At 46.2% G+C, this 57671-nt stretch carries 43 protein-coding genes, 5 tRNA genes and 1 rRNA gene (1 of these 49 running past the window's edge); 38 read left to right on the top strand and 11 right to left on the bottom strand.

All coding sequences use genetic code 11. From position 1 onward, the window contains the following. The 13 genes from rbbA to EDC16_RS00185 all read left to right on the top strand — a co-directional run. Positions 1-2390 carry the 3' portion of a ribosome-associated ATPase/putative transporter RbbA gene (gene rbbA / locus EDC16_RS00245; protein ID WP_132964221.1) on the top strand. 373 nt of this gene lie to the left of the window's left edge, so only the last 2390 of its 2763 coding nucleotides appear in the window; its start codon lies beyond the left edge, outside the window; its stop codon occupies positions 2388-2390. A gap of 1 nt (position 2391) precedes the next feature. After that, positions 2392-3543, top strand: a complete 1152-nt coding sequence (locus EDC16_RS00240; protein ID WP_132964219.1) for an ABC-2 transporter permease — start codon at positions 2392-2394, stop codon at positions 3541-3543. 27 nt (positions 3544-3570) lie between these two features. After that, positions 3571-5016, top strand: a complete 1446-nt coding sequence (locus EDC16_RS00235) for an efflux transporter outer membrane subunit (protein WP_132964217.1) — start codon at positions 3571-3573, stop codon at positions 5014-5016. Between the two features lie 201 nt (positions 5017-5217). Further along, complete coding sequence (gene hemA / locus EDC16_RS00230) at positions 5218-6534, top strand: glutamyl-tRNA reductase (RefSeq protein WP_132964755.1); 1317 nt, start codon at positions 5218-5220, stop codon at positions 6532-6534. 108 nt (positions 6535-6642) lie between these two features. Next, complete coding sequence (gene prfA / locus EDC16_RS00225; protein WP_132964215.1) at positions 6643-7725, top strand: peptide chain release factor 1; 1083 nt, start codon at positions 6643-6645, stop codon at positions 7723-7725. Between the two features lie 217 nt (positions 7726-7942). After that, entirely contained in the window at positions 7943-9274 is a 1332-nt protein-coding gene (prmC, locus tag EDC16_RS00220) for a peptide chain release factor N(5)-glutamine methyltransferase (protein WP_341866873.1), read from the top strand. Between the two features lie 21 nt (positions 9275-9295). Further along, complete coding sequence (locus tag EDC16_RS00215) at positions 9296-10105, top strand: SirB1 family protein (protein ID WP_132964213.1); 810 nt, start codon at positions 9296-9298, stop codon at positions 10103-10105. Positions 10106-10174: 69 nt separating this feature from the next. Continuing rightward, the gene (locus EDC16_RS00210; protein WP_132964211.1) at positions 10175-11119 is read left to right on the top strand and encodes a 2-hydroxyacid dehydrogenase; all 945 of its coding nucleotides are present in this window, start codon (positions 10175-10177) and stop codon (positions 11117-11119) included. Positions 11120-11122: 3 nt separating this feature from the next. Further along, on the top strand, positions 11123-12319 hold the full coding sequence (locus EDC16_RS00205; RefSeq protein ID WP_132964209.1) for a lipoprotein-releasing ABC transporter permease subunit: 1197 nt from the start codon (positions 11123-11125) through the stop codon (positions 12317-12319). A 12-nt stretch (positions 12320-12331) separates the two neighbouring features. Beyond that, entirely contained in the window at positions 12332-13030 is a 699-nt protein-coding gene (gene lolD, locus EDC16_RS00200) for a lipoprotein-releasing ABC transporter ATP-binding protein LolD (RefSeq protein ID WP_132964207.1), read from the top strand. A gap of 12 nt (positions 13031-13042) precedes the next feature. Continuing rightward, positions 13043-14296 (top strand): lipoprotein-releasing ABC transporter permease subunit LolE, encoded by a 1254-nt coding sequence (gene lolE / locus EDC16_RS00195; protein ID WP_132964205.1) that lies wholly within the window; start codon positions 13043-13045, stop codon positions 14294-14296. 333 nt (positions 14297-14629) lie between these two features. Continuing rightward, complete coding sequence (gene aroG, locus EDC16_RS00190; protein ID WP_132964203.1) at positions 14630-15688, top strand: 3-deoxy-7-phosphoheptulonate synthase AroG; 1059 nt, start codon at positions 14630-14632, stop codon at positions 15686-15688. A gap of 196 nt (positions 15689-15884) precedes the next feature. After that, entirely contained in the window at positions 15885-16106 is a 222-nt protein-coding gene (locus EDC16_RS00185) for a DUF1107 family protein (RefSeq protein WP_132964201.1), read from the top strand. A gap of 75 nt (positions 16107-16181) precedes the next feature. On the opposite strand, the gene apbC is transcribed toward EDC16_RS00185, so the two are convergent. Then, entirely contained in the window at positions 16182-17297 is a 1116-nt protein-coding gene (apbC, locus tag EDC16_RS00180) for an iron-sulfur cluster carrier protein ApbC (RefSeq protein WP_132964198.1), read from the bottom strand. A 202-nt stretch (positions 17298-17499) separates the two neighbouring features. Between apbC and metG the strand changes: the two genes are divergently transcribed. The 5 genes from metG (at position 17500) to EDC16_RS00155 (ending at position 23897) form a co-directional block, all read left to right on the top strand. Beyond that, entirely contained in the window at positions 17500-19536 is a 2037-nt protein-coding gene (gene metG / locus EDC16_RS00175) for a methionine--tRNA ligase (RefSeq protein ID WP_132964197.1), read from the top strand. A 74-nt stretch (positions 19537-19610) separates the two neighbouring features. Beyond that, a complete protein-coding gene (cra, locus tag EDC16_RS00170) occupies positions 19611-20603 on the top strand; it encodes a catabolite repressor/activator (RefSeq protein ID WP_132964195.1) in 993 nt (330 codons plus the stop codon). 261 nt (positions 20604-20864) lie between these two features. Continuing rightward, complete coding sequence (locus EDC16_RS00165; protein WP_132964193.1) at positions 20865-21773, top strand: OmpA family protein; 909 nt, start codon at positions 20865-20867, stop codon at positions 21771-21773. 104 nt (positions 21774-21877) lie between these two features. After that, complete coding sequence (gene yfbR, locus EDC16_RS00160; protein ID WP_132964191.1) at positions 21878-22474, top strand: 5'-deoxynucleotidase; 597 nt, start codon at positions 21878-21880, stop codon at positions 22472-22474. A gap of 67 nt (positions 22475-22541) precedes the next feature. Then, positions 22542-23897, top strand: coding sequence for an anti-phage deoxyguanosine triphosphatase (locus EDC16_RS00155; RefSeq protein ID WP_132964189.1), 1356 nt, complete (start codon positions 22542-22544; stop codon positions 23895-23897). A gap of 159 nt (positions 23898-24056) precedes the next feature. Here EDC16_RS00155 and trhP read toward each other — a convergent pair whose 3' ends face one another. Beyond that, positions 24057-25442: a prephenate-dependent tRNA uridine(34) hydroxylase TrhP gene (gene trhP / locus EDC16_RS00150; protein ID WP_132964187.1), complete on the bottom strand. Its 1386-nt coding sequence runs from the start codon at positions 25440-25442 to the stop codon at positions 24057-24059. 229 nt (positions 25443-25671) lie between these two features. Between trhP and EDC16_RS00145 the strand changes: the two genes are divergently transcribed. After that, a complete protein-coding gene (locus tag EDC16_RS00145; RefSeq protein ID WP_132964185.1) occupies positions 25672-26649 on the top strand; it encodes an ABC transporter substrate-binding protein in 978 nt (325 codons plus the stop codon). Positions 26650-26716: 67 nt separating this feature from the next. Here the strand turns inward: EDC16_RS00145 and EDC16_RS00140 are convergent, their stop codons facing one another. From EDC16_RS00140 to EDC16_RS00120, 5 genes are all read right to left on the bottom strand, one after another. Continuing rightward, positions 26717-27529, bottom strand: a complete 813-nt coding sequence (locus EDC16_RS00140; protein ID WP_132964183.1) for a D-hexose-6-phosphate mutarotase — start codon at positions 27527-27529, stop codon at positions 26717-26719. Further along, positions 27513-28691 carry an anaerobic sulfatase maturase gene (locus tag EDC16_RS00135; RefSeq protein ID WP_132964181.1) on the bottom strand — a complete coding sequence of 393 codons (1179 nt, stop codon included), beginning with the start codon at positions 28689-28691 and terminating at the stop codon, positions 27513-27515. The genes EDC16_RS00140 and EDC16_RS00135 overlap by 17 nt, the downstream gene beginning before the upstream one ends. Positions 28692-28715: 24 nt before the next feature. After that, a complete protein-coding gene (locus tag EDC16_RS00130) occupies positions 28716-29312 on the bottom strand; it encodes a Crp/Fnr family transcriptional regulator (RefSeq protein WP_132964179.1) in 597 nt (198 codons plus the stop codon). Between the two features lie 91 nt (positions 29313-29403). Beyond that, positions 29404-30849 (bottom strand): sulfatase family protein, encoded by a 1446-nt coding sequence (locus tag EDC16_RS00125; protein WP_132964177.1) that lies wholly within the window; start codon positions 30847-30849, stop codon positions 29404-29406. A 2-nt stretch (positions 30850-30851) separates the two neighbouring features. Then, positions 30852-32531, bottom strand: a complete 1680-nt coding sequence (locus tag EDC16_RS00120; RefSeq protein WP_132964175.1) for a solute:sodium symporter family transporter — start codon at positions 32529-32531, stop codon at positions 30852-30854. Positions 32532-32757: 226 nt separating this feature from the next. Here EDC16_RS00120 and EDC16_RS00115 point away from each other — a divergent pair, with 226 nt between their 5' ends. Continuing rightward, a complete protein-coding gene (locus EDC16_RS00115) occupies positions 32758-33558 on the top strand; it encodes a sulfite exporter TauE/SafE family protein (protein ID WP_132964751.1) in 801 nt (266 codons plus the stop codon). Positions 33559-33823: 265 nt separating this feature from the next. Here EDC16_RS00115 and ettA read toward each other — a convergent pair whose 3' ends face one another. From ettA to EDC16_RS00100, 3 genes are all read right to left on the bottom strand, one after another. Continuing rightward, positions 33824-35494, bottom strand: a complete 1671-nt coding sequence (gene ettA / locus EDC16_RS00110) for an energy-dependent translational throttle protein EttA (RefSeq protein ID WP_132964173.1) — start codon at positions 35492-35494, stop codon at positions 33824-33826. Positions 35495-35633: 139 nt separating this feature from the next. Continuing rightward, positions 35634-36599: a calcium/sodium antiporter gene (locus EDC16_RS00105; RefSeq protein ID WP_132964171.1), complete on the bottom strand. Its 966-nt coding sequence runs from the start codon at positions 36597-36599 to the stop codon at positions 35634-35636. Between the two features lie 122 nt (positions 36600-36721). Further along, a tRNA-Asn gene (locus tag EDC16_RS00100) sits at positions 36722-36797 on the bottom strand. A 499-nt stretch (positions 36798-37296) separates the two neighbouring features. Here EDC16_RS00100 and uvrB point away from each other — a divergent pair. The 4 genes from uvrB (at position 37297) to EDC16_RS00080 (ending at position 44173) form a co-directional block, all read left to right on the top strand. Beyond that, positions 37297-39348: an excinuclease ABC subunit UvrB gene (gene uvrB, locus EDC16_RS00095; protein ID WP_132964169.1), complete on the top strand. Its 2052-nt coding sequence runs from the start codon at positions 37297-37299 to the stop codon at positions 39346-39348. Positions 39349-39645: 297 nt separating this feature from the next. Next, entirely contained in the window at positions 39646-43524 is a 3879-nt protein-coding gene (gene hrpA / locus EDC16_RS00090) for an ATP-dependent RNA helicase HrpA (RefSeq protein WP_255296796.1), read from the top strand. 203 nt (positions 43525-43727) lie between these two features. Further along, positions 43728-44078, top strand: a complete 351-nt coding sequence (gene secG / locus EDC16_RS00085; protein WP_132964165.1) for a preprotein translocase subunit SecG — start codon at positions 43728-43730, stop codon at positions 44076-44078. A gap of 9 nt (positions 44079-44087) precedes the next feature. Continuing rightward, positions 44088-44173, top strand: a tRNA-Leu gene (locus tag EDC16_RS00080). Positions 44174-44471: 298 nt separating this feature from the next. On the opposite strand, the gene hemL is transcribed toward EDC16_RS00080, so the two are convergent. After that, entirely contained in the window at positions 44472-45755 is a 1284-nt protein-coding gene (gene hemL, locus EDC16_RS00075) for a glutamate-1-semialdehyde 2,1-aminomutase (protein WP_132964163.1), read from the bottom strand. 230 nt (positions 45756-45985) lie between these two features. Between hemL and wecA the strand changes: the two genes are divergently transcribed. From wecA to EDC16_RS00005, 14 genes are all read left to right on the top strand, one after another. Further along, on the top strand, positions 45986-47065 hold the full coding sequence (gene wecA, locus EDC16_RS00070) for a UDP-N-acetylglucosamine--undecaprenyl-phosphate N-acetylglucosaminephosphotransferase (RefSeq protein WP_132964161.1): 1080 nt from the start codon (positions 45986-45988) through the stop codon (positions 47063-47065). Positions 47066-47091: 26 nt separating this feature from the next. Continuing rightward, positions 47092-48030 carry a Wzz/FepE/Etk N-terminal domain-containing protein gene (locus EDC16_RS00065; RefSeq protein WP_132964159.1) on the top strand — a complete coding sequence of 313 codons (939 nt, stop codon included), beginning with the start codon at positions 47092-47094 and terminating at the stop codon, positions 48028-48030. A gap of 15 nt (positions 48031-48045) precedes the next feature. Then, positions 48046-49179: a non-hydrolyzing UDP-N-acetylglucosamine 2-epimerase gene (wecB, locus tag EDC16_RS00060; RefSeq protein ID WP_132964157.1), complete on the top strand. Its 1134-nt coding sequence runs from the start codon at positions 48046-48048 to the stop codon at positions 49177-49179. A gap of 22 nt (positions 49180-49201) precedes the next feature. Continuing rightward, positions 49202-50473, top strand: a complete 1272-nt coding sequence (gene wecC, locus EDC16_RS00055; RefSeq protein ID WP_132964155.1) for a UDP-N-acetyl-D-mannosamine dehydrogenase — start codon at positions 49202-49204, stop codon at positions 50471-50473. Between the two features lie 5 nt (positions 50474-50478). Continuing rightward, complete coding sequence (gene rffC, locus EDC16_RS00050) at positions 50479-51225, top strand: dTDP-4-amino-4,6-dideoxy-D-galactose acyltransferase (protein WP_132964153.1); 747 nt, start codon at positions 50479-50481, stop codon at positions 51223-51225. 67 nt (positions 51226-51292) lie between these two features. Continuing rightward, a complete protein-coding gene (rffA, locus tag EDC16_RS00045) occupies positions 51293-52426 on the top strand; it encodes a dTDP-4-amino-4,6-dideoxygalactose transaminase (protein ID WP_208857762.1) in 1134 nt (377 codons plus the stop codon). A gap of 54 nt (positions 52427-52480) precedes the next feature. Continuing rightward, the gene (gene wzxE / locus EDC16_RS00040; protein ID WP_132964149.1) at positions 52481-53752 is read left to right on the top strand and encodes a lipid III flippase WzxE; all 1272 of its coding nucleotides are present in this window, start codon (positions 52481-52483) and stop codon (positions 53750-53752) included. A gap of 9 nt (positions 53753-53761) precedes the next feature. Continuing rightward, on the top strand, positions 53762-54823 hold the full coding sequence (locus EDC16_RS00035; RefSeq protein ID WP_132964148.1) for a TDP-N-acetylfucosamine:lipid II N-acetylfucosaminyltransferase family protein: 1062 nt from the start codon (positions 53762-53764) through the stop codon (positions 54821-54823). Positions 54824-54833: 10 nt separating this feature from the next. Then, positions 54834-56177, top strand: a complete 1344-nt coding sequence (gene wzyE / locus EDC16_RS00030; RefSeq protein WP_132964146.1) for an ECA oligosaccharide polymerase — start codon at positions 54834-54836, stop codon at positions 56175-56177. 10 nt (positions 56178-56187) lie between these two features. Continuing rightward, on the top strand, positions 56188-56916 hold the full coding sequence (wecG, locus tag EDC16_RS00025; protein ID WP_132964144.1) for a lipopolysaccharide N-acetylmannosaminouronosyltransferase: 729 nt from the start codon (positions 56188-56190) through the stop codon (positions 56914-56916). Between the two features lie 139 nt (positions 56917-57055). Beyond that, positions 57056-57132: transfer RNA gene (locus tag EDC16_RS00020), tRNA-Arg, on the top strand. A 42-nt stretch (positions 57133-57174) separates the two neighbouring features. Beyond that, positions 57175-57250: transfer RNA gene (locus EDC16_RS00015), tRNA-His, on the top strand. A 35-nt stretch (positions 57251-57285) separates the two neighbouring features. Beyond that, a tRNA-Pro gene (locus tag EDC16_RS00010) sits at positions 57286-57362 on the top strand. Between the two features lie 235 nt (positions 57363-57597). Next, positions 57598-57671, top strand: a 16S ribosomal RNA gene (locus EDC16_RS00005); the annotation flags it as partial.

The following is a 57671-nucleotide window of genomic DNA, read 5'->3' as shown; positions in this document are numbered from 1 at the left end:
GCAAGCAGCGGATTCAACGTTTATTAGATGCGACCGGGCTGGCACCGTTCGCCGATCGTGCTGCCGGCAAGCTGTCCGGTGGTATGAAACAAAAACTCAGTTTGTGCTGTGCTTTGGTACATAATCCGGAATTGCTAATCTTAGACGAACCGACCACTGGTGTGGATCCGCTGTCACGTCGCCAATTTTGGCAGTTGGTGGCAGACTTGCGTACTGAGATTGAGGGAATGACGGTGCTGGTGGCAACCGCCTATATCGACGAAGCGGAACAGTTTGATTATCTGTTGGCAATGGATGACGGCAAGTTGCTGGTGCATGCGCCGACTCGTTCGGTGTTGCAGCAGAGCGGTTGCCAAAATCTGGAGCAAGCCTATATCAAATTACTGCCGCCAGACAAACAAACACAGTGGGATGATTCGCAAATACCGCACTTTGAGTCGGCTCCAAACTCGCCACCGGCGATTGAAGCCCATGGTTTGAGTAAAAAATTTGGTGATTTTACCGCGGTGGATAATGTCAGTTTCAGCATTGCACGTGGCGAAATTTTTGGCTTTCTCGGTTCAAATGGCTGCGGCAAAAGTACCACCATGAAAATGTTGACCGGTTTATTGGACTCCAGTTCCGGCAGTGCCGAATTATTGGGCAAAAGTGTGAATGCCGATGATATGCAGACTCGCAAGCAAGTCGGTTATATGTCGCAGGCGTTTTCACTGTATGAAGAGCTGAGTGTGCGACAAAACTTAGTATTGCATGCCAAACTGTATCAATTGGAAGGGCAGCAGGGCGAAGCGGCAGTCGCTTCGGCATTGCAGCAATTCGAGCTGGAGCAGGTGGCAGACAGTCTACCGACCGCACTTTCGCTTGGCGTACGACAGCGGTTGCAGTTGGCGGCAGCATGTCTGCACCATCCACAAGTACTGATTTTGGACGAACCGACTTCCGGAGTTGACCCGGCAGCGCGCGATATGTTTTGGCAATATTTGCTGAAACTGTCACGCCAAGATCGGATCACGATCTTTGTCTCTACCCACTTTATGAATGAGGCGCAGCGCTGTGATCGAATTTCGTTTATGGATCGCGGCAAAGTATTGGCTATTGGCACGCCGCAAGCGTTGCAACAGCAGAAACATGCAGCAACATTGGAGCAGGTCTTTATCCTGTATTTAGAAGAACAGCAGCCACAGCAGGCGTTGCAGACGAATCCAACAGAGCCATCAGCCAACACCGCATCACAAGATCAGCCGCCGTTGGATCTATCGTTTGGTTGGGGCTATTGGTTCAACATCATTTGGACGTTTGCGGTGCGCGAAGGCAAAGAGCTGTTGCGCGATCGGATCCGTTTACTGTTTGCAATTTTTGGACCGGTAATTTTATTATTGGCAGGTAGCTGGGGGATTTCGTTTGATGTCAGCAACTTAAAACTGGCAGTGTTGGATCAAGATAAAAGTTATCAGAGCCGGGAGTTGATCACTCAATTTTCAGCATCAGGCTATTTTGAATTGGTGGAAATGCTGCCCGACAGAGAAAGTATTTCCAGCCGCTTAAACAGCGGCCGTGCCCGCTTGGTGATAGAGATTCTGCCAAATTTCGGGCGTGATTTGCTGCAACAGAAAACCCCACAAGTCGGATTATATGTTGATGGTTCAATGCCGTTTAACGGTGAAAATATTGTCGGTTATAGCCAGGGAATTATTGGCGAATATGTACAACAGCTGTATCGGCAGCAGGGCGTTACGATCAACAGCCCGATGGAACTGGAAGTGCGGTTTATCTACAATCAAGCCTTCAAAAGTGTCAATGCGATCTCACCGGGCTTGATTATGCTGACACTGATGATGATCCCGGGCATGATGACCGCACTTGGGGTGGTGCGCGAAAAGGAGATTGGCTCGATTACCAATCTTTATGCCTCGCCGGCATCAGTCCGTCAGTATTTGTTGGGCAAACAACTGCCGTATGTGGTGCTGTCAATGTTGAGCTATCTTTTGTTGGTGTTGCTGACCACCACGCTGATCGGTGTGCCGCTAAAAGGCTCTTTTTGGGCGATGAGCTTGGGTGCACTGGGGTTGATTTTGGCATCAACAGCGTTTGGATTGCTGATCTCGACCTTTGTACAGTCGCAAGTAGCTGCAATTTTTGCCACTGCGATCATCAGTATGGTTCCGGCGTTGAATTTTTCAGGCTTGCTTTACCCAATGTCAACACTGAGTGGCGCAGGTTACTATATCGGTTGGAGTTTTCCGACCAGCTGGTATAACTTAATCAGCTTGGGAGCGTTTACCAAAGGCTTGGGATTTGGCAATTTTCTGCCGTTTTATGCGATGTTGCTGTTGTTTTTTGTGATATATCTGAGTATTGCCGGGCTATTACTCAAAAAGCAGGAGAAATAAGATGGCTCGAGATATTTTGCGAAACAGCTATCAGTGGCTTAAAAATGTCTATTACCTGTCGTTAAAAGAGCTGCGCAGCCTGTTTGGGGATATCACGTTGATTGGCTTGGTGGTGGTGATGTTCACTTTTACGATCTATTCGATTGGCAAGGGGATCACTACTGAAGTCAAAAATGCTTCGGTTGCTGTGTTGGATCAAGATCATACTGAACTTTCCTATCAAATTCGTGATGCGATTTTGCCGCCCTATTTTAAGCAGGTCGTGGAGATTGAACCGAACCAGATTGATCCATCGATGGATAACGGCGAGTATATTTTTGTGCTGACGATCCCACCGGATTTCACTCAAAATTTGCTGGCGGGCAAGCAACCGCAATTGCAGCTGCTGGTCGATGCCACCGCAATGACACAAGCAGGCGTTGGCGCAAATTATTTGGGGCAGATTATCAATCGTCAAGTCAATCAATTTTTGACCCAAGCGCCCGGTCAGCAACAGTTGCCGCTGGAACCGGTGATCAACGTGCTGTTTAACAGTAACCTGCTGACCGAATGGTTTATGCCGATAACTCAAATTATCGGTAATTCCAGTTTGTTGGCGCTGATTTTAGTCGGCGCAGCGGTGATTCGTGAACGGGAACACGGCACAATTGAACATTTGCTGGTGATGCCGGTCAGCGCCAGTGAAATTGCGTTTTCAAAGATTTTAGCCAATAGTTTGGTGATTCTGGTTGCCGCAATGCTGTCGTTGTATTTTGTGGTGCACAAATGGATTGGTGCACCGATAAACGGTTCGCTGTGGTTGTTTGCTTTGAGTGAATGGATCTATCTGTTTTCCATGGCGGGACTAGGGCTGTTTCTGGCAACGCAGGCACCGACTATGCCGCAGTTTAGTCTACTGTGTTTACCGGTCTATATTGTGTTGTACCTGCTGTCCGGTGGACCGTCACCGATCGAAAATATGCCACCGATGGTACAAAATATTATGCAGTTTTCGCCTTTAACCCAATTTGTAGCGATCAGCCAAGACGTGTTGTTTCGCGGTGCAGGCTGGGAAATCATTTGGCATCGAATTGTGATTATGGTGATTTTGGGCGCAATTTTTATCAGTATTGCGATCAAACGCTTCCGTTCGATGTTGGCAAAACAGAATTAACCGCACCAAATAACAAGGACTCAGATTATGCAAAAGCGTTATTGGATGTTAACCGCACTTTCGTTGTTATTAACAGCTTGTAGTCACACTGAAGTGGCGCTGGATTCGAAAATCAATCTGCCACAACAATACCAACAGACGGCAGCGGCACAAGGCAACCAACAAATCAGCCATTGGTGGCAACAGTGGCGTGACCCGCAATTAAGTGCTTTGATCGAACAAGCGCTGCGGCAAAATTTGGAGTTAGCCATCGCACAAAGTCGTTTGCAAGAAGCGCGTGCGATTTCTAGTTTAGCCGGCGCAGAATTGGCACCACAGGTGGGTATCAGTGGCAGCTTGGGTGGGCAACGGTTGGAGATTGACAATAATCTGTCGTCAGCGGCACAGCAAGTCGTGGGTAATCATGATCTATCGGCTAAAGGACATGCGATTGTCGGGGGCGCCGTCGCCTCTTGGGAACCGGATATTTTCGGGCAAAAACGCAGCGATGCCGATGCCGCCAAATATGCCGAAATGGGAGCGCAGGAGCGGGTTTACGGTACGCAAATGTTGGTGGCGAGCGAAATTGGCGATAACTATTTACGCGCACAAACGGTTTTGCAGCAACGGCAGATACTGAACCGCTCTTTGCAAACATTGCAGCAGCTGCAACGTTATCTTAAAGGGCGTTTTGCGGCAGGCCAGGTTACTGCTTATGAATTGAATGAAATTGCGGCTAAAATCGAGGCGTTGCAAGCGCAACAGACCGGTTTGCAGGCGCAGTTTGATGCTTATCAGCGCAGTATTGCGGTGCTAATCGGACAAGTACCGCAAGGTTTTAAACTGAATGCCAAACAGATGCAGCAAGCCAATTTGTTGCAACATTTGCCGCAGCCGCCGCAAGGACAGCAACCGGGCAGTTTGTTAACACAACGTCCGGATATTCGTGCTAATGCAGCGGCAGTGCAAGCGTATGCTGCTAAATTGGCAAGTGCCAAAGCCGATTTGCTGCCGCGGTTTGATATCCAATTTTTATGGCAAACCGGGCGTATAGAACTGGGTGGTGATTTGCCGCCGTTAAAGGGTTGGGGCGGCTTGGGTAGTATTGGTGTACAACTGCCGATTTTTACCGCCGGGCGGATTGCCGCCAATATTCAAGCGGCGGATGCACGCTTGCAGACCGCACTTTTGCAATATGACCAGTCGATTTTGCAGGCATTGGCGGAGGTTGACAGCAGCTATCAGGCACAATTTGCGCTAGATCAGCAAATCCGCCAGTTAAACCGCGCGGTTCAAAAAGCCACAAAACAGGCACAAGATACGCAAAAACTGTTTCAGTATGGCGATAAAACCCTCGATGTCGCCTTGCAAACTCGATTAACCGCATTGGATTATCAACAGAATCTGTTAAATGCACGTTTAGCAGCAGGGCAAAACCTGCTGAATTTATACAAAGCGATCGGTGGCGGTTGGCAGGCAGAAAATACCTTCTGATTGCAGTAATAGGTTAAAAAGCGGGGTTGAATCAAAATAAAGCCTGATTAGATTTGCTCAATCTATAACAATTTATTAAAATGCCAATCTGTTTTTCGTCGTCCTTACCTTGAGGTCAGTGGCGACGATTTTGTTTTATCTCAAGGAGTTATGAAGAGATACCTTAAATTAGGTAGTCCTTTTCACAATAATCGCACCTCTATGGCAATTTTGGCGCTCGGTATCAACCACAAAACCGCATCGGTCGAGTTGCGGGAAAAAGTCGCTTTCAGTGATGAAAAGCGGCTTTCTGCCTTGCAGCAAATCCAGCAAAGTGAACTGGCAGAAAGTGCGGTGATTCTTTCAACCTGCAACCGTACCGAGCTTTATCTGCACAACCGCCATATTTCGCCACTTGAAGCTGACGAACAAAATAGTCGTTGGATTGAACATATCGTGCAGTGGTTTGTTGATTTTCACGGTTTATCGGCAGAGCAAGTGAGAGACAATCTGTATTTGTCACAAAATTCTGCCGCGACCCAACACTTAATGCGTGTGGCGTGTGGCTTGGATTCGTTGATTTTGGGCGAACCGCAAATTTTGGGTCAGGTCAAACAGGCATACCAAGCTAGCGAAAGCTTGTATCAGCAAAATCTAAGCGCTGAATTTTCACGGCTATTTCAAAAAACCTTTGCCACCGCCAAACGAGTGCGCAGCGAAACCGACATCGGCGGAAGTGCGGTCTCGGTGGCGTATGCAGCGACCAGCCTTGCCAAGCAGATTTTTGACTCGTTGCAACCCTTGACAATTTTATTGGTCGGTGCCGGGGAGACCATTGAATTGGTCAGCCGTTATCTGTTTCAGCAAGGGGCAGAGAAAATTATTATCGCCAACCGCACGTTGAGCCGTGCGCAGCAATTGAGTGAGCGGGTTGGCACAATGGAACTGTTATTGTTAGATCAGTTGCAGCAAGGTTTGAATCGGGCCGATATTGTGATCACTTCCACCGCCAGCGATACTCCATTGATTTCTGCTGCGATGGTGAAAGCTGCACAAAAACAACGCAAAAACCGCTCGATGTTGATCATTGATATTGCCGTGCCGCGCGATGTGGAACAGCAGGTTTCGGAAATTGATTCAGTCTACCACTACAGCGTGGACGATCTGCAACACATTATCCGGCATAATCTGGCACAACGGCAAAAAGCGTCCGAACAAGCAGAACAGATTATTCAGCAAGAAAGCAAGGCTTTTTTCCAATGGTTGAAACTGTATCAGTCGTCCAACTTAATCCGAAAATATCGTGATCAGGCAGAACAAACTCGTCAGGAGTTGCTGAGCAAAGCTTTGTCGGCGCTGCAACAAGGGCAAGATCAAGAGACGGTGTTACAGGAGTTGAGCTACAAATTGACCAACCGTCTGCTGCATGCGCCGACACAGGCGATTCAAAAATTGGTAAAATCCGGCGATAGTCAAGGATTGCAGCAATTTTCAACCGCACTTGGCATCGAATCCGCTGTGGAAGATCGCGAAAATTAGCATCTGATCGCAAAATTAGCGTATTTTCAGCAACATTACGCATAAATTTCAGCTAGAATAGCCAAAATTTTTTATTCTTATACCGATAGCTTCAAACAAGGGAATCCAATGAAACCGTCAATTATTACTAAATTGGAAAATTTACAAGAGCGCTACGAAGAGTTGCAAGCGTTGCTCGGCGATCCGAGCGTGATTAACGATCAAGATAAATTTCGCGCCTATTCAAAAGAGTATGCCCAATTGGAAGATGTGGTGCAGTGTTTTGGCAAGTGGCGCCGCTTGCAGCTTAATCTGGAAGAAGCACAAACGCTGTTGGATGATCCAAGTATGCGCGAAATGGCGTTGGAAGAGATCGACGAATCCAGAAACGAAATTGAACAACTGGAACAGCAACTGCAAGTATTGTTGTTGCCCAAAGATCCAAATGACGAATACAACTGTTTTCTGGAGATTCGCGCCGGAACCGGTGGTGATGAAGCCGGTATTTTCAGCGGCGATCTATTCCGAATGTACAGCCGTTATGCCGAGATGAAGCGCTGGCGGGTGGAAGTGCTCAGCGCCAACGAGAGTGAGCAGGGTGGCTATAAAGAGATGATCATGAAAATCAGCGGTGATGCGGTTTATGGGCAATTGAAATTCGAGTCGGGCGGACATCGGGTGCAGCGTGTGCCGAAAACCGAATCGCAGGGGCGGATTCATACTTCGGCTTGTACCGTGGCAGTGATGCCGGAACTGCCGGAGTCGGAATTGCCGGAAATCAATCCGTCGGATCTAAAAATTGATACCTACCGCTCTTCCGGTGCGGGCGGACAGCACGTTAACACCACCGATTCTGCGGTGCGGATCACCCACTTACCGACCGGCATTGTGGTTGAGTGTCAGGACGAACGTTCGCAACATAAAAACAAAGCCAAAGCGATGTCGGTGTTGGCGGCGCGGATTGTTAAGGCGGAAGAAGAACGCCGTGCGGCAGAAGTCTCCAGCACGCGACGTGATCTGTTGGGCAGCGGCGATCGTTCCGACAAAATCCGCACTTACAACTATCCGCAAGGGCGGGTGACCGATCACCGCATCAACCTGACACTGTACCGTCTGGACGAAGTGATGAACGGCAAAATGGAAGAATTGATTCAACCGATTATCACCGAATATCAAGCGGATCAACTGGCAGCATTGTCGGAACAAAGTTAGTGGTAGCATAAGGGCGGATTAACTATCCGCCCGTTTGCGAAGTGCAGTATAAGCATTTAATCAATAAGGGAAAAATGCAAAATACAGTTCGGGCGGATATTTAATCCGCCTATTTTTTACACTAAATATCGCGCGTTTTAAGCTTCGTCAGCAGTCTACAGCGGGTTTTATATCCGCCTATTTTTGGAGCGGTAATAAGTATTACTAACAAAGTTGAATGGATAATATGATGAAAAACAAGCAAATCCAAACATATTGGCAACAGTATTGCCAACGGAATAATATTGTTGCAGAAGCGGAGAGTTGGGCATTTGCCGAAGAGTATGCCGATTATCTTTTAGCATTAGTGCTTGCCGGACAGAAGACAGCGACTTGTGCTGCCAAAGCCAGTTATCTTCATGATCAAGATCCGCTTCCTAGCGCTGGAGAATTTAAGATTATTTTGGATAGTCGGCAGCAGCCGGGAGCCATTATTAAGTTATCTTCTGTGGAAGAACTTCCGATGAATCAAGTTTCCGAAGTTTTTGCGTTAGCTGAAGGCGAAGGGGATTACGCCACTTGGTATCGAGTGCACCAAGACTATTTCACTCGTAGTTTATCGGAGATAGGAATAACCTTCAGTGATGATTTGCTGTTGGTTTGCGAGCGATTTGACGTATTGGATCTTGCTCCACTAAGCTATGATCAATGGTTGGCTTTTGCGCGGCGATTATTGCAACAACAGGATTGTGCCAAATTAGAAGCGCTGATGTTACTGCAACATCTCAGCGGAAAAAGTCGCTCCTTTATATTGGCATTTGGAGAAACCCTGTTAAGTGGGGTTGAAATTCAGCAATTGACCGCACTTTTATTACGGCGTTTACAAGGTGAGCCGATGGCGTATATTTTAGGTGAAAGGGAGTTTTGGAATTTAACGCTAAAAGTCTCGGAACACACCTTGATTCCACGTCCTGATACTGAAATATTGGTGGAGAAAGCCTTGGAACTTGCCGCTGAACAGATAGCACAACCTACAGTCAAAACGTATCGTATTTTGGATTTAGGCACGGGCACTGGTGCAATCGCTTTGGCACTGGCAAAAACATTGCAGCAGAAATTTAGCTCGCATTGCAATATTCATGTGACAGGGTTGGATAAAATTCCACAAGCTGTTGAGCTGGCAAAAGAGAATCAACAGTTGAACGGTATTGAAAATGTCACATTTTTGGTTAGTGATTGGTTCACTGAACTCGCGCCGGAATCGCAGTTTGATATGATTGTCAGCAATCCGCCGTATATTGATCAAGCCGATCCGCACTTGGCACGAGGCGATGCACGCTTTGAACCGCTGACGGCGTTGGTCGCCGAGCAGCAAGGATTAGCGGATTTAAATCAGATTATTCAACAAGCGAAACCCTATTTACGCTCCGGTGGTTGGTTGTTGCTGGAACACGGTTGGCAGCAAGGGCAACAAGTGCGGTCGTTATTTACAAAAAACGCTTGGCAACAGGTTGAAACCGTGAAAGATTACGCTGATAATGACCGAGTGACTTTGGCGCAATTGGTGTAGTGCTATCAAATAGGAACAGAAATGATAATACTGGATGAGGAAGAGCGAACCTTACAAAAAGCCTTGATGGTGAGAATGGTCGAGCTTTATAAGGTGGTGAATGAAAACCCGAAAAGCAGCAGTATTTGGGGGCGCTTGGGACATATGGTGCGAAAAGTTCATTTAATGATTGATAAAACCCAAGATCCTAAAATGCAAATTCATCAACTCTTGCAATTGGTGTATGGTGAATGGGGATTTCACTGCAATCCCAATAATCACTTTGCCGCCGATGCAATGCTGATTGATCAATTGTTAGAGAAACAAAGCGGCACGGCTTCTAGCTTGAGTGCGTTGGTTTTATATTTGGCGGAGAGCTTGAACTTACCGGTGTTTCCGGTGAATTTTCCGACACAAGTGCTGCTACGCGCCGATGTGAACAATGAAACGGCCTTTATTAATCCTTGGGACGGGGAATATCTTTTTCACGACACTTTGGATAAGTGGATTGAAGGCTATGTCGGTTTCGGGTTGTACCCCGACAATGAGGATTTGGCGGTGGCAGATCCCGACATTTTACAGGAACATTTTGTACAAAATTTGAAAAATGCTTTAATTCGTGAAGGGCGTGGCAGCGAGGCATTACGGCTGATCGAGTGGTGTCTGCGCCGTCAACCGAATAACCCATACGAGATTCGTGATCGTGGTTTGGTGTTGGCAAGCATGGATTGTTACCACGCAGCGTTGGCAGATTTCGATTATTTTATCGAGCAATGCCCGGACGATCCGACTTCCGATTTATTGCGTGATCAATTACTTGGCGGCATGGTGCAGGAATATTCGATTCACTAGCAGCCTGTTGCCGTTGTTTGACGTATTGAATCTTTCAATACGCTAGCGTTTTAACCCAGTGAGTGACCTATGTTAAAAATTGTACATTTAGATAGCAGTTCTTTACCGAAACACATTCCGATTCCGCGTCCGAATATTGAACATCAGTGGATCGCTTATGAGGCGACCGATCCGCAGCAAACGTTGCAACGTTTGCAGGACGCCGATGTTGCCGTGACCAATAAAGTGGTGATCGACAAAACCTTGATGCAGCAATTGCCCAAGCTAAAACTGATTGCCGTCACTGCCACCGGCACCAATAATGTCGATTTAGACGCCGCCAAAGCGCTGGAGATTACCGTCAAAAACGTTGCCGGCTATTCGTCGGTGTGTGTGCCGGAACATGTGATCGGCATGATTTTTGCCCTCAAACACAGCTTAATGGGTTGGTATCGCGATCAACTCACGGATCGTTGGGTCGACAATAAACAATTTTGTTACTTTGATTATCCGCTAACTGACGTGCGCAACTCGGTGATCGGCATCTTCGGCAAAGGCAACCTCGGCAGTGAAGTCGGGCGTTTGGCAAGTGTGGTCGGTATGAAAGTGCTATATGCCGAACACAAAGATGCGACCACCTGCCGCGAAGGTTATACGCCGTTTGACGAGGTATTGGCGCAAGCGGATTTTGTGACACTACATTGCCCACTGACCCCAACCACACAAAATTTAATCAATACGGAAACCTTGGCGTTGATGAAAAAAGGTGCATTTCTTATCAACACTGGGCGGGGGCCGTTGGTCGATGAAAATGCGCTAGTAGCGGCGTTAAAGAGCGGTCAGCTTGGCGGTGCGGCGATTGATGTGATGATCAAAGAGCCGCCGGAAAAAGGCAATGTGGTGATGGAGGCGGCAAAAATATTGCCAAATCTGTTGGTGACGCCGCATATCGCCTGGGCGGCGGATTCCGCGGTTGAAATCCTGGTCGGTAAAGTGCGCGATAATATTGAACAATTTGCCGCGAGCTTGAAATAAGCGATGGTAAAATTCAGTTCCGTGCCGCTGTTTATCGCATGGCGTTATTGGCGATCCAAAAGTGCGGATCGTTTCGGACGCGTGGTCACCTGGCTTGGCAGCATTGGCATTGTACTGGGCGTGATGGCGCTGGTGATTGTGCTGTCGGTGATGAACGGCTTGCAGCAACAGCAAAAAGACAACGTGCTCAGCACCTTGCCGCATGCGGTGATTCAACCATTGGACGGCAACTTGGCGGCGGATTTTAAATTACGCCAACCATTGCCACCGTTTGTGCAAAGTGCGGTCGGGATCAACAACAGCGATGTGATTTTACAAAGCACAACCGGCATTGGCGCAGCGCGGATTATCGGCGTGACTGATGTGGCGGACGATCCGGCTTTGGCATGGGACGAATTGGATTTGCCGCAACTGCTTGCACCGAGTGATTATCATATTTTGATCGGTGCGGCGGTGGCAAACGAGCTCAAGCTGCAAGTCGGTGACAAAGTGCGGGTGATGTTGGCGGCGAACAGTCAATATACTCCGTTCGGGCGCGTGCCGGTGCAGCGCTTATTCACAGTTGCTGCGGTTCTCCACGGGGACAGCAGCAGCGATCAACGCCAAGTGTATGCCAATCTGCAAGATGTTGGGCGTTTGTTGCGCATTCCGCCAGAGGAAGTGCAGGGTGTGCGCTTGTTGCTCGATGATCCGTTTAAAATTACTGAACTACCAGACTATTTCCCTGCGAGCGAATGGAAAATCGCCGATTGGCGTGAACAGAAAGGTGAATTTTTCCAAGCGGTGGCGATGGAAAAAAATATGATGGGCTTGCTGATCGGGCTGATTATCGTGGTGGCGATTGCCAATATCGTCACTTCGCTGAGCTTAATGGTGCTGGATAAACAGGGCGAAATTGCGATTTTGCAAACCCAAGGCATGAAAAAACGCCAGGTGATGCAGATTTTTATTTTTCAGGGTTTGCTGGTCGGCGTGATTGGTACTTTGCTGGGCTGCGGCTTGGGTTTGTTGCTGGCGGAATTTATCAACCCGATTATCGGCGTATTTAACCCAGGTGCGGTTGCCTTGCCGGTGTTGTTTGACGGCACGCAGCTGATGCTGATTGTGATCGCCACCTTAGGTTTAACCTTGCTGTCCACCCTTTATCCGGCTTATCGTGCAGCCAAAATTGAGCCAGCCGATGCGCTACGCTACGAATAATTGAGAGACATTATGAACGAAATTTCGCAAACCGCACTTTTGGCGTGCCACGCCTTGAATAAGTCTTACCAAGAGGGCGATAACACAACACAGGTGCTGAAAAATGTCAATTTTTCAATGCAGCACAGCGAATTGGTGGCGATTGTCGGCAGTTCCGGATCGGGCAAGAGCACGCTGTTGCATTTGTTAGGCGGTTTAGATCGTGCTGACAGCGGTGAGGTGCTGCTGAACGGCGCAAACGTGTTTGCGCTTTCTGCCAATAAGCTGGCGGAATTGCGCAACCGTTATTTAGGCTTTGTCTATCAATTTCATCATTTAATGGCGGATTTTACCGCACTTGAGAACGTGATGATGCCGTTGCTGATCGGCAAACAGAATAAGAACGAAGCCAAAGATCGCGCCGAACAGATGCTCAGTGCGGTCGGGCTGTCGCACCGCACTTTACACCGCCCGTCGGCATTGTCCGGCGGTGAACGGCAGCGGGTGGCGATTGCGCGTGCGTTGGTGAACCGTCCGGCGTTGGTGCTTGCCGATGAGCCGACCGGCAATCTGGATCGCAAAACCACCGAAAGCATTTTTGAGCTGATCCAACAACTGAATCAAGAACAACAGATCGGTTTTTTATTGGTGACCCACGATATGAATCTTGCCAACAAACTGTCGCGCCGCATGGTGATGCAAGACGGCGTGTTGCGTGCCGACGTAGCCTAAGGATAGCGCAGCATGAATACTCCGTTTTTTATTGCCTGGCGTTATCAGCGTAGCAAACAAAACAACCGCTTAGTCAGCCTGATTTCGGCTTTTTCCACGCTTGGCATTGCGCTGGGCGTGGCTGTGCTGATCATCGGCTTAAGCGCCATGAACGGTTTTGAGCGTGAGCTACGCCAACGGGTGTTGGCGGTGGTGCCGAATATTGAAATCAATGCCTATCAAGCGACGGCTCAGCCGAGCGAAATTCAAGACTGGCAGAGTTTGGCACAACGTTTGCAATCGCAGCCCATTGTCAAAGGGATTGCGCCTTATGTCAGTTTCACCGCTTTGATTGAAAACGGCAGCCGTTTGAAAGTGGCGCAATTGCGTGGGGTGGATAAAACCCTGCAAGATGGCGTGAGCGTGATGGGACAGTTTGTGCAGGATAACCGTTGGGCGGCGTTTGGTGCACAATCCGGTTTAATTCTCGGTGCAGGCATTGCGCGCGAATTGGATGTGAAGGTTGGCGATAGTGTGTCGTTGTTGCTTTCACAGGTCAGCGATAATATGGCGAACAGCCAGCCAAAGCGACTTCGCTTGCCAATCAGCGGCATTTTGCGCCTAGACGGACAACTGGATCACAGCTTTGCTTTACTGCCGATTGAAACCGCGCGAGCCTATTTAGGCATGACGGCACAACAGGCAAGCGGAATTGAAATTGCGCTGCACGATCCGTTTCAGGTTAATCAAATGGATTACAGCAGTCTGATTGATTATCCGCAGCAACTGACCGCCACCAGTTGGCTTGGTAAATTCGGCTATATGTACCGTGATATTCAAATGATCCGCAGTGTGATGTATATTGCCATGGTGCTGGTGATCGGTGTGGCGTGTTTTAATATTGTGTCTACGTTGATTATGGCGGTGAAAGACAAGCAGGGCGATATTGCGATTATGCGTACTCTGGGTGCTAACAACGGCTTTATCCGTCGTATTTTTATCAGTTATGGCTTGTTGTCGGGTATGAAAGGCTGTCTGATCGGGATTGTGCTCGGGGTACTGTTGGCGCTGAATCTGACGGCGATAATTAAGGGGATTGAAGCCCTGCTGCAAACCCAAATTTTATCCGACGGTATTTATTTCGTTGATTTTCTGCCGAGCGAATTGCATTGGGCGGATGTTGGGTTGGTTTTGTTGTCAGCGCTGATTTTAAGTCTGCTCGCCAGTCTGTACCCGGCGGCACGGGCGGCAAAATTACAGCCGGCAAAAGTATTGAGCAGTTATTGATAAAATGTATTAATGAACTAGTTTACTAGTACAAGAATAAGTGTTACACTCACGACCAGATTTTTAATTTATTGATAATTTGGTGAAGTAGTGTAGAGGCGGATTGTATATCCACCCCAGATTATTGACAAATATATTTGATGAGGCAAAGTAGGGGCGGATTGCATCCGCCCGTTTGCGAAGTGCGGTATAAGTACTTAATTAATAAAGAAAAAATGTAAAGTGCGGTTCGGGCGGATATACAACCCGTCCCTACAACCAAAATTTAAAATATTACGAGATTAATCAATATATTAACTACTATTTTATTGTTTACAATTAGGAACCAACACGATGTATCAGAACGACGACTTACGCATTGCCAATATTCAACAGTTGTTGCCGCCGGTAGCATTATTGGAAAAATATCCCGCTAGTGATATTGCGGTGAAAACCGTAGAATCAACCCGTAAAAAAGCACATGAGATTATTCACGGCAATGATGATCGCTTATTGGTGGTGATCGGACCGTGTTCGATTCATGATCCGCAAGCGGCCTTGGAATATGCGGAAAAAATTAAGCAAATGCGTGCTGAATTGGCTGGCGAATTGGAAATTATCATGCGGGTCTATTTTGAAAAACCGCGTACCACCGTCGGCTGGAAAGGTTTGATTAATGATCCATATCTAAACGACAGCTACCAAATTAATGACGGTTTACGGATTGGACGCAAGGTGTTGTCGGATATCAATGATCTGGGCGTGCCGGCGGCGGGCGAATTTCTGGATATGATCACGCCGCAATATGTGGCAGATTTTATGAGCTGGGGCGCAATCGGTGCGCGTACCACCGAATCGCAAGTACACCGTGAACTGGCTTCCGGCTTGTCTTGTGGTGTTGGTTTCAAAAATGCGACCAACGGCAGTGTGCGGGTGGCGTTGGATGCAATTGGGGCGGCGGAAGCACCGCACAATTTCTTGTCGGTCACCAAATTTGGGCACTCGGCGATTGTCACCACCAAAGGTAATGATGATTGCCACATTATTCTGCGTGGTGGTGATAATAATACCAACTATGACGCTGAATCCGTGGCAAAAGTGTGCGCTGCGTTAGCCAAAGTCGGCAAAAAAGCGCATGTGATGGTCGATTTCAGCCACGCCAACAGCCACAAAAAATTCAAAGAACAGCTGGATGTTTCTGCCGATGTTTGCCGACAAATTGCCAACGGTTCAACACAAATTTTCGGAGTGATGATTGAAAGCCATTTGGTGGAAGGACGCCAAGATTTAGCCGTTGGTAAAGAACTGGTTTACGGGCAAAGTATTACCGACAGCTGCCTGGGTTGGGCGGATAGTGAGCAGGTTTTACGCGATCTGGCAAGTGCGGTCAAAACGCGTCGTGCCGGGAAGTAATCGTTGTAATAACATTATGTTAAAATAGTGTGATCCACTTCAAAAGAGCGGTTAATCGATGAGATTAAACCGCTCTTTTTGTATAAAATAAAAAATGAACCAACGTTCATTTTAGTAGTCCAACGTAGTGCAGAATGCAAAACAACCAGATACAAAACAATAAGAAAATAAACTAGCAAAATCCGTAGGAGATATTATGCAAGTCAGAGTATTTCAACGCTACAATCCTTTTCAAATCGCCCGTTACGTCAAAATTCTGTTTTCCGGTACTTTTTTTATTCAAGGCATCGGTCTGTTTGAATTTCAGCAAGGCAAAATTGTGTTACCCAAAGTGAAAAATCTTAAAAAATTCAGTGTGATGTCAGAAATCAACCGACATATAAAACACTTGCAACAGGAAGCGTTGGCTGTGCCATAAGGGTGAGGCGTATAATATAAAAAACCGCACTTTAACCTTAAAAATCAAGGTTAAAGTGCGGTCTGTCAGTACAGTTTACTTCACTTCTCTAAACATAATCTCCGCCGGAATCACATTACCTTGCCAGTACAGTTGGCTGGCGACGTTTTCCGCCAGTTGTAGGAAATATTGGCTGATTTCGTCTTTTGGCGCCGCAACGACGGTTGGCGTGCCGTGATCCAAATCTTCACGCAGACGGATATGCAGCGGAATCTGTCCCAACACGGCAATGTTGTATTTTTCCGCCACTTTTTGTGCGCCACCGGTACCGAAAATCGCTTCGTGATGACCACAGTTGGCACAGATATGGACACTCATATTTTCAACGATACCTAACACCGGCACGGACACTTTTTCGAACATCGCGATGCCTTTCACTGCGTCCAACAACGCAATGTCTTGTGGTGTGGTGACCACAATTGCACCGGTGACCGGAATTTGCTGCGACAGTGTCAGTTGAATATCGCCGGTGCCCGGCGGCATATCGATCACCAGATAATCCAAATCCGGCCACCAGGTTTCTTGCAGCAATTGGCTCAAGGCGCTGCTTGCCATCGGACCGCGCCAAATCGTGGCATTGTCGGGTGGCATTAAAAAACCGATCGAGTTGGCGCTGATACCGTGCGTCTCAATTGCCACCATATGTTTGTTATCGGGCGACGTCGGGTGCTGATCGGCTGCGCCCAACATATGCGGAATCGACGGACCGTACACGTCTGCATCTAAAATTCCAACCCGCGCACCTTGTGCTTTCAGCGCCAATGCGAGGTTGACCGCCGTAGTCGATTTGCCCACACCACCTTTGCCGGAAGTGACTGCAATAATATTTTTCACCCCGTTGACTGCCGGGTGATTATTGGCGCGTTTCAGGGTGGCGATTTGGTAATTCAGTTGCCAACGGATCTCGTTTGCGCCGCTGATCTTGCGTAAATCCGCTTCAAGTGCGGTTTTCAAACGTTCAAAACCGCTGTTCCAGGCAAATGGCAGGGTCAGCTCGAGGCGCAGGGTGCTGCCGCCGAGTTCGATTTTTTTTAATGCTTTTAGTTCAATCAGATTTTTTTGCAAGGTCGGATCGCGAAAGTCGGCAACCAGTTGTTCAATCTGGTTTTTTTGCGTGTCGCTCAATGCAGTGGCAGAGGAAAAGAAGCTCATAGTAAATCCTTTATTTTTATAGGGTTACAAGTTAATTCGTCGCTACTATTTAATCATGTTTGGCGGGATGTGTTAAGTTAAAATCCGCATTATCAATCAATATGGCGCAAAGTGCGGTTCAACTGGTAAAAATAGTCGCGTTGCGCTAAAATCTTTGCCTATTTATCCCATAAAATTTTCTACAAGGATTTCAAGTTTAACTATGCCAAACTCAGCCCGCAAAATTTTAGTGACCTGCGCTTTGCCTTACGCCAACGGTCCGATTCATTTAGGTCATTTATTGGAACATATCCAAGCGGATATTTGGGTGCGGTTTCAACGGATGCGTGGGCATGAAATCCATTTTGTTTGTGCCGACGATGCGCACGGCACACCGATTATGCTGAAAGCGGATCAAATGGGGATTACGCCGGAAGCGTTGATTGCGCAGGTGAAAAGCGAACATTGCGCCGATTTTGACGGATTTAATATCAGTTTTGATAATTATCATTCGACCCACAGCGAAGAAAACCGCACTTTGTCGCAAGCGATTTACACCAAACTGAAAAGCAACGGTTTTATTAAAAGCCGCACCATTTCGCAACTGTATGACCCTGAAAAAGGCATGTTCCTGCCGGATCGTTTCGTCAAAGGCACTTGCCCGAAATGTAAAGCGGAAGATCAATACGGCGACAATTGTGAAGTTTGCTCGGCAACCTACAGCCCGACCGAGTTGATTAACCCACGTTCGGTAGTGTCCGGTGCAACCCCGGTGATGAAAGAATCGGAGCACTTTTTCTTCGATTTGCCGAGTTTTGAGGCGATGTTGAAAAGCTGGATTCGCTCCGGTTCGTTGCAACAAGAAGTGGCGAACAAAATGCAGGAGTGGTTTGAAGCCGGTTTGCAACAGTGGGATATTACCCGCGATGCACCGTATTTCGGCTTTGAAATTCCAGATGCGCCGGGCAAATATTTCTACGTTTGGCTGGATGCGCCGATCGGTTATATGGCATCATTCAAAAATCTGTGCGATCGCCAAGGCCTGAATTTCGACGAGTTTTGGCACAAGGACAGCACAACAGAGCTGTATCATTTTATCGGCAAAGATATCATGTATTTCCACAGTCTGTTCTGGCCGGCTATGTTGGAAGGCTGTGATTACCGCAAACCGAGCAATATTTTTGTGCATGGTTATGTGACGGTGAACGGTGAGAAAATGTCGAAATCACGCGGTACATTCATTCAAGCCGCAACTTATTTGAAACTGCTCGACCCGGAATATCTGCGTTATTACTATGCTGCCAAACTGAGCCATCGCATTGATGACTTAGACTTGAACCTGCAAGATTTTGTACAACGAGTGAATGCGGATATTGTCAATAAAGTGGTGAATTTGGCGTCGCGTAACGCCGGTTTCATCCAAAAACGCTTTGACGGCAAACTGGCGGCAACGTTGGAAAATCCTGAATTACTGGCGGAGTTCAGCCAAGCGTCGGAAACTATTGCAAACTATTTTGAAAACCGTGAATTTGGCAAGGCCATCCGTGAGATTATGGCGTTGGCAGATAAAGCCAACAAATATGTGGACGACAAAGCGCCTTGGGTGATTGCTAAACAAGAGGGTAAAGATCAGGAATTACATCAGGTCTGTTCGATGGGGATTGAGATGTTCCGTATTTTAATGGGTTATTTGAAACCGGTGTTGCCGAAATTGGCGGAGCGTAGCGAAGCGTTTTTACAAACCGAATTAACTTGGAACAGCTTATCGACACCCCTACTGGCGCACCAAATCGCACCGTTCAAGGCCTTGTTTAGCCGTTTAGACAGTAAACAAATTGATGAGTTAGTGGAGTTGTCGAAAGTGGAAAATGCGCAACTTGCACCGCCGACAGTAGAGAAAACAACGGAAAAATCGCAATATGAACCGATTGCCGAGACTATTTCAATTGACGATTTCGCCAAAATCGATCTGCGGGTCGCTAAAATCGTCAAAGCGGAAGCCGTACCGGAAGCGAATAAATTGGTGAAACTGACTTTGGATATCGGCAGTGAAACCCGTCAAGTGTTTGCCGGCATCAAATCGGCATACAAACCGGAAGATCTGGAAGGGCGTTTGACTGTGATGGTGGCCAACCTTGCACCGCGTAAAATGAAATTCGGTGTCTCCGAAGGCATGGTGTTAGCTGCCGGACCGGGCGGCAGTGATCTGTTTGTGCTGACCCCTGATGACGGAGCTCAGCCCGGAATGCGAGTGAAATAATCGCTAGACCGCACTTTTGCTTGAAAGTGCGGTTTTGTTTTTAATGTTGTACTTGCTGTAATCAAGGAAGAACAATGAAGCTGGATGAAATTGCTAAATTAGCCGGGGTATCGCGAACAACTGCCAGTTATGTAGTCAACGGCAAAGCCAAACAATTTCGGGTTAGCGATCGCACCATTGATAAAGTGATGGCGGTGGTGAATGCACATAATTTCAAGCCAAATCCAGTGGCGGCTAGCTTGCGTGCCGGACATACCAATACCATCGGGCTGATTGTGCCGGATCTGGAAAATATCAGTTATGCTAAAATTGCGATGCGCTTTGAAGCCTTGTGTCGCCAGGCCGGCTACCAACTGTTTATCTCCTGTTCGAACGATGACGCCGAAAATGAAAAAGCCTGTGCAAGACAACTGTTGGCAAGAAAAATTGATGCGTTGGTGGTCTCGACCGCACTTTCGACTCGTGATGATTTTTATCAACAGATCAAAAATATACCGATTATCGGATTTGACCGTAAAGCCAATAATTTAAACGATATTAATATTTTATATCATGATAAAGAAGACAGCAGCCATTTGGCTGTAAAGCTGCTGCAAAGCAGTCAACCGAAATCAATCCTCTATTTTGGTGCGCAGCCGTATTTTCCGATCAGTCAAGAACGGGAACTGGGTTTCCGCCAAGTGTTGCAGCAGCATACGTTGCGCACCGAGTATTTATATGCACCGCACTTTAGTCGCGAATCGGCGATGCAAGTGTTTGGTGAATGGTTGCAACATAACGTTTTGCCGGATGTGATTTTTATTACCTCGCTTACTTTGCTGCAAGGCGTGTTCCAAGTACTGCTACAAAAGCAGGGGCGTATTCCACCGCAACTGACGATTGCAACCTTCGGTGATCAGCAGATGTTGGAATTGTTGCCAAACCCCGTGATTAGTGCGGTTCAACCTTACCAAAAAATTGCTGAAAGTTTACTCAGTGCAGTACAGCAAACCACAGCTAAAAAGAAAAAGGGCAGCTTGAGCTATCCGGTCTGGATTGAGCGTGAGATTTTTATTAAAGCGCTATAATGTATATTTTTCTGAATTTAAAGAATAAATCACATTTTTGAATGCTTTGGCTTGGAAATCGCGCAATAAAAATTTAAAATGTACGATTAAAGTAACACTTATTTACAAAATACATAAAAGTGCGGTTAACGATTAGCATAATGTAACAGTTATCGATAAATCCAATAAATAAGATCCGCAATAATACTTGTCGGCAAAAGTGGTACCGACGTTTTGTTCATCAGATATAATAATATCAATAATCAATAAATTAGGTCTTATATGAAGAAAATCGCGACGGTCTTGGTAATGGCATGGTTATGTAATACTGGCGTTTCACAGGCTCAGCAGACACCACTTTTTGAAAAATGGTCAACCTATACATCGCCGTTTTTGAATGCCACAGATTTGGATAAAAATTTGTCGCAAGTCATTTTTTATCGTGAAGCTGGCGCCATCAACGGCCCTGCGGTGAATGTATATGTTGACAGTGATTACCACACCTCACTGCAAGAAAACCAATATAAAGCGGTTTCATTATGTGCGCAAACGCACTTATTCAGCACGGCTTTCAGCAGCAGCGATAATCGACAAATTAAAAGAGATAAAGGTGTTTATTACACCATTCCGTCGCAGCAGAGCAGTTTTATCAAAGTCGTATCCAATCTAAACGGGGAGCCGGAATTCCAACGGGTTGAGGCTGAAAGAGGGGAACAGGCGATTCGCAGTATGCCGGTGCAAAAACAGACACTTTCACGGGTGATTGAGCCGCATTATTGTAAAGAAAAAACGGTATTGCAAAATTTTTCTTTATCGGCACGCACTTTGTTTCAAACTAATAAAGGCGGTTTGGCAGGGATGTATCCGGATGGAAAAAGCGAAATTAAGGAGCTGGCGGCTGATCTTAAACGTTTAGATCAACGCTATATCAGTCATATTGTAATCAGTGGACACAGTGCACCGGGCGAGAGCAAAGCCATCAGCAAAAAACTCTCGGCAGAGCGTGCCAAGACAGTGCTGAATTTATTACAACAGGAAGGTGTGCATTTCCCGATGGAAGTGATGGGGTACAGTTCTGAACAACCGGTTGCCAAAGATTGTGCCAAACGAAACCCGAGCGATGTCAAAATGCGCGAAGCCTGCGATCAAGCGAATCGCCGGGTGGAAGTGACGGTTTATTCGATTCAATAAGGTTTAAAAACACCAAGAGAATCTCCCTTTTTCTGTATGTCATGACGAATTTGAATAACATACCGAGAAAGGGAGATTTTTGATTATAGGGGATTTATTTTTGTATGTTTAACACCAAAACCAGCCACTTTTTTGCCTGTTTGGATCGGCTGAAGCTGATCCAGCGCTGGTCGCTGATGCGGAATATAGATAAAGAGAATTTGGCGGAGCACAGTTTACAGGTTGCATTTGTTGCGCATGCCCTTGCCGTAATTAAAAATAAATTTTTTGACGGCAAGGTGAATCCGGAGCGAATTGCATTGATTGCGATGTATCACGACAGCAGTGAAATTTTTACCGGTGATTTGCCGACGCCGGTTAAATATTTTAATCAAGAGATCACTCAGGCTTACAAACAGATTGAAATTGCAGCAGAAAAGCATTTACTGTCATTATTACCGACTGAGTTGCAAGCAGATTTTGCGCCATTGTTGTGCGCGGAATTGATCGATAAACAAGACAAACACATTGTGAAACAAGCTGATCTCCTTTGCGCTTACATCAAAGCCCGCACGGAATTGGAACACGGCAATCAAGAATTCGTACCGGCGCTGAAACGTTTACAAAGTTTGATGGGGGAGTGGAAAAGTGACGAAATGGAATATTTTTTAACCGTATTTGTGCCGAGCTTTGGGCGCGCATTGGACGAACTGACATGGTAATATACAGCAAAGTGCGGTTTAATCAATTCAATGAAACGTGCGGTGTGCAGTTAGATCAAGGAAAGCTATGACGATTCAAATTCAAAAAGCGTGGAAACAGCGTTATATCGATGATCCAAAACGCGAACACGATCATCGTTCGCCGTTTCAGCGTGATCGCGGACGAATTCTGCACTCGGCGGCATTTCGCTGCCTACAAGCAAAAACCCAGATTCATGCTGTCGGCGAAAATGATTTTTATCGTACCCGCCTGACCCATTCGTTGGAAGTGGCGCAAATTGGCAGCAGTCTGGCGGCACAGTTGGGTTTGCTCGAATCGTTTCAAGCCCTCGCCGCTGAGTTAAACTGTGCCGAAACTACGCTGCAAAAAGCCCTGAAACCGCTGTTGCCGCCAATCAGTTTGATCGAAACGCTGTGTTTTGCCCACGACATCGGGCATCCACCGTTCGGACATGGCGGCGAAGTGGCACTGAATTATATGATGGCGCAACATGGCGGCTTTGAGGGCAATGCGCAGACCTTTCGTTTGATCACTAAGCTGGAGCCTTATACCGAAAAAGCGGGCATGAATCTGACACGTCGTGCGATTTTAGGCGTGGTGAAATATCCTGCCATTCTGGATCAGGCATCGCCGCAATATACTGAGCTAGCGACTGCAGCGCACTTGGATGATCCACGTTATATCAATATGCGTAGCTGGAAACCGGGCAAGGGATTGTTTCGTGACGATTTAGCGGTGTTCGATTGGTTGCTTACCCCATTAACTGCAACCGATAAACAGGAGTTCTGTCGTTTTCAGCAGTCGCGAAAGACTGCAGAAGACAGCTTAAAAACCGTTTATAAATCATTAGATTGCAGCATTATGGAGCTTGCCGACGACATTGCGTATGCAGTGCATGATTTGGAAGATGCGATCGTGGTCGGCATGGTCAGCTTGCAACAATGGCAGCAGGCGCATCAGCAGTTGAGCGCTTGTCAATCATTATGGATTCGACAAAATATCGATCAATTGAGCGAAAAGCTGTTCTCCGAGCACCACTATCAACGAAAAAATGCAATTGGGGCATTGGTGAACTATTTTATCACTTCAGCACGTTGGAAACTGAACCACAATTTAGAAGAGCCATTACTGCGTTATAATGCTGAACTGCCGTCCGAAGTCGAACAGGTGCTGGCGGTGCTGAAAAAATTTGTGTGGCAAAATGTGATTTGCCATGTGGATACTCAACGGATTGAATATAAAGGACAGCGAATTTTGTCAGAACTGTTTCGTATTTTTGAATCGGATCCGCAGCGCTTATTGCCACCCAATACGGTAAAGCGCTGGCAACGTGCGCTTGAGTCGGATAAAAAACGGATGATCTGTGATTATATCGCTGGCATGTCGGACGCTTACGCCTTGAAAGTGTATCAGCAATTGTAATCAGCGGTTGTAAACAGCAGTGTAATAGGCAAAAAAAACCCTTCGTAGCCGAAGGGTAAAATATATTTGGAGTCATACTTTTTTAGGGTATGGCGCTATTATACTGAATAAATTTCACAAATCAATAACAAATATGAAATATTTTGTTAAATTTAATGCTTATTTGTTGTGCGGATTACGCGTGGTGCTGTCCACAAGATTGCGCATCAGCAACGCATAATTCAGTTCGATATCGTCCGGCACTGCTAAAAATACAAAATGACCGTCACCCGGTGCAATCTCAACGGCTTCATTCTTGCGGTTCAACATCTGCTCAATCTTGAACACAATATTGCCTTTCGGTGTCATCATTTCCACTTCGTCACCGAGCAAGAATTTATTTTTCACTGCCACTTCAGCTAGCCCGTTTTTACGCACGCCGGTAAACTCACCGACAAATTGTTGGCGCTCAGAAATCGAATAGCCGTAATCATAGTTTTGATATTCGTCGTGGGTGTGGCGGCGCAAAAAGCCTTCAGTATAGCCACGATGTGCCAGCGACTCCAAGGTTTGCAGCAAGCTATCGTCAAACGGCTTGCCTGCAACCGCATCGTCAATGGCTTTACGGTAAACCTGTGCGGTGCGGGCGCAGTAGTAGAATGATTTAGTTCGACCCTCGATTTTTAATGAATGCACACCAAGTGCGGTCAGCTTTTCGACATGCTGTACCGCTCTTAAGTCTTTTGAATTCATGATGTAAGTGCCGTGTTCGTCCTCAAACGCCGTCATTTCTTCATCAGGGCGTTGCGCTTCGCTTAATAAATAGACTTTATCGGTCGGCTGCCCCTCGCCCAGTGTCGGCGCAACATTTTTAATATCAATCAGTTGGCTTGGATCAACTTGGTTGACGATATTGCCGATGTCGTCTTGTTGTCCTTCTTTAACATTATATTCCCAGCGGCAAGCGTTGGTGCAAGTGCCTTGATTCGGATCACGTTTATTGATATAGCCTGAAAGCAGGCAGCGCCCGGAATACGCCATACATAGTGCGCCATGTACAAATATTTCTAACTCAATTTCCGGCACTTGCTGACGGATTTCAGCAATTTCTTCAAGTGATAATTCGCGTGACAGAATGACGCGGGTTAAGCCCATTTGATGCCAAAATTTGACGCTTGCCCAGTTGACTGCATTGGCCTGCACCGATAAGTGAATATCGATCTGCGGAAAATGCTGTCGCACCAACATAATCAAGCCGGGATCAGACATGATCAGCGCATCGGGCTGCATATCAATAACGGGCTGTAAGTCACGGATAAAAGTTTTCAGCTTTGAGTTATGTGGGGCGATATTCACCACCACATAGAATTTTTTGCCCAATGCGTGGGCTTCATCAATGCCGATTTTCAAATTGGCATGGTTAAATTCATTGTTACGCACCCGCAAGCTGTAGCGCGGTTGCCCCGCATATACCGCATCGGCACCGTAAGCAAAAGCGTAGCGCATATTTTTCAGTGAACCGGCAGGAGAAAGCAGTTCAGGCGTAAAGTTCGTTTGAGTAGTCATAAAAATCTCTTTGGTCTGATGTCAGGTCAGGTTATACCCAATAAAGTGCGGTATAAATCGAGCGGCGATTTTATCCTGTTGCTATTTTTTGTGCAAGATCGAATCTTGTGTTGTTAATTTTAGTAAAAAGCTAACAAGTAATTGAATTTATCTAAAAAGCATCTATACTACCAAACTAGTACAGCGGTACAGAGTTGTAATAACTTATCAACAAGAAAGGACATGATTTATGAAACTGGCAAAAACATTATTAGTGACCGCACTTGGCGGTTTGGCAGTGATCAGTGGCACAGCGGCGGTGGCTGCGGCGCCGCAAAAGGTGGCAATAACCACGATTGTTGAGCATCCGGCATTGGAGGAGATCCGTAAGGGGATTATTGATCAGTTGGCGAACGAGGGGTTTGTTGACGGTAAAACCATTAAAATTGATTATCAAAATGCACAGGGCAGTTCAGCCACCGCAGGGCAAATTGCGCGTAAATTTGTGGGGGACAATCCGGCGGTGATTATTCCGATCACAACACCAAGCGCCCAGCCGGTTGCAGCGGCAACCCGGCAAATTCCGGTGATTTTCAGTGCAATTACTGACCCTTTGGCAGCAAAATTGGTGAAACAATGGGGAAAAAATGAGGGCAATGTTGCCGGTGTTTCCGATCAAATTCCGTTGGAGCCGCAGGTGGAGCTGATCCGCACGTTGGTGCCAAATGTGAAAAATATTGGCTATGTGTATAGTCCCGGCGAAGCCAATTCGGTTGCGGTGTTGGAAATGTTGAAAGTCGAAGCAGAAAAACAGGGCATCGGTGTGTTGGCAGTGCCGGCACAACGCACCATCGACATCAGCACTGCTGCCAAAAGTTTGGTGGGTAAGGTACAGGTGATTTACACCTCGACCGACAATAACGTGGTATCGGCTTATGATGGATTGTATAAAGTGGCGGTTGAAAATAAGATTCCGTTGATTGCGGCTGATTTCGGCTCGGTTGAGCGTGGTGCGATTGCCGCACTGGCGACTAATCAATATAACATCGGGGTTGAAACCGGCAAAATGGCAGCACAGGTTCTGCGTGGTGTGAAAGTGCCGGATTTAGCAACCGTTCGTATGACTGATCTGGATCTTTATCTCAACCCACAAGCCGCAGCGTTACAGGGGGTGAGTGTGCCGCAGGTATTATTAGAAAAAGCGACCAGAGTGGTAAAACACGATTAGGCATGTTGATTTTAGAATGGATATTGAATTAGGGGATTGCGATCCCCTATTTTATTGAATTCAAATGTTATTTTGCAATAATACTGACAGATATTTGTTCTCCGGTCATTAGTGGCTGCGAGAGTCGTGCAGTTTCAAGGCAAATCATGTTTTGATAATCCTGTGCTTGCATCGCGCTCATCGGGGTATGCCACGGATTCCACAACACGATTTCAGTCGCATTATGATGTGTTATCGCGATTTCTCGATTAAAGTGATAATCGATAATACGGTTGGTTCCGATATTATCAGTATAAATACAATCGGTACTAGCAGTAATGCGGCGTATGCTGGGTGAGTTTTCCATTTGCCGGCTAACTGCGTTGAAACAGGGCGTGGTAAGCCCGGTAATGTCGATGTGTGCAATATTGCCGATATGAAAATAGCTGTGTAGCGCAACTTGCGCCGGTTGTTGTCCGTAGTGAGTGAAAATAATTTCGCATCTTTCGCTGAAAATCATTGTTATAGCGGCTTCAAGTTGCTGATTGTCGTCAAAGAGTGAAAATGTTAACCGCACTTTTTGCGCTTGCAGTTGGTATTCACTTAATTCCCATAAGCGTAATCTCGCCGTGCCGTGAATCGGCGATTTCGCTGTGCCAAACCATGGATAGCAAAGCGGAACGCCGCCGCGAATCAGATTGCCGGAGATAAAAGGTTCAACCGCACTTAACCAAAAAACATCTTGGTTCTGGTTGTGCGGTTTCCAGCTGAGTAATTGAGCACCTTGCAAGGCGATTTGGGCGCAGCCGACGGCATGTGTGATTTCCAGCATCGGTATTTGATGGTAGCGATAGAGACTCAGCTCAGGAGTAAGTTGCCGAATTTTATTTCGGATTGACATGTTGTGTTCCTTGCGGCGGGTTTGCATTGGCACGAATTTGCTGGCAGATTTGCTGCATACCAAGTGCGGTTTCTTGAAAAAAATAGCGATAGGATGCACATAAATAGTTGTGGCCGGCAGATTCAGACGGTTGTGGCACAATTCGATGTTTCGGGCAGCCGCCATGGCATAAAGTCAAGTATTCACATTGTCGGCAAATTTGGCTTAAACCTTGCTGTTTATTGAGTCCAAATTGCCGTTGCTGTTGAGATAAAACAATGTCGGTGAGCGGCTGCTGAGTTAAATTGCCTACACGGTATTGCGGATAGACGTAGTGATCGCATGAATAAACTTCACCGTTGGCTTCGACCACCAAAGATTTGCCGCAAGTCTGCTGGTGGATACAGCTGCTGGAGGGATATCCCAGCCGCTGCCCGAGCAGATTTTCAAATTCCAAAACAAACACTTGCCCAACGTCCTGTTGATGCCATTGCTGAAATACATCGACTAAAAAGCGCCCGTAGCCTTCGGGTGGGGTAGAAAACGGCATGATGGCAGGTTGTGATGCGGTCTTTTGGTATTCGACAATCGGAATAAATTGCATAAAGGTAGAGCCTAGTGTTTTTAGGGCAAGATAGGTTTCCTTGCCTTTATTCCAATTTTGATCGTTGACCACGGTTAAGGTGTTGAATTCTACTTGATAGCTTTTCAATAGCTCGAGCGCGGCGACAACCTTATCAAAGGTGGGATTGCCATTGCTCGCAATTCGATAGCGGTTGTGCACCGCACTTAACCCGTCGATCGACAAGCCGATTAAGAAATTGTGCCGCTTGAAAAAGCTTACCCATTGCCGATTTAAAGCAATGCCATTGGTTTGAAACGCATTGGTGATGGTTTTGCCGTTAGCAAATTGTTGTTGCAATGCAACCGCACTTTGAAAAAAATCTAATCCTAGCAGGGTAGGTTCACCACCTTGCCAAGCAAACTCAACCCGTTCGCCGGCGTGTGATTCGATGTAATTTTTAATATAACTTTTCAGCGTTTCTTGTGACATAAAAGAGGCTTTTTTGCCAAACTGTTGTTCCTTTTCCAGATAAAAACAGTATTCACATTGAATATTGCAATGGAAGCTGCTGGGTTTTGCCATCAGATGAAAATAGGCTTTTGGTGCAAAAAATGACATAGAAACACGCCTCAAAAGTGGGGATTATTTGCCTTTGTGTTGTGGTAATAATTCGCTGAATAAACCATTTTGCTTTAATTCTTTTGCAATCCGAATGGCAGTCTCGGTTTCGCAGCCGGCATATTCGGCGATTTCGCGATAAGTCCAATTATAATAAGGAAAATTGCTGGTTAAAAAACATAAACTGTCAATTACACGATCAAGTGTGCGCAGATAGGCACTCTTGGCCAAGCGTTGTTCGGCATCGCGCAGTTCGTTTGCCAGTGTTTGCAATAAGAATTTTACGATTTGGGGATTATGCAGACAAAACTGCTCGATACTGACCGGTTTAATGCGCGTCACCTCTGCTTCAATCAACACTTTTGCTTTACAATGATAATGGTTGTCGTCCAGCCCGAACAGGGTGCGGAAACCAAAATAATCGCCTTGGCGATACAGGCGGACAAGGCTTTCTTTGCCGTTGTCCAACATGTGATAAAGACCGATCAATCCCTGTTTGACATAGTAAAATTCCTGGGCGATTTCGCCCTGTTGATACACCATCATACCTTTATGCAGCTGATGTAGATCAATCAATTGGCAGTAACAAAGTGCGGTCGGAGCAATCGAGCTGTTGTCCATATCATTCTTCCTTTTTATTCAAGAAAAGTCATGTTTGTGTTTAACCGCACTTGTCCTTACCGGCACTTTGCAAACGTAGTGCTGAATTTGGCTAGATTTCATTAATAACCCGATATAGCCAATTTTCCAGCGGATCGCCCAATTTTTTCATCTCCAGCCGCATTTCCTCCAACATCTCTTGTTTTACAGCTCGGTAATTTTTCTCATAGAACAAATTGTGCATTTCTTCCGGATCTTGGCGGATGTCGTAGAGCTCGCAGCGGTCGGTGGCGTTGAACACCAATTTGTAATCTTTGCGGCGCCACATGCGTTGTTCAAAATAGACAAAATGTCCGGCAAGTTGCGCCAAAATACCTTTGCGCTGATTTTGAGTATGGTTACGGGTGAGCGGCAACAAGGTTTCACCTTCAAATGCAGAGGGAATCGGCTGTTGAGCAATGTCGTATACCGTTGAGGTCAAGTCATGCAGATATACCAAATTGTCATCTTGCTGATTAATGCGATCGGATCTTGGATCTTTAACAATCATCGGAATGTTGTAGGTGGTGTCGAACATAAACTCCCCTTTTTCAATCATTCGATGGGCGCCCATGGCGTCACCGTGATCAGCGGTCGCAACAATAAAGGTGCTGTCATACAGATCATTCGCTTCCAAATAGGCAAACAGTTCGCCAATTGCATCGTCAATTAAACTGATATAGCCCCAAAATTTGGTGATCACTTCTTTCCAGTGATCTTCGCTTGCCTCCCACATACCCCACATTTTGGAAATCGTGCGGTAGTGGTCAGGTTTGCCTTCGAGGGGAACAAAGAAACTTTGATCTAAAACGACATCATCTTTGCTGTACATTGAATAGTAGGGCTCCGGCACGATGCAAGGCGTGTGTGGTCCCCAGAAGTTGATCCAAGCAAAGAACGGTTTTTGTTGTTGTAATGATTGTTGAATGTAGCGTTTTGCCTCATCAATAATGAAATAGGGAGTGGTTTGCTCCTTGCTGCCGGATAAGAGACCGCATAACTCTTGCACCCGCAAATGTGGATTATCACCAAAATAGGCGTTGCTGACTGCTGGAATGTCATAGTTTTTTTCCAGCAGCCACTCGTGATAGCGGTTAGAGTGGGTTGGTGGCTGATTGAACACCAGATTTTTGTACACGCCGCTGCCCGGGTAGCCGTAGCCGTCAAAATTATGCCCTTGAATGCCATAATCTTCCGGTACGGATTTGGTACCGACATGCCATTTACCGATCAAATAGGTGTTGTAGCCGTCGAGCTTGGCAATATTTGGGGCTTGTCGGCTGATTTCACCACTGCCGCCTTTTTCTCCGTTTTTGATAATGCCGTGTGAGGAGGGCATTAACCCGGTAAATAACGAGGTACGAGCCGGACCGCACACTGAGGCTGGCGTGAAAGCGTTATTGAAACGAATGCCTTGTTGTGCCAGTCTATCAAGATTGGGGGTTTTTACGATCTGGTGTCCGTAAGTACCCAACATATCTTTTCGAACTTGATCCAATAAAATGTAGATAATATTCATGCTTATGCCTCTTGTTTATGACGCATGACAATGAGGAGAACAAATTGTAGCACAGCGTAAATGCCTAACACTAAGAGCGGTTGCCCGTTTTGTGAGGCTAATCCCAATGGGGATAGCAATAGGTGTAGGGAAATCAGCCCGAGGACTAATGAAGCAACGGTGACACGGACATATTTCCAGTTAGTCAGATCCACATCGCTGTGATTTTCTTTGCTCTCTTGATAAGGTTCTCGTTTTAAGAATTGACCTAAAATCAACATGGTCACCACATCGAAGACAAACAGTGCCGCCATTACATAAACAAAATTGATTTGAACGTTGAAAACCCAAACAATCGAAAAATATAAAATAACGTGCAGCAATAGTGCAATTCGGGCAGCTAATCCGGATACGGTTTTGTTAAATAGACCCACTGCAAACAATGCAACAATCGGAATGTTTACAAAACCGGCGAAGCGTTTGGTTAACAGGAAAATACCGTCAGTGCCGAACATCAGCAGTGGCCCGATAATCATGGTCAGAATCGCCATCACCGCAGAGACTTTTTTTGCATAGGAAATCAGTTCTTTATCAGACCGCACTTTGGCGCTCAGAGAAGGCAGTAAATCTTTACAATAGATAGTCGCAGCAGAATTTAGGAATGAGTTAAAGGTGCTTAAAATAGCGCCAAATAATGCGGCAATGAAGAAGCCTTGCAAGAATGTCGGCAGCACTTTACTGACTAGCACCGGATAGGAGGTATCCATCGGGTTTAAGGTGTCACCAAAAATATGGAAACTTAATAGGCCCGGTAAATTGAGAATGATCGGCAAGGTTAATAAAAATAGTGCGGCAACCAAAATTCCTTTCTGTCCGGACTGCAAATCACGTGCGCCAAGAGCACGTTGTACAATCGCTTGATTGGTGGTCCAATAGAAGAAATTGACGATTAAAATGCCGGTAAAAATGGCTGGCCAAGGCACAGCGTCAGTCGCATTACCAATTGCATTAAATTTTTCAACATGCGTTGTGGTAATGGTTTTCACCCCATCACTAAAGCTGCCGTCTCCTAAATGTACCAGAGCGAAAATCGGAATTAACAGGGCACCGATCACTAAAATAATCGCATTAATGGTATCGGAAACCGCAACCGCTTTCAGTCCGCCAAAAATAGCATAAATTGCACCGACAACACCAATCGCAATGACGGTATATACAATCGCCTCGCCATAACTGAGTCCAAAAATCACTTCTAAATTAAAAATTTTATTAAAAGCGATGGCGCCGGTATAAAGTGCGGTTGGGATCACAATGAACAGATAAAATACTAAAAACAGAGCCGACATAATTAAACGTGTTTGCCGATCAAAACGATTTTCAAAAAACTCCGGAATGGTGGTATAGCCGTTTCTCAGATATTTAGGCAACAAATAAAGCGCTAGAAAACAGAGTGGAATAACCGATTGTACCGTCCAGGCAATAATTGAAAAATTACCTTTATAAGACACGGCATTGACACCGATTAATTGTTCGGTTGATAATGAAGTTAATACCATTGAGCAGCCGATAACTAATCCGCTTAACCCTCGCCCGGCTAAAAAATAGCCTTTGGATGTGCTTAAATCATCGTTTTTGGTTCTTTTCCAGGAAATAAATGCCACAATTCCGGTAACAATAAGAAAGCTCGCGATAGTCATAAACATGTCATATTCTCCTTATATGTATAAAAATAGAATACTCGCATAAGATATTGTATTAGCATAATATATATATGAATAAAGGATTATGATGGCTATCATAGAGTGATCGTGAGTTTGATCACAAGTATAGATAAAATATCGCATGATAAAAAATTTTTAAGAATATGAGCATGATCATAAGCCGCAGCATTGAAATAAGGCATGATAAATAAAAAAATGAGGTTTTATGATGAGCTTACCATTGATTTTTATTTTAATAATATGCGGAATACTAACCAATTTAATGTCGGCTATTTTTGGTATTGGCGGTGGCGTGTTAATGGTGCCGATTCTTTATACGCTATTTCCGACATTTCCGATTCAAATGATTGCGGCAACTTCATTAACCATCGTGATAGGATCGGCTTTAATCAATCTTATCCACTTTTATAAACAAAAAATTCCGGTCAGTATGAAATCAATCTTATTTTGGTCAGCCGGTATGATTATTGGCGTGCAATTAGGTTTTGAAATCAGCTTTTATCTTTCCGATTGGATTATTATCGCTGTATTTGTCAGCACGTTAACGTTTTTAGCACTCAAAATAATATTAAATAAGCAACAAATAAAAAATAAAAATATTATTTCTGACGACAGATTAAAAGGCGCCGGATTGTGTTTATTCGGTGGTGCGGTTGCCGGAATGACCGGTATTGGTGGCGGCTCGATTATGGCACCGTTACTCGGACAATTACGCAGTGTCAAACCTGAGCAAATTGCGCCTTACACCAATTATATGATGGTGATCGGTGGTTTGGGCAGCTTGTATGGTTATCTTGCGAAAACACCGAATTTTCAAGTTGATTACGCTTGGCAAGTCGGTTATGTCAATTTTTCAGTGGTGGCCGTTGTGGTATTGAGCTCTTTTATAATGAGTGCCGTATCTATGAAAATTCGCGGTATTTTAAATCCAGCGCTGGCAAGAAAGCTGTTAGGCATTATTTTATTAAGCATTGCAGGCTATATGTTAATTATCCATCTTATCAAATAAGATGGCAGCCATTGAAAAGGGCGAATAAACCGCACTTTAGACTGCTGACAAAGGTTAAAATACACGATTAATATTGTAAAAGTAGGGGCCGATTATATATCGGCCCGAACCGCACTTTGCATTTTTCCTTTATTGATTAAGCGCTTATACCACACTTCGCAAACGGGCGGATATATAATCCGCCCCTACCCAGCCTAATCAAATATCTTTGTCAATAATCTGAAGGGCGGATAAACCGCCCTTTTATAAATCAAAACACAAAAGATTATTTCGCAATCCGTTTGTACTTAATTCGGTGTGGTTGCACCGCTTCAGCGCCAAAGGTTTTCTTTTTCCACTCTTCGTAATCGGTGAAGTTGCCTTCGTAGAAGGTCACTTTGCCTTCGTCGCCGTAGTCCAAAATATGGGTGGCGACCCGGTCTAAGAACCAGCGGTCATGGGAAATCACCAAGGCACAGCCGGGAAATTCCAAAATTGCATTTTCTAGTGCACGTAGGGTTTCCACGTCCAGATCGTTGGTTGGTTCATCGAGCAGCAATACGTTGCCGCCGGTTTGCAGCAATTTTGCTAAATGCAAACGCCCGCGTTCACCGCCGGACAATTCGCCGACACGTTTTTGTTGATCCACGCCTTTGAAGTTAAAACGTCCGACATAAGCACGGCTTGGGATTTCAAAATTGCCGATTTTCATAATATCCAAACCACCGGAGACCTCTTCCCACACGGTTTTTTTGTCGTTCATACTGTCACGGAACTGATCAACCGAAGCTAATACCACGGTGTCGCCTAAGGTAACATTGCCGCTATCTGCTTGTTCTTGTCCGCTCAACATTTTGAACAGCGTGGATTTCCCTGCGCCGTTCGGGCCGATAATGCCGACGATCGCCCCTTTCGGAATGCTGAATGACAGATCATCGATCAAAGTGCGGTCGCCGTAGGATTTGCTCAGATTGCTGACCTCGATCACTTTGTCGCCTAAACGTGGACCCGGTGGAATAAATAATTCGTTGGTTTCGTTACGTTTTTGGTAATCGCCGCTGTTCAATTCATCAAAGCGTGCCATCCGCGCCTTGCTTTTCGCCTGACGGCCTTTTGGATTTTGGCGTACCCATTCCAACTCTTTCTCGATCGATTTCTGACGGGCAGATTCGGTCGCAGCCTCTTGCGCCAAGCGTTTCTCTTTCTGTTCCAACCAAGAAGAGTAGTTGCCTTCCCACGGAATGCCTTCGCCACGGTCAAGTTCCAGAATCCAACCGGCAACGTTATCTAAGAAGTAACGGTCGTGGGTGATCGCCACCACCGTGCCTTCATAATCATGCAGGAAGCGCTCCAACCAAGCGACAGATTCGGCATCGAGGTGGTTGGTCGGTTCGTCCAATAACAACATATCCGGTTTTTCCAACAACAAACGACACAGTGCCACACGGCGGCGTTCGCCCCCGGACAGATGCTCGATCTTGGCGCCCCAATCCGGCAGACGCAGCGCATCGGCGGCACGTTCCAGTTGGTTTTGTAGGTTGTGACCGTCGTGGGCTTGGATAATCGCTTCTAATTCGGCTTGTTCTGCTGCCAGTTGATCGAAATCTGCTTCGGGATCGGCATACAACGCATACACTTCGTCCAATCGTTTTAACGCATTGGAGACTTCGCTAACCGCTTCTTCAATCGCATCACGCACGGTTTGCTGTGGATCGAGTTTTGGCTCTTGCGGCAAATAGCCGATTTTGATGCCCGGTTGTGGGCGGGCTTCGCCTTCGATATCGGTGTCAATCCCTGCCATAATGCGTAACAGGGTCGATTTTCCGGCGCCATTTAAACCGAGAACCCCGATTTTTGCGCCCGGAAAAAAGCTCAGAGAAATGTTTTTCAAAATATGACGCTTCGGTGGCACGACTTTGCCGACGCGGTGCATCGTATAAACAAATTGGGTGGACATGGTGGTTTTCCTTTATTTTTCGGATAAAAATCGCCTTATTATAGGCGAAATTGCGTGTGGGTGCTATGGCAGAAACACAAAGTGCGGTCAGATTGAACGCCTGACCGCACTTTGGCTAAAAAATTGGACAGCAGCCAACTCAGTTGGCAATTTGTAGAAAAATAGCACCGTTATAGGCAACATAACACAACAATAAAATCAGCCCTGCCCAGCGTTTGATATAACCGTTTGGATTTTGATAACGATAGCCAAAGATAAAGAGAATCGCGGTCAGGAATAACATCACCGGCATATCACGGGTTATTATTTCATGATCGGCTTGCAACGGGTGGATCGTACCGGCTAAACCGACCACGGCAAGGGTATTAAATAGATTTGAGCCGATAATATTGCCCAGTGCCAAATCGTGTTGGTTTTTGCGAGCGGCGGCAATTGAAGAGGCTAATTCAGGCAGCGAAGTGCCAACGGCAACAATAGTAAGACCGATCACCAGTTGGCTGACCCCAAAATGGTTGGCGATGCTCACTGCACCCCAAACCAACAGCTGTGAGCTCAATACCAGTACAATTAAACCAAATAGTAACAGCCCAATGGCTTTGCCGATGCTGATGTTAGCTTGATTCTCACCAGCATCTTGCTCCCGAACCGCACTTTTCACTTTTAAGCCGTCACGAATGCTGACAAACATAAAGATGGCGAACATCAACAAAATGATGATGCTATCAAAACGGCTGATATCACGATCGAATAACAATCCGGCGGAGGCCAGTGTGACGGCAAGTAACAGTGGCAGCTCTTTTTTGAGAATTGACGGTGCGACCAACACCGGGCTAATCAAGGCAGTAACCCCTAAAATCAAAGCAATATTGGCAATGTTCGAGCCGTAAGCGTTGCCGAGCGCAATACCGGGGTTGCCTTGGATAGCAGAAGTGACCGATACCACGATTTCCGGTGCAGAGGTGCCGAAGCCGATCACTAACATCCCAATTAACAATTTAGGCATGCCGAAATATTGTGCGGTTTCGCTGGCACCGTCGACAAATTTGTCGGCACTCCAGACCAATAAGATTAAACCGACGATGATGGCACAACAAGCAAGCAGCATAAGGGGGTAAACTCCAGATAAAAATAAAGCCCGTAACCAATAACGGCTATGGGCTAAACACTGTTGGCTTACAAAAAGCGTTTACAAAAGGAGACAAATAAAAGCTCACCAACAGAGAAAATTGGCTCCTCCTGCTGGACTTGAACCAGCGACATACGGATTAACAGTCCGCCGTTCTACCGACTGAACTAAGGAGGAATTGTTCGTTTTTCGACAGACAATGCCGAATTGAGGGGCGCATAATACTGAGTTGAAATTCGCTTGTCAAGAGAGAGATAACAAAAAAACGTTAGGAATCTAGACGGTTTTTTCTATCCACACAGCCTGTGGATAACATTGTGGATTATTTTTTGCTGAATGTGGCAAAACACAGGAAATATGCGACTTTGCGGGCTCGGCTTTTGATTTGGTTATAAAATAACATTATTTTATTTATCAATAAGATATAAAAAATCTAGTCTTTTTTCTATTATTTTTTCTGAAAATTTGAAGTTTGCCCCTTGACAGATTATAGACTGTGCAAAAAGTCAATTTTTGATAATTGTTTTTTGTCGAAAAAAATAGAAAGTTTAGTTGAACTATCAGTTTGATAGGCAGTGTAGGGGGGATTACCGTACGAATCGGATATTCATTTTAAAATTTGCTTTTGAAGTGTGTTAAAATAGCAGACCCTAGCATACTATAGTGATTTTTAATTATGTCGACAGTCGCCTCTTTAGCGAATGGTAAAAGCAGTAAACCGTTCAAACTGCATTCTGATTTCAAACCGTCCGGCGATCAGCCGCAGGCGATTGACAAGTTAATCGAAGGGCTACAGGACGGTTTGGCGCACCAGACCTTGTTAGGCGTGACCGGATCGGGCAAAACGTTTACCATTGCCAATGTGATCGCACAACTGAACCGCCCGGCAATGCTGCTGGCGCCGAATAAAACCCTCGCCGCGCAGCTGTACGCCGAGATGAAGGAGTTTTTTCCGGAAAATGCGGTCGAGTATTTTGTTTCTTACTATGATTATTATCAGCCGGAAGCCTATGTGCCGGCGAGTGATACTTTTATCGAAAAAGACGCCTCGATTAATGATCAAATCGAACAGATGCGGTTGTCGGCGACCAAGTCGTTTTTGGAACGACGTGACACGATTGTAGTCGCTTCGGTTTCGGCGATTTACGGTTTGGGCGATCCAGATTCTTATCTGAAAATGATGCTGCACCTACAAAGCGGTACGATTATCGATCAACGCCAAATTTTATCCAAACTTGCCGAGCTGCAATATACTCGCAATGATCAAGCCTTTCAGCGTGGTACTTTTCGGGTGCGCGGCGAAATCATCGATGTTTTCCCGGCCGAATCAGACGATGTGGCGCTGCGAATTGAACTGTTTGATGAAGAAGTGGAACGCTTGAGCCTGTTTGATCCGCTCACCGGGCACAATTTCGGCGCCGTGCCGCGTTATACGGTGTATCCGAAAACCCACTATGTCACGCCGCGTGAACGGATTTTAGATGCGATTGAGAAAATTAAAATTGAGCTGGCGGAGCGGCGTCAATATCTGTTGGAAAACAATAAATTACTTGAAGAACAGCGTGTTACTCAACGCACGCAGTTTGATATTGAGATGATGAATGAGCTGGGTTATTGCTCCGGCATTGAAAACTACTCGCGTTATCTCTCGGGGCGAGGCGAGGGTGAACCGCCGCCGACCTTGTTTGATTATATTCCGAGTGACGGTTTGCTGATTATCGATGAATCACACGTCACCGTGCCGCAAATCGGCGGCATGTACCGTGGCGACCGTTCGCGCAAAGAAACACTGGTGGAATACGGTTTCCGCCTGCCGTCGGCGTTGGACAACCGTCCATTACGTTTTGAAGAATTTGAACGGCTGGCACCGCAAACGATTTATGTTTCCGCTACGCCCGGCCCGTATGAATTGGAAAAATCCGGTGGCGAGCTGATCGATCAGGTGGTGCGTCCCACCGGCTTACTGGATCCGATTTTGGAAGTGCGCCCTGTTGCCACCCAAGTCGATGATCTGCTCTCGGAAATCCGCTTGCGTAGCGACCAAAACGAGCGGGTGTTGGTGACGACGTTGACCAAGCGCATGGCGGAAGATCTGACCGATTATCTGGAAGAGCACGGTGTGCGGGTGCGCTATCTGCATTCGGATATTGATACTGTTGAACGGGTCGAAATTATCCGCGATCTGCGTTTGGGTGAGTTTGATGTGCTGGTCGGCATCAACTTGTTGCGTGAGGGGCTGGATATTCCGGAAGTGTCGCTGGTGGCGATTTTAGATGCCGATAAAGAGGGCTTTTTGCGTTCCGAACGTTCGTTGATCCAAACCATCGGCCGCGCAGCACGAAACTTGAACGGTAAAGCGATTTTGTATGCGGATCGGATCACCAATTCGATGGAAAAAGCGATGGGCGAAACCAATCGTCGCCGTGAAAAACAGCTTGCCCACAACCAAAAATACGGCATCGTGCCACAAGCGCTAAACAAAAAAGTCGGCGAATTGCTTGACATCGGGCAAGGGACAAACAATAAATCGCGCGGTAAGCAAAAACGACAAAAAGTGGCAGAACCCAGTGCGGTTTACCAACCGAAAACGGCCAAAGAGTTTGAACAACAGGTCAAAAAACTGGAACAACAAATGTACCAACATGCGCAAAATCTGGAGTTTGAACAAGCCGCCGCCGTGCGTGACGAGTTGCATCGCTTGCGGGAGCGGTTTGTATTAGGTGATTAGCCTAGATAGAGGATAATATGGAACAAAATACAGATAACTAATTCAATAAAGTAGGGGCGGATTAACTATCCGCCCGTTTGCGAAGTACGGTATAAGCATTTAATTAACAACAGAAAAATGCAAAGTGCGGTTCGGGCGGATAGTTAATCCGCCCCTACAATGCAAACGCAATATTGAGGGTTATCTATAATTTGATTTTGGCTTTTTTTATAATGAAGAAAATTAAGATAGAGAACCATTTTGCAAAACCCAAAAAACAAAAAACCGCACTTTAAGCGGCAGAAACCTGCCTTAACTCTGCTACAAAAAAACTTGCTTGATACGTTGGGTGAGCTGATGTTGACGGATAAACGCCGTTTGAGCTCACGGATTTACGGCTTGGGCAATATCAAAAATGAACAGGCACAAAGTGCGGTAGCTGCCGAGATCGAGCAGGCGATTGTGGCGGCGAAAGTGCGGTTGGCGCAGCGCCAGACCGCACTTTCGATCGAATATCCGCAAGCGTTGCCGGTCAGCCAACGCCGTGCTGAAATTTTAAAAACCATTGCCGAACACCAAGTGGTGGTGATCGCCGGGGAAACCGGTTCGGGCAAAACCACTCAGTTGCCGAAAATGTGTCTGGAGTTGGGCTTAGGCACAAAGGGCATGATCGGGCATACTCAACCACGGCGGATTGCGGCACGGGCGGTAGCAGCACGGATTGCCGAAGAGCTGAAAAGCGAGCTGGGCGAGTTAGTCGGTTACAAAGTGCGGTTCAGCGATCAAGTCAGCGACAACAGCCGGGTCAAATTGATGACCGACGGGATTCTGCTGGCGGAGATTCAAACCGATCGTTATCTGAATCAATACGATACCTTGATTATCGACGAAGCTCACGAACGCAGTTTGAACAACGATTTTATTCTCGGTTATCTGAAACAGCTGTTGCCGAAACGGCCGGATTTAAAACTGATTATCACCTCGGCGACCATTGATGTGGAGCGTTTTTCCAAACATTTTAACAATGCGCCGATTATCGAAGTCTCCGGGCGCACCTATCCGGTGGAAGTGCGTTATCGCCCGTTGGTCGAGGAGGAAGATCAAGATCAGATTCAAGGCATTTTAAATGCGGTGGACGAGCTGCAAGCAGAAGGGCGCGGTGATATTTTGATTTTCCTCAGTGGCGAGCGAGAAATTCGCGATACCGCCGATGCGTTGCAAAAACAGCCGTTGCGCCATACGGAAATCCTGCCGCTGTATGCCCGTTTATCGGCACAGGAGCAGAACCGGATTTTCCGTCCGAGCGGATTGAATCGGATTGTGTTGGCGACCAACGTGGCGGAAACCTCACTCACGGTGCCGGGCATTAAATATGTTATTGACCCCGGCACCGCACGAATTTCGCGTTACAGCTACCGCACTAAGGTGCAGCGGCTGCCGATTGAAGCGATTTCGCAGGCTTCCGCCAACCAGCGCAAAGGGCGCTGTGGTCGGGTATCCGAAGGGATTTGTATTCGGCTGTATTCCGAAGAGGATTTCAATGCCCGCCCTGAATTTACCGATCCGGAAATTTTGCGTACCAATCTTGCTTCGGTCATCTTGCAAATGACCGCACTTGGGCTGGACGATATTGAATCTTTCCCGTTTGTCGATGCGCCGGATCGCCGTTATATTCAAGACGGGATCAAACTGCTGGAAGAGCTGCAAGCTTTTGCTGTGGTCAAAAGCAAAAAAGGCGAACAGCGGCAATTGACTGCCGACGGTAAGCAGTTGGCGGCGTTGCCGGTCGATCCGCGCTTGGCGAAAATGGTGTTGAGTGCGGCAAAATTCGGTTGTTTGCGTGAAGTGATGATTATCGTGGCGGCATTGTCAATCCAAGATCCGCGCGAACGCCCGCAAGAAAAACAGCAGGCGGCCGATGAAAAACACCGCCGTTTTGCCGATGAACAATCGGATTTCTTAGCGTTTATCAATTTGTGGAATTATTTGCAAGAACAACAGAAAGCTTTGAGTAACAATCAGTTCCGTCGCTTATGTAAAACCGATTATCTGAACTATTTACGCATTCGCGAGTGGCAGGATATTTATCATCAACTGCGCTTGAGCGTGCGTGAAATGGGGCTGCATATCAATTCAACTGAAGCGGATTATGCTTCGATTCACCGTGCGTTGTTGACCGGTTTGCTATCGCATATCGGGCTGAAAGAGGCGGAAAAGCAGCAGTATCTTGGCGCACGCAACACCCATTTTGCCGTATTCCCTAATTCGGTGCTGTTTAAGAAAAATCCGAAATGGTTAATAGCGTCCGAATTGGTGGAAACCTCAAAATTGTGGGGACGAATGCTGGCGAAGATCGAGCCGGAATGGATCGAACCGCTGGCCGGACATTTGACCAAATCCAGTTATGCCGAACCGCATTGGGAAAAAAGCAAAGGTGCGGTGATCGCCAATGAAAAAGTGGTGTTGTACGGCATTCCGATTGTGACTAATCGCCCGCTCAACTACGGCAACATTGATCCACAAGAGAGCCGCGAAATCTTTATTCAAGCGGCATTGGTCGAGGGCAATTGGAACACCAAACATAAATTTTTTCACCAGAATCTACGCTTGATTCGCGAAATCGAAGAGCTGGAACACAAAAGCCGTCGCCGTGATATTTTGGTTGATGAGCGGCAACTGTTTGAATTTTACGATCAACGGGTCGGGCAAGAGGTGGTGTCACAAAAACATTTTGACAGCTGGTGGAAAAAAACACAGCAGCGTGATCCGGAACTGCTGAATTTTGAAAAATCGTTTCTCACCAATGAAGATGCGCAAACTGTCAGCCAGTTGGATTTCCCGAATTTTTGGCAGCAGGGCAATTTAAAACTCAAACTCAGTTACCAGTTTGAGCCGGGCAGCGAAGCCGACGGGGTGACGGTGCATATTCCATTAGCGTTGCTGAATCAGATTGAACCGCAAGGTTTTGATTGGCAGATTCCCGGCTTGCGGCGCGAATTGGTGATCAGTCTGATTAAAGCGTTGCCGAAAGCGGTGCGGCGTAATTTTGTGCCGGCGCCGAACTATGCCGAGGCGTTTTTGGGGCGTGCCGAACCGTTGGCAAAACCATTGTTGGAAAGCCTGCAATACGAACTGCGTCGCATGACCGGCGTGACGGTTGACCTGGAATTATGGCAGGCGGCGCAACTGGAACCGCACTTGAAGATCACGTTTCGGGTGATTGACGACAATGGTCGCAAAGTACGGGAAAGTACTGATTTGGATCAGCTGAAATTTGAGCTGAAAGATCAGGTGCAGCAAACCTTATCGGCGGTGGCGGACGACGGGATTGAACAGAGCGGCATTCATATCTGGAATTTCGATACACTACCGCACTTTTACCAGCAGAAAAAGCGTGGCTACAGCGTGAAAGCTTATCCGGCACTGGTTGACGAGCAGGATTCGGTCGGGATCAAACTGTTTGAAACTGAATTTGAACAGCAGCGTTCGATGCAGCAGGGACTACGCCGTTTATTGTTATTGAACGTACCGTCACCGATTAAATATCTGCATGAAAAACTGCCGAACAAATCCAAACTGGGCTTGTATTTCACCCCATTCGGGCGTGTATTGGAGTTGATCGACGACTGTATCGCCGCGGCGGTCGATAAATTGGTGCAAGATTTTGGCGGCATAGTGTGGCAAGAGGCGGAGTTTCAGCGTTTACGCGATAATGTGCGTGAAAACTTGAATGAAACCACGGTGGAAATCGCCAAACAGGTTGAGCAAATTTTAACCCTGACTTTTGAAATCAACAAGCGTTTGAAAGGCAAAATGGATTTCACCATGGCATTTGCGCTGTCGGATATTAAAGCGCAATTGGCGGGACTGATTCATCCGGGCTTTGTGCAGCGCAACGGTGTTAAACGGCTGCCGGATCTGCTGCGCTATTTGCAAGCGATTGATAAACGGCTGGATAAACTGCTGCAAGATGTCAACCGTGATCGTGCCAATATGCTAAGAGTCGAAGCCGTCAGCCAAGCCTATCAGCAATTGTTGGCAAAACTGCCGAAATCACAACCGATAAACGATGAAATTTTAGAAATCCGTTATATGATTGAAGAACTGCGGGTCAGCCTGTTCGCACAACAACTTGGTACTGCATATCCGATTTCGGATAAACGGGTGTTGTTGGCGATACAAGGAGCGAATAATTAAAACGGTACGGTAAAGTGCGGTTTTATTGAGATTGTAAAAAAACAATTGATTTTTTATCGCACGGTTGATTGAAATTGAATCAGTTAAAAACGATTTCCAAAAATAAACTTGCACAGCTTTCAGCCTTTCGCTAGTATGCACAAGTTAAATTTAATTATTTTTGCTTTGTCATCGACAGGGCTATAGCTCAAGTGTAGAGAATTATGTACGAAATTTTAATTATCGCCTATATTGTGGTATCGATTGTGTTAATCGGCTTTATCCTGTTGCAGCAAGGCAAAGGCGCAGATATGGGGGCTTCTTTCGGATCTGGCGCTTCAGGCACTATCTTTGGCGCAGCAGGCTCAGCCAACTTTTTATCGCGCACCACTGCGATTTTTGCGATTTTGTTTTTTGTAATTGCGTTGGTTATTGGCAATATCAACACTCATCGCCAAGCGCCACAAGGTACTTTTGATGATCTGAGCAACGAAGCGCAAAGTTTGCAGCAAAATACCACCGCTCCGGCGTTGGATGTACCGTCAACCAAACCGAACAGTGATATTCCTCAATAATAGTTAAACGCCTTGGTGGTGGAATTGGTAGACACGCTATCTTGAGGGGGTAGTGTCCATAGGATGTGCGGGTTCAAATCCCGCCCAAGGCACCAAAATCTATTTCGTAGCTTTTCGCAGTCTAACGAAAAAGTTAAATAAAGCCAGTAAAATCAACATTTACTGGCTTTTTTCTTGCGTTTAATTTGTGATAGTTTGCGGTATAAAATCAAGGAAGCAAGTTGTCGGTGATTTATTAGCTGCTTTTGCTGTATTTGGGTGATATTGAGTATCTGCACGAATGGCTTTTGCTCTAAATTAAAAGGATTGAGCCCGATGCAATACTGAACTCAATCCTTTCATTAAATAGCCGAACTGTTGAGGAATTAAAAAGGCTATTTGCTCAAACTATGATTAATTCCACTGTGCAAAGCAGGCTTCGGCGGCATCTAGTGTTTTTTCGATATCCGCTTCACTGTGTGCCAGTGACATAAAACCTGCTTCGAAGGCTGATGGTGCGAGGTAAATACCTTTTTCCAGCATGGCGTGAAAGAACTGTTTGAAGCGTTCGCTGTCGCATGCCATCACTTGTTGATAACGGGTGACTTCAGGTTGTTCAGTAAAGTAGATACCGAACATCCCGCCAACATAATTAACCACTAATGGGATATGGTATTTGGCGGCGCGCTGTTTTAAGCCTTCGGCAAGCCGGTGGGTTAAATCGGCTAATTTTTGCTCGTTACCGCACTTGGAGAGTTCGGTGAGACAAGCCAGCCCTGCTGCCATCGCAATCGGATTGCCGGAGAGCGTGCCGGCTTGGTAAACCGGGCCGATGGGGGCGAGGTGTTGCATAATCGCTTTTTTGCCACCGAAGGCGCCGACCGGCATACCGCCGCCGATCACTTTGCCTAAACAGGTAAGATCAGGTTTCACATTATAATGCGCTTGTGCACCGCCTAATGCGACACGGAAGCCAGTCATCACTTCGTCGATAATCAGTAATGCACCGTATTGATCGCACAGCTGGCGTAGTCCTTGCAAAAAGCCGTCTTTCGGTGGTACGCAGTTCATATTGCCGGCAACAGGTTCCACGATAATACAAGCAATCTCGTTCGGATATTGCGCAAATGCCTGTTTAACCGAATCCAAATCGTTATATTGGCAGACGTGGGTGTGTTTGGTGAAATCAGCAGGCACGCCGGGCGAGCTCGGTTGCCCTAAGGTTAAGGCGCCAGAACCGGCTTTCACCAGCAACGCATCGGCATGGCCGTGATAACAGCCTTCAAATTTGATGATTTTATCGCGTTGGGTGTAGCCGCGTGCTAAGCGAATGGCGGACATGGTGGCTTCGGTGCCGGAGCTGACCATGCGCACCATCTCAATCGACGGAATCAATTGGCAAACCAACTCTGCCAGTTCGATCTCAAGTGCGGTCGGTGCACCAAAACTCAAGCCTTTTTGTGCGGTTTCGATCACGGCATTGCGAATGGCGGGGTGGTTATGCCCTAGAATCATCGGGCCCCATGAGCCGACATAATCGATATATTGTTGCCCGTCGCTGTCATAAATATAGGCACCGTCAGCTTTCTCGATAAATAACGGTGTGCCGCCAACGCCTTTAAAGGCGCGCACTGGCGAGTTGACACCGCCGGGAATGCGCTGTTGTGCTTGTTGAAATAATTGTTCAGAATGGTTCATCAATGTGATTCCTATTTAATCAGATAACGGATTTGAGTAGGTTATTGTACTTTAAATTGCCCTTTTTTATGTAGAAATAAAAAAAGATTCTCGACTGAATTTATCTTTATGCTATTCTTGCGCAATTTAGAACAGCAAAAATAGCGCAATTATAGTAGCATTGCTGTTGGTTAGAGATGGTCATGAAGACCGTATCCTATAACTCCTAATTCAGGAAAATGAAGTTTTATATGTGGCTATCATTATTACTGCCTTTTATCGTTTCATTTAGCGTTCTCGTTTTTATTCGTCCTTTAGCACAAAAAGTCGGCTTGGTCGATAAACCTAATTACCGCAAACGCCATCAAGGGGCGATTCCGCTGATCGGCGGTATCGCACTATTTATTGGTAATCTCAGCTTTTATCTGCTGCAATGGAATGAGATGCGCTTTCCTTATCTTTATCTGTTCTGTGTTACGGTGTTGCTGGTGGTCGGGGTATTTGACGATCGGTTCGACATCAGCCCGTTTTTAAGGGCGGTGATTCAGATTATCCTTGCCGGCATGATGATTCACTATGCCCATCTTGAATTGGCTTCGCTGGGGCAGATTATCGGCCCATTCCAACTGCAATTGGGCTCACTCTCGTTTGTGGTCACGGTGTTGATTACTTTGGCGGTGATCAATGCGTTTAACATGATTGATGGCATCGATGGCTTGCTTGGCGGTTTGTCCAGTGTGACCTTCGGTGCAGTGGCCTTGTTGATGTTGCTCGACGGGCAGATCAATTTAGCGGTGTGGTGTTTGGCTCTTATTTTGGTTATTTTGCCGTATGCGCTGTTCAATTTGGGCGCATTTGGTGTAAAAAACAAAGTGTTTATGGGCGATTCCGGCAGCACCTTAATTGGTTTTACAGTGATTTGGATTTTGTTGCTCAGCACTCAGGGCAGCGGGCATCCGATTAATCCGGTGACCGCACTTTGGGTGATTGCGATTCCATTGATTGATATGGTGGCGGTGATTTTTCGCCGTTTGCGTCAAGGGAAAAGTCCGTTTCGTCCCGATCGCCTGCATTTGCACCATCTTATGATGCGTGCCGGTTTAAGCTCACGCCAAGCACTGTTTTTGATTACTTTCGTTGCTGCGTTGTTTGCCGGTTTTGGTATTTTGGGGGAAATCTATTATATTGACGAATGGATTATGTTTGCCCTGTTTATCCTACTGTTTTTTATTTATTATTACTCCATCGCCCGAGCTTGGCGCGTCACCCGCTTGATTAAACGGATGCGTCGCCGTGCATCACGTTATAAAAAGACACATTTGAAACCATAACGCTTACCATAAAAAAGGATTTTTTTATGTCGGAATATAATCCATCTCGGCAACATGCGCCGCAACAGTCTCAACAAATAGAACAGCTTGATCTGCTTGCATTTGTCACTATTCTTTGGCGCAAAAGCTGGTTAATTCTGCTATTAATGGGGGCAGCAGCTGCACTAGCCTATGTTGTAACTGCTTTTGTTGTAAAACCCTCTTGGCGTGCAGAAGCCTATATTGAAGCCCCACGAGAAAATGAATTGGGCAATTATTATGCGTTGTACAATATGTACAACTTGATTTCGGCTGACTCAAGTGCGGTGCAACCGCAGCAAACGCTAAGTGGTAATGCAGTCAATGCTGAACCGCTGACCCTGCCGCAATCGGTTTATCAACAGTTTGTCCAACAGGTTAAATCTTATGATGTTTTGAAAAACTTCTGGCTCAGCACAGATTATTATAAGCAGATGATGAATGGTGATAAAAACCATGACGACGGTTTGTTGGAAAGCCTAATCACCAGTGTCAATTTTGTCGAAGGCAATGCGCGCAATAACAGCAATGATAAAATTGAACTGACCTTGAATAATCCTAAGCAGGCGGCAGAGTTGTTGACGGCATTTGTGACATACGCCAATATCACGACTCGTCAGACTGAATATACCCGTTTGATCAGTCAATGGAAAACCCTGTTTGATCAAGTCAACTTGGCAGTCAGCAACAAGCTGGAACAGGATCAACGAGGCAATATTGTGCCGGCTTCGGTTTGGCAGAGTAAATTAGCGATGATGACGTCGGTGCAGCCGTTGGATAATCAATTCAGTGCTTTTCACTACTTGAAAACGCCGGCACAGCCGCTATCTCCGAGCAGTCCGAACGCAATGTTGTGGATCTTGGCAGCGGCTTTTGCTGCACTATTGTTAGGTTCTGCGCTAGCGATTATTTTGGCGTTAAGGCAATATGCCGCCAGTAACAAATAGGTGAAGATTTTTAATATGAAAAAATTCAAAATATTAACGGTTTTCGGCACCCGTCCGGAAGCGATTAAAATGGCGCCGTTGGCACAAGCGTTAGCGGATGATCCACAAATTGAAGCGAAAGTGTGTGTCACCGCACAACACCGTCAAATGTTGGATCAAGTGCTGAACCTGTTTGAACTGGTACCAGACTATGACCTGAATATCATGAAAGCCGGGCAGGATCTGACCGATATCAGTGTGCGCATCTTGCAGGAGTTGAAGCCGGTATTAAGCGAATTTAAACCGGATTTGGTGCTGGTACACGGCGACACCACGACCACATTTGCCACCAGTTTGGCGTGTTATTACCAACAGATTAAAGTGGGGCATGTTGAAGCAGGCTTGCGTACCGGCAATATCTATTCGCCATGGCCGGAGGAGGGCAACCGTTGTCTGACCGGTGCGATTGCCAGTTACCATTTTGCGCCGACGTTGAGTTCGCAGCAGAATCTGTTACAGGAAAACAAACCGAGCGACAGTATTGTGGTCACCGGGAATACCGTGATTGATGCGTTGTTGTGGGTCAAACAGAAATTGGCAGCGGATACCGCACTTTCAACACAATTAGCACAGTGCTACCCGTTTTTGGATCCCCAGAAAAAATTGGTGTTAGTCACCGGACACCGCCGTGAAAGTTTTGGCGCCGGTTTTGAACGCATTTGTCAAAGCATTGCCAGTTTGGCAAAAAATCATGCTGACATTCAGGTGGTTTATCCGGTGCATATGAATCCGAATGTGCGCGAGCCGGTCGAACGCTGGTTATCGGGCATGAACAATGTATTTTTGATAGAACCGCAGGACTATCTGCCGTTTGTCTATTTAATGAACTGTGCCTACCTGATCTTGACCGACTCGGGTGGGATTCAGGAAGAAGCGCCGTCACTGGGTAAACCAGTGCTGGTGATGCGTGAGACCACCGAGCGCCCTGAAGCGGTACAAGCTGGGACAGTACGCTTGGTTGGCACTGATCCGCAACGGATTATCATAGAAGTTGAGCGATTATTGAAAGAGCCGTTGCACTATCAAAGCATGGCAAAAGCCAATAATCCTTATGGCGACGGTAAGGCTTGCGAAAGAATCATTACCGCCATTAAACAATTTTTGGCATAACAGCCAGTTAGAGTAAAAGGTTATGAGTACAGAATTTAATACAATTTCGGTTATCGGCTTGGGTTACATCGGCTTGCCGACGGCGACCGCATTTGCCAGCAGCGGCAAGCGGGTGTTGGGCGTGGATCTGAACCGCTATGCGGTGGACACCATCAATCAAGGCAAAATTCATATTGTTGAACCTGATTTAGATGTGGCCGTGAAAAGTGCGGTTGAACAAGGCCTGTTAACCGCCAGTACTAAAGTGTTGCCGGCAGATGCATTTTTAATTGCCGTGCCAACCCCGTTTAAAGATCATTATCAGCCGGATTTGAGTTATGTCGAATCAGCGACAAAAAATATTGCGCCGGTGTTGCAGAAAGGCAATTTGGTGGTGCTGGAATCCACTTCACCGGTTGGTGCCACTGAACAGGTAGAACAGTGGTTGATGGAATTACGTCCGGATTTGAGCTTTCCGTCGCAAGTTGGCGACCAAGCAGATATTAAACTGGCATATTGTCCAGAGCGTGTGCTGCCGGGCAAAATCATGCAAGAGTTATTCTCTAATGATCGTGTGATCGGTGGGTTATCGCCAGCTTGCGCCGAGCAAGCAGCACGTTTGTACCAATTATTCGTCAAAGGTGAATGCATTGTAACTAACGCGCGTACTGCGGAAATGTGCAAACTGACCGAAAACAGCTTCCGTGATGTCAATATTGCGTTTGCCAACGAACTGTCGCTGATCTGCGATCATTTGAAAATCAGTGTTTGGGAACTGATTAAGCTGGCGAATCGTCACCCGCGTGTGAATATTTTGCAGCCGGGTGCCGGCGTCGGCGGGCACTGCATTGCAGTGGATCCATGGTTTATCGTGGCACAAAGTCCGGAGCAGGCAAGGTTGATCCGCACTGCTCGTGAAGTCAACGACTATAAACCGCACTGGGTGATCGAACAGGTTAAACAGGCGCTGGCTGAAGCCGTAACCCAACGTGATTGTAAGGCGTCAGAGATCACCATTGCCTGTTTGGGTTTGGCATTCAAACCGGATATCGACGATTTGCGCGAAAGTCCGGCAGTGGAAATTACCGCAGAATTGGCCGAATGGCATGTGGGCAAAGTGTTGGCGGTAGAGCCGAATATTGAAAAATTATCGGCGCAACTACAACAAAAGGTACAATTAACTGAATTGGATCAAGCCTTAACCGAAGCCGATATTTTGGTGTTATTGGTTGATCATAAACAATTTAAAGCGGTTGCGCCGCAACAAATTCAGCAGCAATGGGTGATTGATACCCGTGGAATTTGGAGAGGCTAAGCAACATGGCAAAGTGCGGTTTTGAGCTGATCAGCAATCAGTGGGAAAGTGAATTTTTCGGGCAACAGATTGCAAAATTGCAATTTTTGCCAGCGCAGACCGCACTTTCGCCTGAATTTAACAAGCCTGAATTTAATCAAGAAAGTACGGTTTGGCACGATTTTGATCTGGTGCAATGCAAACTGCACGCCGATCAATTGTCGCAGATACACCAATTGCAAAACTTAGGCTTTGAATTTGTCGAAGGCGAGTTGGATTTCTGCTTGCCATTAAATCAGGGAATGCAAAGCGACTCAGGTTTCAGCATCGCCGCTATCGATGACATTGAGCAATTGGAAGCGATTTTCGGCAGTGCATTTTTAAGCAGCCGTTTTCGTCAGCCATGGTTCAGCGCTGAGCAAAACAGCCGTTTTTACCGCACTTGGATTCGTAAAGCGGTGTTGGCGCAATTTGATGATCTGTGTTTGTTGCTGAAAAATCAGCACAATGAAATTCAGGGGGCGATTAGCTTGCGCGCGATTGACTCAACCCAAGCCAGAGTGGGTTTGTTGGCGGTTGCCGAGCAGGCTAGAGGGCGTGGCATTGCCAAGCAATTATTGCAAAGTGCGGTCAACTGGTGTTTGCAGCAGCAAAAGCAACAGCTTTGGATTGCCACCCAAGCCAATAACTGCCAAGCGATTAACCTCTACCAAAAACAGGCGCGGCTCGAACAGATCAGCTATTGGTTTTATCATTCAAAAAAGCGTTTATAGCTCAAATGATAAACAAATATCAACTGCCCCTAATAAACGAATAAGCATTATAAGCAGCAAAGGATAGATTATGATTCCATTTAACAAACCGCCGGTTGTCGGCACCGAACAGCAGCAAATCGCTAAAGCGTTGACCACGGGCAAACTCAGTGGCGACGGTCCGTTTACTAAATTAGCAGAACAGTGGCAGCAACAGCAGTTCAACGCCAAAAAAGTGTTGTTGACCCCGTCATGCACCGCTTCGTTAGAAATGGCGGCGCTGCTGATTGATATTCAGCCGGGTGATGAAGTGATTATGCCGAGCTACACGTTTGTTTCCACCGCCAATGCGTTCGTGTTGCGTGGTGCAAAAATTGTGTTTGTTGATGTGCGACCAGACACCATGAATTTGGACGAAAGCAAGATTGAAGCTGCGATCACGCCAAAAACCAAAGCGATTGTACCGGTGCATTATGCCGGGGTAGCCTGTGAAATGGATACCATTATGGCGATTGCCGAGCAATATAAGCTGTGGGTCATCGAAGATGCAGCGCAGGGCGTGATGGCGACTTATAAAGGCAAAGCGTTAGGCACAATTGGGCATATTGGTTGTTACAGCTTTCACGAAACCAAAAATTACACTGCCGGTGGTGAAGGCGGCGCAACCTTAGTCAATGAGGTGAGTTTGATCGAACGTGCAGAGATTATCCGCGAAAAAGGGACTAACCGCAGCCAATTCTTCCGTGACCAAGTGGATAAATATACCTGGCGCGATATGGGATCGAGCTTCTTGATGTCGGATCTGCAAGCGGCATATCTGTATGCGCAACTGGAAGCCGCAGAGTCGATCAATCAACGTCGGTTAGCCATCTGGCAGCAATATTACCAAGCGTTTCAATCGTTTGCCGACCAGCGTGTTGAGCTGCCGTCGATTCCGCAAGATTGTCAGCACAATGCGCATATGTTCTACCTGAAACTGAATGACGTGGTTGACCGAACTTCGTTTATTGATGCCCTGAAAGCGGCAGAGATTATGAGCGTGTTCCACTATGTGCCGTTGCATTCCAGTCCGGCAGGTGAGAAATTTGGGCGATTTGACGGGGAAGATCAATTTACCACTCGAGAAAGTGAGCGCTTGGTGCGTTTGCCGCTGTTTTATAATATGACGGACAGTGAAGTGGCAAAAGTGATTTCGGTTGTGACAGCGTATTTGCAAGCATAAGTGTGACCGCACTTGGTGCTGTATTAAGCCCTGATAAAGTGCGGTAGTGTATCTATGAAAAAATCACTTGGAAGTACGACTATCTGGACAGCTTCGTCCACGTTGGTAAAAATTCTTGTCGGCTTGCTGGTCGTCAAGTTGCTGGCCGTGGCGTTTGGCACCGAAGGTGTTGGGCGTGCGGCTAACTACATGACATTGTTGACCGTGCTTGGCGTGTTTGCCGGAGGGGGAATTTTCAACGGTGTGACCAAATATGTGGCGGAATATGAACAAAACCCCACGCAGTTACAATCGGTGTTAGCCACCTCCTCATTGATTATTGTGCTGTTTTCCGCACTGGTCGGCATTTTACTGTTTGGCCTCGCTGTACCGATTGCAGATTTTCTATTTGCCGAAAACGGCTATCAAACCGTGATTCGCGTGCTGGCGGTGCTGCAATTCGGCATTGCCCTCAGCAACTATCTTCTGGCGATCTTGCGTGGACAACGTAATGCTAAAGCCAATGCACTCAGTATCATCATCGGCTCGCTGTTAGGTATGCTGCTGTTTTTACTGGCGCAGTATTATTTGGGCTATCAAGGGGCGCTAATTGGTTTGGCACTGATTCCGGCGCTCACGTTTTTGCCTGCGATCGTTGTTCTCAAGAAGTCATTTTCATTGAGATTATTCAAACCGCAGTTTGAGTCTCAACAAGCGCAAAAATTGCTCAAATTTTCCGGTATGGTGTTGATCACTGCGATTACGTTGCCGGTGGCTTATATTGTAATGCGTGATCGACTGCTGGAATTTTATAGCCTGCACGATGTTGGGTTATGGCAAGGTGTCAGCAAGATTTCGGATGCTTATTTGCAATTCATCACCGCTGCATTTTCGGTATATTTGTTGCCGACGTTTGCCAAATTAAACGATCCTCGTCAAATTCGGCTCGAAGTGGGCAAAGCATTAAAATTTGTGCTGCCGACGGTGTTGTTGGTTAGCCTAGCAATCTATCTGTTGCGGGAGCTGGTGATTCGGATTCTGTTTTCTGAGCAGTTTTTGCCTATGGAGAATCTGTTTATCTGGCAACTATTGGGCGATGTGTTTAAAGTATCGGCGTATGTATTCGGTTATCTGATCGTCGCGAAAGCGGCATTAAAACTGTATGTCTTGGCAGAAATTAGCCAGTTTATTCTATTATTGGGCACGTCTTATTGGCTGATCCCGCTCAATGGCGCAGTCGGTGCAACCCAGTCGTATTTGATCACTTATTTCAGTTATTTTATGCTGTGTGCTATCGGCTTTGCACTTTACTTAAAAAGAGCCGACCATCCACCAACACCGCAGTAAGGACCACTTATGAGAATTTGCCATATTTTGGGCTCGAATATTCCTCACCATAACCAAACCGTGATGGCGTTTTTCCGTGAACAATTATGGGAACGGATTCCACCGCAAGCACGTGCGGCATTTTATATTGTCGGCGGCAGCAGTGAAAATGATCCGCCGGAAGTGAAACGTTTTGCCGGCAAAAAAGCGCTGGCTGATTTCTTGCTTAAAGAAGTTAAACAACGCTCAGATACTTTCTATCTGCTGCATGGACAGTTCAATGTTGCGTTGTGGCTGGCGATATTATGCAATAAATTACCGCTGGATCGCATTGGTTGGCATATTTGGGGGGCAGATTTGTATGAAGATTCCAACAAACTGCAATTCAAACTGTTTTATCCGCTGCGGCGTATGGCACAGAAAAAATTATGCCATGTGTTTGCGACCGTCGGTGATTTGCAACGATTCAACCAAATTAACCCCAATGCAGAACAAACAGTACTGTATTTTCCGACAAAAATGGATCCGAGTTTAAAACCGCCTTTAGCCAGTGCGGTTAGCGATCGTCCGTTGACGATTTTGTTGGGCAATTCCGGCGATCAATCCAACCGCCATCTAGAAGCACTGCAAGGTATTAAGGCACAATTGGGCGATCAAGTGCAGATTTTGATCCCAATGGGCTATCCGGAGCATAATCAAGGGTATATCAATACCGTCAAAAAACAAGCTGCTGAGTTATTTGCTGCAAGTGCAGTCACGGTGTTTGAGCAACGGATTGATTTTCAAGATTATTTATCCATGCTGGTGCAATGTGATGTCGGCTATTTTATTTTTTCTCGGCAGCAGGGAATAGGCACGATTTGTTTATTAACGCAATTCAATATTCCGTTGGTGCTGAATCGAGAAAATCCGTTTTGTTTAGATATGCAACAACAGCAAATCCCGTTTGTCGAGTTGGCGGAGGTTAGTCAGGAAAGCTTAAATCGCGCTAAAGTGCGGTTGGCACAATTGGATAAAAGCCGAATTGATTTTTTCGCACCGAACTTTGTTCAAGGCTGGCTGGAACTGTTGCAAAAATTGGCACAGAAATAAGAGATCAACTATGTTAACCTTAGCTCAACTCAGCATTTTGGTGCTGCTTTACACTTTTTCAGTGATCTTGATTGGCTATTTAGCCTATCAATCATTCAAAAAAGTGCGGTTTTCTTTTCATCTATTATTCACTTTGGTTTATTTACTGACGTTTTATTTAGGCTTTCCGTTCAGCATGGTGCTGGCATTCGGTTTCAATGTGCCGTTGCTGCCGTTTGAGATCCTGTTTATAACTCAATTTTCAGCGCTGATATTTTATCTGCTGTATTATGTGGCATATCAAGTGCGGTTGTTACCGGGTAAAATTCAACCAGTAACTGTCGCTGTCGCAACTGCTCGCCAATATTCCGCTTCAGAAGCGATTATCACCGGCGTGATATTACTTTTGGTGGCATTGGTGACCATCGGTCTGTTTTTCAGTTTTAACGGCTTTCTGTTGTTCAAACTCGACAGCTACAGCCAAATTTTCTCACAAAGCGTCAGCGGAACCGCACTTAAACGCTTTTTCTACTTCTTTTTACCGGCGCTGTTGATTTTCTATTTCTTGAAACCAAGCAAGCTAAACTGGCTGTTGTTTTTATTGTTTGGCGTGAGTTTCGGTGTGTTGACCTATTTATTGGTGGGTGGAACCCGTGCCAATATTGCGCTGGCAGTGGCCATTTTCTTCTTCATCGGCATCAGCAAAAATTATATTTCAATCATGACGTTGGCGATTGCCGGTGGGGTAGCGATTGTAGCGATGTTCGGATTAGCATTGGCACGTTACGGTTTGGATGTCAGTGGTAGTGAGGCGTTTTATACCTTTTTGTATTTAACCCGCGACACCTTTTCGCCATGGGAAAATCTGGCACTGCTGTTCTCGTATTACCAAAAGATTGAATTCCAAGGATTGGCGCCGATTATCCGTGATTTTTATGTCTTTATTCCTAAAGGATTATGGGAAAATCGTCCGGATTTAGTGGTTAATTCCGCCAACTATTTTACCTGGGAAGTGCTGAATTACTACGCCGGGCTGGCGATTTCGCCAACGCTGCTCGGATCATTTTTAATTATGGGGGGCGTACCGTTGATGGTGTTGGGCGCACTGTTGTGTGGCTGGTTGTTGAAGGCGATGGATTATTTTTACCAATACGGCAAAACCGCACTTCAGCGGAGTAATGGTGCCTTGATTCAAGCTTATTGCTTCGCCAATATCTTTAATATTATCGTCTTAGTCAGGGAAGGAATTGATGCCTTTGTGTCGCGTTTTGTGTTCTTTGCCTTAATTTTTATCATTGCGGTCTTGTTGGCAAAAGTGATTGTATTACTGTTTCGACAAACCGGTAGTGTACAAATAAAATTAATCAAATCTTGAGAGTAGAAAAATAATGGAAAAAGTAACTATCCGTAGTATCGATATTTTAGCCGTTAAAGATCAAACCACCTTTTTAGATTTTTTGTTACATGAAAACGGCGTGCAGCAAGGCAAATTAATTGCAATTAATGCAGAAAAAATTATCACGGCTGAAAAACAACCGGAAATTAAGCAACTGCTGCTGAATGCCGAATTTAAATATGCGGACGGCATGAGTATTGTTAAATCCATTCAGAAAAAATACCCGCAATACCGCACTTTGCAACGGGTGGCTGGCTGTGATTTGTGGTATGCCTTGATGGAAAAGGCGGGAAAATTGCAGACACCGGTATTTCTGGTTGGCGGGCAGCCGGCCGTGTTGGCAGAAACCGAACAAAAATTAAAAGCACAATGGCAGGTGAATTTAGTCGGATCGCAAGACGGCTATTTTAAAGCAGAGCAGCAAGCAGAATTAATCGAAAAAATTAAAGCCAGTGGTGCGAAAATTATCACGGTCGCAATGGGATCACCAAAGCAAGAGCGGTTTATGCAGGCGTGCCAACAGGCGTATCCGCAAGCATTATATATGGGCGTTGGTGGCACTTATGATGTTTTTACCGGAAGAGTTAAACGTGCGCCATTAATCTGGCAAAAAGCCAATTTAGAGTGGTTGTACCGTTTATTAAGCCAACCGACACGTTGGCGTAGACAAGTGAATCTGCTGAAATATGCGTATTATTATTTGACGAATAAATTATGATTGCGCAGGCAAAATAAACAGAAAATTAGGAAATAATCGCCAATTTGCATATTTTAACAGCAGGCGAGAAAAAAAAACGAAAAAGCACTAGACAAGTTATTCAGAAACACTTAATATGCGCCCCGCAACGATGCGATGTGCGCTCGTAGCTCAGTTGGATAGAGCGTTGGCCTCCGGAGCCAAAGGTCTCAGGTTCGAATCCTGTCGAGCGCGCCATGCGTTCGCATTTGATTCAGCTAACGCTTGTCAACATCAATGGTGGCTATAGCTCAGTTGGTAGAGCCCCGGATTGTGATTCCGGTTGTCGTGGGTTCAAGTCCCATTAGCCACCCCATTTACTTCTTGTCAGTTATGCTAAGAAGTAACAATCGGCGAGTAGCGCAGCTTGGTAGCGCAACTGGTTTGGGACCAGTGGGTCGTAGGTTCAAATCCTATCTCGCCGACCATTTCACTTTTTAAAAGTTGAAATAGCCTTGCAAAATAAAGGCAAGGATTTTTGTTCTTTAACAATATATCAGACAATCTGTGTGGGCACTTGTGCAAGACATTGGTGAAGTCTTACTGAGTTTCAGTGAGACGAAAAAAATAAACTAAAGTCTTAATGAGTGCTGATAGTAAATTCATAATGAAACTTTTGGAGTTTCAAAATTATAGTCAGAAATTCATTGAGCGATTGAACTTGAATTGAAGAGTTTGATCATGGCTCAGATTGAACGCTGGCGGCAGGCTTAACACATGCAAGTCGAGCGGTAACG

It is taken from the genome of Testudinibacter aquarius (assembly GCF_004342725.1).
Classification (GTDB): Bacteria; Pseudomonadota; Gammaproteobacteria; order Enterobacterales; family Pasteurellaceae; genus Chelonobacter; species Chelonobacter aquarius.
The sequence above is the reverse complement of the archived record's forward strand: the minus strand, read 5'-3'. Positions and strand labels throughout refer to the sequence as shown.

What these genes read in the sequence shown, in the direction of transcription:
- EDC16_RS00240 (WP_132964219.1), top strand. Translation starts at nt 2,392, where the DNA reads ATGGCTCGAGATATTTTGCGAAACAGCTATCAGTGGCTTAAAAATGTC.
- EDC16_RS00235 (WP_132964217.1), top strand. Translation starts at nt 3,571, where the DNA reads ATGCAAAAGCGTTATTGGATGTTAACCGCACTTTCGTTGTTATTAACA.
- hemA (WP_132964755.1), top strand. Translation starts at nt 5,218, where the DNA reads ATGGCAATTTTGGCGCTCGGTATCAACCACAAAACCGCATCGGTCGAG.
- prfA (WP_132964215.1), top strand. Translation starts at nt 6,643, where the DNA reads ATGAAACCGTCAATTATTACTAAATTGGAAAATTTACAAGAGCGCTAC.
- prmC (WP_341866873.1), top strand. Translation starts at nt 7,943, where the DNA reads ATGGATAATATGATGAAAAACAAGCAAATCCAAACATATTGGCAACAG.
- EDC16_RS00215 (WP_132964213.1), top strand. Translation starts at nt 9,296, where the DNA reads ATGATAATACTGGATGAGGAAGAGCGAACCTTACAAAAAGCCTTGATG.
- EDC16_RS00210 (WP_132964211.1), top strand. Translation starts at nt 10,175, where the DNA reads ATGTTAAAAATTGTACATTTAGATAGCAGTTCTTTACCGAAACACATT.
- EDC16_RS00205 (WP_132964209.1), top strand. Translation starts at nt 11,123, where the DNA reads ATGGTAAAATTCAGTTCCGTGCCGCTGTTTATCGCATGGCGTTATTGG.
- lolD (WP_132964207.1), top strand. Translation starts at nt 12,332, where the DNA reads ATGAACGAAATTTCGCAAACCGCACTTTTGGCGTGCCACGCCTTGAAT.
- lolE (WP_132964205.1), top strand. Translation starts at nt 13,043, where the DNA reads ATGAATACTCCGTTTTTTATTGCCTGGCGTTATCAGCGTAGCAAACAA.
- aroG (WP_132964203.1), top strand. Translation starts at nt 14,630, where the DNA reads ATGTATCAGAACGACGACTTACGCATTGCCAATATTCAACAGTTGTTG.
- EDC16_RS00185 (WP_132964201.1), top strand. Translation starts at nt 15,885, where the DNA reads ATGCAAGTCAGAGTATTTCAACGCTACAATCCTTTTCAAATCGCCCGT.
- apbC (WP_132964198.1), bottom strand. Translation starts at nt 17,297, where the DNA reads ATGAGCTTCTTTTCCTCTGCCACTGCATTGAGCGACACGCAAAAAAAC.
- metG (WP_132964197.1), top strand. Translation starts at nt 17,500, where the DNA reads ATGCCAAACTCAGCCCGCAAAATTTTAGTGACCTGCGCTTTGCCTTAC.
- cra (WP_132964195.1), top strand. Translation starts at nt 19,611, where the DNA reads ATGAAGCTGGATGAAATTGCTAAATTAGCCGGGGTATCGCGAACAACT.
- EDC16_RS00165 (WP_132964193.1), top strand. Translation starts at nt 20,865, where the DNA reads ATGAAGAAAATCGCGACGGTCTTGGTAATGGCATGGTTATGTAATACT.
- yfbR (WP_132964191.1), top strand. Translation starts at nt 21,878, where the DNA reads ATGTTTAACACCAAAACCAGCCACTTTTTTGCCTGTTTGGATCGGCTG.
- EDC16_RS00155 (WP_132964189.1), top strand. Translation starts at nt 22,542, where the DNA reads ATGACGATTCAAATTCAAAAAGCGTGGAAACAGCGTTATATCGATGAT.
- trhP (WP_132964187.1), bottom strand. Translation starts at nt 25,442, where the DNA reads ATGACTACTCAAACGAACTTTACGCCTGAACTGCTTTCTCCTGCCGGT.
- EDC16_RS00145 (WP_132964185.1), top strand. Translation starts at nt 25,672, where the DNA reads ATGAAACTGGCAAAAACATTATTAGTGACCGCACTTGGCGGTTTGGCA.
- EDC16_RS00140 (WP_132964183.1), bottom strand. Translation starts at nt 27,529, where the DNA reads ATGTCAATCCGAAATAAAATTCGGCAACTTACTCCTGAGCTGAGTCTC.
- EDC16_RS00135 (WP_132964181.1), bottom strand. Translation starts at nt 28,691, where the DNA reads ATGTCATTTTTTGCACCAAAAGCCTATTTTCATCTGATGGCAAAACCC.
- EDC16_RS00130 (WP_132964179.1), bottom strand. Translation starts at nt 29,312, where the DNA reads ATGGACAACAGCTCGATTGCTCCGACCGCACTTTGTTACTGCCAATTG.
- EDC16_RS00125 (WP_132964177.1), bottom strand. Translation starts at nt 30,849, where the DNA reads ATGAATATTATCTACATTTTATTGGATCAAGTTCGAAAAGATATGTTG.
- EDC16_RS00120 (WP_132964175.1), bottom strand. Translation starts at nt 32,531, where the DNA reads ATGTTTATGACTATCGCGAGCTTTCTTATTGTTACCGGAATTGTGGCA.
- EDC16_RS00115 (WP_132964751.1), top strand. Translation starts at nt 32,758, where the DNA reads ATGAGCTTACCATTGATTTTTATTTTAATAATATGCGGAATACTAACC.
- ettA (WP_132964173.1), bottom strand. Translation starts at nt 35,494, where the DNA reads ATGTCCACCCAATTTGTTTATACGATGCACCGCGTCGGCAAAGTCGTG.
- EDC16_RS00105 (WP_132964171.1), bottom strand. Translation starts at nt 36,599, where the DNA reads ATGCTGCTTGCTTGTTGTGCCATCATCGTCGGTTTAATCTTATTGGTC.
- uvrB (WP_132964169.1), top strand. Translation starts at nt 37,297, where the DNA reads ATGTCGACAGTCGCCTCTTTAGCGAATGGTAAAAGCAGTAAACCGTTC.
- secG (WP_132964165.1), top strand. Translation starts at nt 43,728, where the DNA reads ATGTACGAAATTTTAATTATCGCCTATATTGTGGTATCGATTGTGTTA.
- hemL (WP_132964163.1), bottom strand. Translation starts at nt 45,755, where the DNA reads ATGAACCATTCTGAACAATTATTTCAACAAGCACAACAGCGCATTCCC.
- wecA (WP_132964161.1), top strand. Translation starts at nt 45,986, where the DNA reads ATGTGGCTATCATTATTACTGCCTTTTATCGTTTCATTTAGCGTTCTC.
- EDC16_RS00065 (WP_132964159.1), top strand. Translation starts at nt 47,092, where the DNA reads ATGTCGGAATATAATCCATCTCGGCAACATGCGCCGCAACAGTCTCAA.
- wecB (WP_132964157.1), top strand. Translation starts at nt 48,046, where the DNA reads ATGAAAAAATTCAAAATATTAACGGTTTTCGGCACCCGTCCGGAAGCG.
- wecC (WP_132964155.1), top strand. Translation starts at nt 49,202, where the DNA reads ATGAGTACAGAATTTAATACAATTTCGGTTATCGGCTTGGGTTACATC.
- rffC (WP_132964153.1), top strand. Translation starts at nt 50,479, where the DNA reads ATGGCAAAGTGCGGTTTTGAGCTGATCAGCAATCAGTGGGAAAGTGAA.
- wzxE (WP_132964149.1), top strand. Translation starts at nt 52,481, where the DNA reads ATGAAAAAATCACTTGGAAGTACGACTATCTGGACAGCTTCGTCCACG.
- EDC16_RS00035 (WP_132964148.1), top strand. Translation starts at nt 53,762, where the DNA reads ATGAGAATTTGCCATATTTTGGGCTCGAATATTCCTCACCATAACCAA.
- wzyE (WP_132964146.1), top strand. Translation starts at nt 54,834, where the DNA reads ATGTTAACCTTAGCTCAACTCAGCATTTTGGTGCTGCTTTACACTTTT.